The 55819-nt window shown below is 66.9% G+C and carries 51 protein-coding genes and 1 pseudogene (2 of these 52 cut by a window edge); 17 read left to right on the forward strand and 35 right to left on the reverse strand.

The window, feature by feature from the left end; all coding sequences use genetic code 11:
* From DFR39_RS08070 to DFR39_RS08085, 4 genes are all read right to left on the reverse strand, one after another.
* Positions 1-180: the start of a sterol desaturase family protein gene (locus tag DFR39_RS08070; protein ID WP_133603054.1), read on the reverse strand. 786 nt of this gene lie to the left of the window's left edge; the window shows 180 of its 966 coding nt (coding positions 1-180); the start codon lies at positions 178-180; its stop codon lies beyond the left edge, outside the window.
* A 4-nt stretch (positions 181-184) separates the two neighbouring features.
* Entirely contained in the window at positions 185-1009 is an 825-nt protein-coding gene (locus DFR39_RS08075; protein ID WP_133603055.1) for a polysaccharide deacetylase family protein, read from the reverse strand.
* Positions 1010-1130: 121 nt separating this feature from the next.
* Positions 1131-2102 carry a YncE family protein gene (locus DFR39_RS08080; RefSeq protein WP_162849481.1) on the reverse strand — a complete coding sequence of 324 codons (972 nt, stop codon included), beginning with the start codon at positions 2100-2102 and terminating at the stop codon, positions 1131-1133.
* A 197-nt stretch (positions 2103-2299) separates the two neighbouring features.
* The gene (locus DFR39_RS08085) at positions 2300-3115 is read right to left on the reverse strand and encodes a TIGR00266 family protein (protein ID WP_133603057.1); all 816 of its coding nucleotides are present in this window, start codon (positions 3113-3115) and stop codon (positions 2300-2302) included.
* Between the two features lie 97 nt (positions 3116-3212).
* Here DFR39_RS08085 and DFR39_RS08090 point away from each other — a divergent pair, with 97 nt between their 5' ends.
* Positions 3213-4019, forward strand: coding sequence for an IclR family transcriptional regulator domain-containing protein (locus tag DFR39_RS08090; protein WP_133603058.1), 807 nt, complete (start codon positions 3213-3215; stop codon positions 4017-4019).
* 134 nt (positions 4020-4153) lie between these two features.
* Here the strand turns inward: DFR39_RS08090 and phbB are convergent, their stop codons facing one another.
* The 3 genes from phbB to phaC are packed head-to-tail and all read right to left on the reverse strand — an operon-like array spanning position 4154 to position 7806.
* Entirely contained in the window at positions 4154-4891 is a 738-nt protein-coding gene (gene phbB / locus DFR39_RS08095) for an acetoacetyl-CoA reductase (protein ID WP_133603059.1), read from the reverse strand.
* Positions 4892-4933: 42 nt separating this feature from the next.
* Positions 4934-6115, reverse strand: coding sequence for an acetyl-CoA C-acetyltransferase (locus tag DFR39_RS08100; RefSeq protein WP_133603060.1), 1182 nt, complete (start codon positions 6113-6115; stop codon positions 4934-4936).
* A 17-nt stretch (positions 6116-6132) separates the two neighbouring features.
* Positions 6133-7806: a class I poly(R)-hydroxyalkanoic acid synthase gene (phaC, locus tag DFR39_RS08105; RefSeq protein WP_133603061.1), complete on the reverse strand. Its 1674-nt coding sequence runs from the start codon at positions 7804-7806 to the stop codon at positions 6133-6135.
* A 147-nt stretch (positions 7807-7953) separates the two neighbouring features.
* Here phaC and DFR39_RS08110 point away from each other — a divergent pair, with 147 nt between their 5' ends.
* Positions 7954-8256 carry a hypothetical protein gene (locus DFR39_RS08110; protein ID WP_133603062.1) on the forward strand — a complete coding sequence of 101 codons (303 nt, stop codon included), beginning with the start codon at positions 7954-7956 and terminating at the stop codon, positions 8254-8256.
* Here DFR39_RS08110 and pgeF read toward each other — a convergent pair.
* Together pgeF and maiA are read right to left on the reverse strand one after the other, a co-directional pair.
* On the reverse strand, positions 8173-8937 hold the full coding sequence (gene pgeF / locus DFR39_RS08115) for a peptidoglycan editing factor PgeF (protein ID WP_246030747.1): 765 nt from the start codon (positions 8935-8937) through the stop codon (positions 8173-8175). The two genes, DFR39_RS08110 and pgeF, sit on opposite strands and share 84 nt — an antisense overlap.
* The gene (maiA, locus tag DFR39_RS08120) at positions 8934-9569 is read right to left on the reverse strand and encodes a maleylacetoacetate isomerase (protein WP_133603063.1); all 636 of its coding nucleotides are present in this window, start codon (positions 9567-9569) and stop codon (positions 8934-8936) included. Before maiA ends, pgeF begins: the two co-directional genes overlap by 4 nt.
* Positions 9570-9610: 41 nt before the next feature.
* On the opposite strand from maiA, the gene DFR39_RS08125 reads away from it, so the two are divergent.
* Positions 9611-10162, forward strand: a complete 552-nt coding sequence (locus DFR39_RS08125) for an NUDIX hydrolase (protein ID WP_133603064.1) — start codon at positions 9611-9613, stop codon at positions 10160-10162.
* 30 nt (positions 10163-10192) lie between these two features.
* Here the strand turns inward: DFR39_RS08125 and DFR39_RS08130 are convergent, their stop codons facing one another.
* The gene (locus DFR39_RS08130; RefSeq protein WP_133603065.1) at positions 10193-12103 is read right to left on the reverse strand and encodes a bifunctional diguanylate cyclase/phosphodiesterase; all 1911 of its coding nucleotides are present in this window, start codon (positions 12101-12103) and stop codon (positions 10193-10195) included.
* Between the two features lie 25 nt (positions 12104-12128).
* The gene (locus tag DFR39_RS08135; RefSeq protein ID WP_133603066.1) at positions 12129-12797 is read right to left on the reverse strand and encodes a transglutaminase-like cysteine peptidase; all 669 of its coding nucleotides are present in this window, start codon (positions 12795-12797) and stop codon (positions 12129-12131) included.
* 154 nt (positions 12798-12951) lie between these two features.
* Between DFR39_RS08135 and DFR39_RS08140 the strand changes: the two genes are divergently transcribed.
* Positions 12952-13851: an HDOD domain-containing protein gene (locus tag DFR39_RS08140; RefSeq protein ID WP_133603067.1), complete on the forward strand. Its 900-nt coding sequence runs from the start codon at positions 12952-12954 to the stop codon at positions 13849-13851.
* Positions 13852-13876: 25 nt separating this feature from the next.
* On the opposite strand, the gene DFR39_RS08145 is transcribed toward DFR39_RS08140, so the two are convergent.
* On the reverse strand, positions 13877-14347 hold the full coding sequence (locus DFR39_RS08145; RefSeq protein ID WP_133603068.1) for a DUF6152 family protein: 471 nt from the start codon (positions 14345-14347) through the stop codon (positions 13877-13879).
* Between the two features lie 18 nt (positions 14348-14365).
* A complete protein-coding gene (locus DFR39_RS08150) occupies positions 14366-14782 on the reverse strand; it encodes a hypothetical protein (protein WP_133603069.1) in 417 nt (138 codons plus the stop codon).
* A 488-nt stretch (positions 14783-15270) separates the two neighbouring features.
* On the opposite strand from DFR39_RS08150, the gene DFR39_RS08155 reads away from it, so the two are divergent.
* Together DFR39_RS08155 and DFR39_RS08160 are read left to right on the forward strand one after the other, a co-directional pair.
* Complete coding sequence (locus DFR39_RS08155) at positions 15271-16353, forward strand: hypothetical protein (RefSeq protein WP_133603070.1); 1083 nt, start codon at positions 15271-15273, stop codon at positions 16351-16353.
* A 41-nt stretch (positions 16354-16394) separates the two neighbouring features.
* Positions 16395-16826: a type 2 periplasmic-binding domain-containing protein gene (locus DFR39_RS08160; RefSeq protein ID WP_246030748.1), complete on the forward strand. Its 432-nt coding sequence runs from the start codon at positions 16395-16397 to the stop codon at positions 16824-16826.
* Positions 16827-16885: 59 nt separating this feature from the next.
* On the opposite strand, the gene DFR39_RS08165 is transcribed toward DFR39_RS08160, so the two are convergent.
* From DFR39_RS08165 to DFR39_RS08175, 3 genes are read right to left on the reverse strand one after another with little or no spacing between them, the layout of a single operon-like run.
* Positions 16886-17965 carry a coiled-coil domain-containing protein gene (locus DFR39_RS08165; RefSeq protein WP_133603071.1) on the reverse strand — a complete coding sequence of 360 codons (1080 nt, stop codon included), beginning with the start codon at positions 17963-17965 and terminating at the stop codon, positions 16886-16888.
* A 12-nt stretch (positions 17966-17977) separates the two neighbouring features.
* The gene (locus tag DFR39_RS08170) at positions 17978-18910 is read right to left on the reverse strand and encodes a response regulator (RefSeq protein ID WP_133603072.1); all 933 of its coding nucleotides are present in this window, start codon (positions 18908-18910) and stop codon (positions 17978-17980) included.
* 4 nt (positions 18911-18914) lie between these two features.
* The gene (locus tag DFR39_RS08175) at positions 18915-19556 is read right to left on the reverse strand and encodes a hypothetical protein (RefSeq protein ID WP_133603073.1); all 642 of its coding nucleotides are present in this window, start codon (positions 19554-19556) and stop codon (positions 18915-18917) included.
* A 141-nt stretch (positions 19557-19697) separates the two neighbouring features.
* On the opposite strand from DFR39_RS08175, the gene DFR39_RS08180 reads away from it, so the two are divergent.
* Positions 19698-20225 (forward strand): hypothetical protein, encoded by a 528-nt coding sequence (locus DFR39_RS08180; protein WP_133603074.1) that lies wholly within the window; start codon positions 19698-19700, stop codon positions 20223-20225.
* 11 nt (positions 20226-20236) lie between these two features.
* On the opposite strand, the gene DFR39_RS08185 is transcribed toward DFR39_RS08180, so the two are convergent.
* Genes DFR39_RS08185 through DFR39_RS08200 form a run of 4 tightly spaced genes read right to left on the reverse strand, consistent with a single transcriptional unit; the run spans position 20237 to position 25879 of the window.
* Positions 20237-21265, reverse strand: coding sequence for a lactonase family protein (locus DFR39_RS08185; protein WP_162849458.1), 1029 nt, complete (start codon positions 21263-21265; stop codon positions 20237-20239).
* 39 nt (positions 21266-21304) lie between these two features.
* The gene (locus tag DFR39_RS08190; RefSeq protein ID WP_133603076.1) at positions 21305-22480 is read right to left on the reverse strand and encodes a DUF5009 domain-containing protein; all 1176 of its coding nucleotides are present in this window, start codon (positions 22478-22480) and stop codon (positions 21305-21307) included.
* Entirely contained in the window at positions 22480-25131 is a 2652-nt protein-coding gene (locus DFR39_RS08195) for a TonB-dependent receptor (protein WP_162849459.1), read from the reverse strand. The genes DFR39_RS08190 and DFR39_RS08195 overlap by 1 nt, the downstream gene beginning before the upstream one ends.
* A gap of 37 nt (positions 25132-25168) precedes the next feature.
* A complete protein-coding gene (locus DFR39_RS08200) occupies positions 25169-25879 on the reverse strand; it encodes a chitinase (protein WP_133603078.1) in 711 nt (236 codons plus the stop codon).
* Between the two features lie 117 nt (positions 25880-25996).
* Here DFR39_RS08200 and DFR39_RS08205 point away from each other — a divergent pair, with 117 nt between their 5' ends.
* Positions 25997-26659, forward strand: a complete 663-nt coding sequence (locus DFR39_RS08205) for a response regulator transcription factor (RefSeq protein ID WP_133603079.1) — start codon at positions 25997-25999, stop codon at positions 26657-26659.
* Positions 26656-28041 carry a sensor histidine kinase gene (locus tag DFR39_RS08210; protein ID WP_133603080.1) on the forward strand — a complete coding sequence of 462 codons (1386 nt, stop codon included), beginning with the start codon at positions 26656-26658 and terminating at the stop codon, positions 28039-28041. Before DFR39_RS08205 ends, DFR39_RS08210 begins: the two co-directional genes overlap by 4 nt.
* Here DFR39_RS08210 and DFR39_RS08215 read toward each other — a convergent pair.
* Positions 28038-29330, reverse strand: coding sequence for a GGDEF domain-containing protein (locus tag DFR39_RS08215; protein ID WP_162849460.1), 1293 nt, complete (start codon positions 29328-29330; stop codon positions 28038-28040). The genes DFR39_RS08210 and DFR39_RS08215 overlap by 4 nt on opposite strands.
* A 233-nt stretch (positions 29331-29563) precedes the next feature.
* Between DFR39_RS08215 and DFR39_RS08220 the strand changes: the two genes are divergently transcribed.
* Together DFR39_RS08220 and DFR39_RS08225 are read left to right on the forward strand one after the other, a co-directional pair.
* The gene (locus DFR39_RS08220; protein WP_133603082.1) at positions 29564-30235 is read left to right on the forward strand and encodes a tellurite resistance TerB family protein; all 672 of its coding nucleotides are present in this window, start codon (positions 29564-29566) and stop codon (positions 30233-30235) included.
* Complete coding sequence (locus tag DFR39_RS08225; protein WP_133603083.1) at positions 30232-30891, forward strand: ankyrin repeat domain-containing protein; 660 nt, start codon at positions 30232-30234, stop codon at positions 30889-30891. The genes DFR39_RS08220 and DFR39_RS08225 overlap by 4 nt, the downstream gene beginning before the upstream one ends.
* Positions 30892-30930: 39 nt before the next feature.
* On the opposite strand, the gene DFR39_RS08230 is transcribed toward DFR39_RS08225, so the two are convergent.
* Both DFR39_RS08230 and DFR39_RS08235 read right to left on the reverse strand, forming a co-directional pair.
* Positions 30931-32523, reverse strand: coding sequence for a potassium channel family protein (locus tag DFR39_RS08230; protein WP_133603084.1), 1593 nt, complete (start codon positions 32521-32523; stop codon positions 30931-30933).
* Complete coding sequence (locus DFR39_RS08235; protein WP_133603085.1) at positions 32523-32912, reverse strand: DUF6394 family protein; 390 nt, start codon at positions 32910-32912, stop codon at positions 32523-32525. The genes DFR39_RS08230 and DFR39_RS08235 overlap by 1 nt, the downstream gene beginning before the upstream one ends.
* 176 nt (positions 32913-33088) lie before the next feature.
* On the opposite strand from DFR39_RS08235, the gene DFR39_RS08240 reads away from it, so the two are divergent.
* The gene (locus DFR39_RS08240; protein ID WP_133603086.1) at positions 33089-34018 is read left to right on the forward strand and encodes a type 2 periplasmic-binding domain-containing protein; all 930 of its coding nucleotides are present in this window, start codon (positions 33089-33091) and stop codon (positions 34016-34018) included.
* Between the two features lie 21 nt (positions 34019-34039).
* Here the strand turns inward: DFR39_RS08240 and DFR39_RS08245 are convergent, their stop codons facing one another.
* The gene (locus tag DFR39_RS08245) at positions 34040-34678 is read right to left on the reverse strand and encodes a class I SAM-dependent methyltransferase (protein ID WP_133603087.1); all 639 of its coding nucleotides are present in this window, start codon (positions 34676-34678) and stop codon (positions 34040-34042) included.
* Between the two features lie 69 nt (positions 34679-34747).
* On the opposite strand from DFR39_RS08245, the gene DFR39_RS08250 reads away from it, so the two are divergent.
* Together DFR39_RS08250 and DFR39_RS08255 are read left to right on the forward strand one after the other, a co-directional pair.
* On the forward strand, positions 34748-35656 hold the full coding sequence (locus tag DFR39_RS08250) for a LysR family transcriptional regulator (RefSeq protein WP_133603088.1): 909 nt from the start codon (positions 34748-34750) through the stop codon (positions 35654-35656).
* Between the two features lie 78 nt (positions 35657-35734).
* The gene (locus DFR39_RS08255) at positions 35735-36415 is read left to right on the forward strand and encodes a cupredoxin domain-containing protein (RefSeq protein WP_133603089.1); all 681 of its coding nucleotides are present in this window, start codon (positions 35735-35737) and stop codon (positions 36413-36415) included.
* Positions 36416-36490: 75 nt separating this feature from the next.
* Here DFR39_RS08255 and DFR39_RS08260 read toward each other — a convergent pair whose 3' ends face one another.
* From DFR39_RS08260 to DFR39_RS08280, 5 genes are all read right to left on the reverse strand, one after another.
* Complete coding sequence (locus DFR39_RS08260; RefSeq protein WP_133603090.1) at positions 36491-38728, reverse strand: TonB-dependent receptor plug domain-containing protein; 2238 nt, start codon at positions 38726-38728, stop codon at positions 36491-36493.
* A gap of 91 nt (positions 38729-38819) precedes the next feature.
* Positions 38820-39842 (reverse strand): helix-turn-helix domain-containing protein, encoded by a 1023-nt coding sequence (locus DFR39_RS08265; protein ID WP_133603091.1) that lies wholly within the window; start codon positions 39840-39842, stop codon positions 38820-38822.
* A 131-nt stretch (positions 39843-39973) separates the two neighbouring features.
* Complete coding sequence (locus tag DFR39_RS08270) at positions 39974-42184, reverse strand: prolyl oligopeptidase family serine peptidase (protein ID WP_133603092.1); 2211 nt, start codon at positions 42182-42184, stop codon at positions 39974-39976.
* A 106-nt stretch (positions 42185-42290) separates the two neighbouring features.
* Entirely contained in the window at positions 42291-43268 is a 978-nt protein-coding gene (locus DFR39_RS08275; protein WP_133603093.1) for a hypothetical protein, read from the reverse strand.
* A gap of 214 nt (positions 43269-43482) precedes the next feature.
* Positions 43483-44304, reverse strand: coding sequence for a helix-turn-helix domain-containing protein (locus DFR39_RS08280; protein WP_133603094.1), 822 nt, complete (start codon positions 44302-44304; stop codon positions 43483-43485).
* Between the two features lie 57 nt (positions 44305-44361).
* Between DFR39_RS08280 and DFR39_RS08285 the strand changes: the two genes are divergently transcribed.
* Complete coding sequence (locus DFR39_RS08285; RefSeq protein ID WP_211343832.1) at positions 44362-44622, forward strand: DUF2834 domain-containing protein; 261 nt, start codon at positions 44362-44364, stop codon at positions 44620-44622.
* Positions 44623-44773: 151 nt separating this feature from the next.
* On the opposite strand, the gene DFR39_RS08290 is transcribed toward DFR39_RS08285, so the two are convergent.
* Together DFR39_RS08290 and DFR39_RS08295 are read right to left on the reverse strand one after the other, a co-directional pair.
* Positions 44774-45727, reverse strand: coding sequence for an amino acid ABC transporter substrate-binding protein (locus DFR39_RS08290; protein ID WP_246030749.1), 954 nt, complete (start codon positions 45725-45727; stop codon positions 44774-44776).
* 342 nt (positions 45728-46069) lie between these two features.
* Positions 46070-47089, reverse strand: a complete 1020-nt coding sequence (locus DFR39_RS08295; protein ID WP_246030750.1) for a GGDEF domain-containing protein — start codon at positions 47087-47089, stop codon at positions 46070-46072.
* A gap of 294 nt (positions 47090-47383) precedes the next feature.
* On the opposite strand from DFR39_RS08295, the pseudogene DFR39_RS08300 reads away from it, so the two are divergent.
* Positions 47384-48120: pseudogene (locus DFR39_RS08300) on the forward strand (integrase core domain-containing protein).
* A 429-nt stretch (positions 48121-48549) separates the two neighbouring features.
* Here DFR39_RS08300 and DFR39_RS08305 read toward each other — a convergent pair.
* The 4 genes from DFR39_RS08305 to aceE all read right to left on the reverse strand — a co-directional run bounded on the left by DFR39_RS08305 (position 48550) and on the right by aceE (position 55613).
* Positions 48550-49182, reverse strand: a complete 633-nt coding sequence (locus DFR39_RS08305; RefSeq protein ID WP_133603096.1) for a hypothetical protein — start codon at positions 49180-49182, stop codon at positions 48550-48552.
* 183 nt (positions 49183-49365) lie between these two features.
* On the reverse strand, positions 49366-51189 hold the full coding sequence (lpdA, locus tag DFR39_RS08310; RefSeq protein ID WP_133603097.1) for a dihydrolipoyl dehydrogenase: 1824 nt from the start codon (positions 51187-51189) through the stop codon (positions 49366-49368).
* Positions 51190-51202: 13 nt separating this feature from the next.
* Positions 51203-52879, reverse strand: a complete 1677-nt coding sequence (aceF, locus tag DFR39_RS08315; RefSeq protein WP_133603098.1) for a dihydrolipoyllysine-residue acetyltransferase — start codon at positions 52877-52879, stop codon at positions 51203-51205.
* A 25-nt stretch (positions 52880-52904) separates the two neighbouring features.
* Positions 52905-55613: a pyruvate dehydrogenase (acetyl-transferring), homodimeric type gene (aceE, locus tag DFR39_RS08320; protein ID WP_133603099.1), complete on the reverse strand. Its 2709-nt coding sequence runs from the start codon at positions 55611-55613 to the stop codon at positions 52905-52907.
* Between the two features lie 203 nt (positions 55614-55816).
* Between aceE and DFR39_RS08325 the strand changes: the two genes are divergently transcribed.
* Positions 55817-55819: the beginning of a PAS domain-containing sensor histidine kinase gene (locus DFR39_RS08325; protein ID WP_133603100.1), read on the forward strand. It continues 2547 nt past the right edge of the window; only the first 3 of its 2550 coding nucleotides appear in the window; it begins with the start codon at positions 55817-55819; its stop codon lies off the right edge, out of view.

Raw genomic sequence — 55819 nt, forward strand, 5'->3', positions numbered from 1 at the left:
CAGGGCGCGCAAGGCGGTGATCATGACCAGGATCTGGATGACGCCGACCAGCAGCCAGCCCGTGGCCGCGTAACCATCGGCCAGCAGATTGCCCAGGCCCAGGAAAAACATCAGGGGCTGCAGCAACTGCTCGAACAGCCACTGATGGGCTGCATCAAAGCTCTCGATCAGGGCATCCATAGACTCAGGGCAAGCCGGGCTTGCCGCTCTCCGGCAGCGTCATCGGTTTCATCAAACGGGCATAGCGCGGGTGTTCGCGCAGCGGCGCAAAGCACATGCCGCGCGCCTTCAGACCTTCGATCAGGGGCTCCAGCACCGCGGGAGCCCAAGCCTCCTGGCGCGACCAGATGCCCAGATGGGCCAGCAGGATATCGCCGGGACGCACATCCCGCAGCGCCTTCTGCAGAAGCTGCGCATTCGGGTAGCGGCGGCTGTCCAGCTCGTCGCCCAGAAAGCCTGCGGCGCTCCAGCCCACATGCTCAAAACCGCAGGACCGGGCCACATCCAGCAGGGCCTTGGAAGCCTTGCCGGCGGGCGCACGGAAGATAGGGGCCATCTCCCGCCCGGTCATGCGCTTCAAGCGCCGGGCCGGCTTGCGCAATTCCTCGCAGTACTCGCTGGCGCTGAGCTCGCGCCAGCGCGGCGTCTGCTCGCCGGCTTGGGTGCGAAAGCGAAAGCGCGGCTCGCCGCCGGGGCCGGGCGGCAGATCGGCCTCCCAGATATCGTGCGCCCAGGTGTGGGAGCCGAAGTCATGGCCCTCGGCGGCGCGTTCGCGCCACCAGGGCGCCCACTGCTCGTCCAGGCTGCTGCCGCCATTGAGCGTGGGCTCATCGGCCAGAAAGAAGCTCAGGCGCAGCTGGTGCTTCTTGATCAGCTCGGCCACCAGGGGCGCCACGCCCATATGGCCGGTGTCGAAGGTCAGGAAGACCGGCTTCTCGCCGGCCTGGCAGGCCGAGGCCCCCAAATGCACGGCGGCCAGCGCGGCCAGGCTCCAACGGCGCAGGCTCATGACGAGACCGACGCTTGAACGCGAGCTGGCAGCAGCCCCGAGCGACACCCGGGGATCCGGCTTTGCCGGGCCCTCGGGTGTGCCCCATTGAGGGGGCCGGCGAAGCCGGTAGGGGGGGAGCTCATCTCGGCGCGTGGTCCAGGGTCCAGACGCCGTGAGGCGACTTGCCGACCTTGACCTTGCGCAGCACCTGGCGCTTCTCGATGTCGATCATGGTCAGCTTGCCCCCCCAGCGCGAGGTGACCAGCAGGGTCTTGCCATCGGCCAGCACATCCATATCGTCCGGGCCGCCGGGGCCGGGCAGCTCGGCCACCACCGTGAAGTCGGAGAGCTGGATCTTGCTGATGGTGTTGGCCGCGCGGTTGCTCACAAAGACATGGCGCTTGTCGCCCAGGGCGCGGAAGGAGTGGGCGCCCTTGCCCGTGGGCAGGCGCTTGAGCAGACGCGGCTGGGCGCCCTGCACGTCATAGACTTCGACCACCGAGTCGCCGGTCAGGGCCACGAGCAAATGCTTGTCATCCGGGGTCAGGTAGATGTCGGCCGGCATCTTGCCCACCTTGATCTTCCAGCGCAGCTGCTGGTCGCTCAGGCCGAAGGCACTGACCTCGTCGCTGTCCTGCAGCGACACATAGAGCAGCGTGCTCTTGCTGTCGATGAAGAGATGGCTGGGCGTCTTGGGCGCGGGCACGCGCTTGACCAGCTGCAAGGGCTTGGCGGCGTCACCGGGCACCCAGCGGTAGAAGTCCACGTGATCCAGACGGTTGGCGGCCGTGATGAACCACTTCATGTCCGGCGAAAAGCGCAGATGGTAGGGGTCGACAATGCCCTGCAGCACCCGCTGCACCTCGGCCGTGCGGGGGTCGATGAAGGTGAGCGAATCCCCCAGGGCATTGGCCACGATCAGCGACTTCTCGTCCGGCGTCATATAAAGATGGTGAGGCTCCTTGCCGGTCGGAATGCGCTTGAGCTGGGTAAAGCTCACCGGATCGATCACGCTGATGTCCGCATCCAGGGAGTTCAGCACAAAGATGGGCTTGTTGGCCCAGACCGAGCCGCTCAGGCCCAGGAACGCGGCCAGGGTCAAACGGGCCAGGGCGCGCGGCCAGCGTGGGGTGCACAGGGTCAGCAAACTCTCGTTCCTCGATATCGGGCACGCCCCTGCCCGGGCGATCTGGGCCGCGGGCAAGCAAGAAAAAAGGGCAGTGCAAGCACTGCCCCAGAGTGTAGGCGGCATGAGCCCGGCCCATTCTTAAGCCGGGTCAAGCCGGATCACGGCCGCGGCGGCAAGCCTCAGTCGTCGTCGCCGCTCAGCACGCCGCCCAGCAGGCCGCCCGCGGCCAGACCGCCCAGCAGGCCGCCCTGCTCGCGGCTGCCGCCGCCGGTCTGGGGCGCCGCGGCAAAGATGCGCGAGGCCAGGCGCGAGAAGGGCAGGCTTTGCAGCCAGACCTCGCCCGGGCCGCTCAGCTTGGCCAGGAACAGGCCTTCGCCGCCGAAGAGCGCGGTCTTGATCTTGCCCACGTACTGGATCTCGAAGTCCACGCTGGGCGTGTAGGCCACCACGCAGCCGGTGTCCACCAGCAGGGTCTGGCCCGGCTGCAGGGTGCGGCGCACCACAGTGCCGCCGGCATGCACAAAGGCCAGGCCGTCACCATCGAGCTTCTGCATGATGAAGCCCTCGCCGCCGAAAAAGCCGGTGCTGAGCTTCTGCTGCAGGGCGATGCCCAGGGACACGCCACGCGCGGCGCACAGGAAGGCATCCTTCTGGCAGATCAGGGTGCCGCCCAGCTGGCGCAGGTCCATGGGCAGGATCTTGCCGGCATAGGGCGCGGCAAAGGCCACGCGCTGCTTGCCGGCGGCCTGGTTGGTGTAAATGGTGGTGAACAGCGACTCACCCGTGATCAGCCGCTTGCCAGCGCCCAGCAGCTTGCCGAAGAAGCCCCCCTGCTGGGCGGCGCCATCGCCAAACACCGTGTCCATGCTGATCCCGGCATCCATGAACATCATGCTGCCGGCTTCACCGATGGCCGCTTCACCGGGATCCAGTTCGACCTCGACGAACTGCATCTCGCTGCCCTTGATCTCGTAATCCACAACATCCATCGCCATTGCGTCAATCTCCCGGCACTACTGGCCAACAAGCCGCCACCCATGTGGCAAACGGGCGCGATGGTACAGAAATCCGGTCTGCCTATACTGGCCGCCCATGAATGACGCCAGTTCCACCTCAGACTTGCCCGCGCTCAAGCCGGGAGACAGCTATGTGCAGTCCTTTGCGCGTGGCCTGGCGGTCATACGCACCTTCAGCGCCGAGGCGCCGCGCCAGACCCTGACCGAGGTGGCGCGCCGCTGCGGCCTGACCCGCGCCGGGGCTCGCCGCATCCTGCTGACCCTGGAGACCCTGGGCTATGTGCGCAGCGACGGGCGCCAGTTCGCCCTGACGCCCAAGATCCTGGACCTGGGCTTTGCCTACCTCTCTTCCCAGCCCCTGTGGCAGTTTGCCGAGCCGGTGATGCAGACCCTGGTGGCCGACCTCAAGGAGAGCTGCTCCGCGGCCGTGCTGGAAGGGCAGGACATCGTCTATGTGCTGCGCGTGCCGGCGCGCAAGATCATGAGCATCAATCTGGGCGTGGGCAGCCGCCTGCCCGCCTGGTGCACCTCCATGGGCCGGGTGCTGCTGGCCGATCTGGACGCCGAGGCGCTGGAGCGCCATCTGCAAGGCGTGCAGCTGCAGCAGCACACGGCACGCACCGCCAACAGCCTGGACGAGCTGCGCCTGCGCATCGCCGCGGTGCGCGAGCAGGGCTGGTGTCTGCTGAATCAGGAGTTGGAGGACGGTCTGGTTTCGCTGGCGGCCCCCATCACGGACCGCAGCGGCCGCACCATCGCGGCCCTGAATGTCAGCACCCAGGTCAACCGCAACCCGCCCGAGACCCTGCTGGCCCAGCACCTGCCCCGCTTGCTGGAAGCGGCGCAGAGCATTTCGAGGCTGTTGCAGATTCGGGCGGGGTGACAAGTATGAAGACGGCTCGTGGGCCGTCTTGCATTTGCTTTCGGGGGAGCAACTCTCCCCAGCCAGCCCACGCTCGACGTGGGCTGTCGTTCGATCGGCGTCGGACAGGCCTCAGGCCTGTCCTCGGCCCGATCTCACCCCATGTGCAAACCGCCGTTGCAGGAGAAGTCGGCGCCGGTGGTGAAGCCCGAGGTGTCGCTGGCCAACCAACCCACGATGGAGGCGATCTCCGAGGGCTCGCCCAGGCGCTTGACCGGGATCTGGGCCACGATCTTCTCCAGCACATCGGGGCGCACGGCCTTGACCATATCGGTGCCGATATAGCCCGGGCTCACGGTGTTCACCGTCACGCCCTTGCTGGCCAGTTCCTGGGCCAGGGCCATGGTGAAGCCGTGCATGCCGGCCTTGGCGGCCGAGTAATTGGTCTGGCCGGCCTGGCCCTTCTCGCCATTGACCGAGGAGATGTTGATGATGCGGCCCCAGCCCTTGTCCACCATGCCCGGCACCACCTGCTTGGTGACGTTGAACATGCTGGTGAGGTTGGTGCTGATCACCGCGTCCCAATCCTCACGGCTCATCTTGAGGAACATGCGGTCCTTGGTGATGCCGGCGTTGTTGACCAGCACATCGATCTGGCCGTGCTCGGCAATCGCCTTCTCGAAGGCCTGGACGGTTGACTCCCACTCGGCCACATTGCCCACCGAGGCGTAGAACGTGTAGCCCAGTTCGGCCTGCTCGGCGATCCACTTGGCATGGTCACGGCTGGGGCCACAACCGGCGATGACCTTGAAGCCATCCTTGTGCAGTTGCTGGCAGATGGCGGTACCAATGCCACCCATGCCGCCGGTCACGTAAGCAATCTTCTGGCTCATCTCAGGTCTCCTTGCTGATCTCAGTCTGGGTTTGTTCTCGGTTCATCGTTCGACGCACAGGGCCACGCCCATGCCGCCGCCTATGCACAGGGAGGCGATGCCCTTCTTGGCATCGCGTTTTTGCATCTCATGCAGCAGGGTCACCAGGATGCGCGCGCCCGAGGCCCCGATGGGGTGACCCAGGGCGATGGCACCGCCGTTGACATTGACCTTGCTGGTATCCCAGCCCATCTCCTGATGCACCGCGCAGGCCTGGGCCGCGAAGGCCTCGTTGATCTCCAGCAGATCCAGGTCCTGGGGCTTCCAGCCGGCGCGCTCCAGCGCCTTCTTGGCCGCTGGCACCGGGCCCATGCCCATGAAGGCCGGGTCCAGGCCCGCGCTGGCATAGGAGGCGATGCGCGCCAGGGGCGTCAGGCCCAGGCTGGCGGCCTTGGCCGCACTCATCAGCACCAGACCGGCGGCGCCGTCGTTCAGGCCCGAGGCATTGCCGGCGGTCACGCTGCCGGCCTTGTCGAAGGCGGGCCGCAGACCGGCCAGGGCCTCGGCATTGGTCTTGCGGTTGATGTACTCGTCGGCCGCGAAGACCAGCGGGTCACCCTTCTTCTGCGGAATGCTCACCGGCACGATCTCGTCCTGGAAGCGGCCGGCGTCCTGGGCCGCCGCGGCCTTGAGCTGCGAGGCCAGGGCCAGGGCGTCCTGGGCCTCGCGGCTGATGCCGTGCTGCTTGGCCACGTTCTCGGCCGTGATGCCCATGTGGTACTGGTTGTACACATCCCAGAGGCCGTCCACGATCATGGTGTCGACCAGCTTCCAGTCACCCATGCGCTGGCCGTCGCGCGAGCCCGGCAGCACATGGGGCGAGAGGCTCATGTTCTCCTGGCCGCCGGCAATCACGATCTCGCTGTCGCCGTCGCGGATGGCCTGGGTCGCCAGCATCACGGCCTTGAGGCCGGAGCCGCAGACCTTGTTGATGGTCATGGCCGGCACGGCATGCGGCAGACCGGCCTTGATCACGGTCTGGCGCGCGGGGTTCTGTCCACAGCCGGCCTGCAAGACCTGGCCCAGGATCACCTCGCCGACCTGGCCTCCCTCAAGGCGTGCGCGCTTGAGCAGTTCCTGCACCACGGTGGCGCCCAGCTCGCTGGCCGGGGTCTTGGCCAGGCTGCCGCCGAACTTGCCGATGGCGGTGCGGGCCGCGGCGACGATGACGATATCGGTACTCATGGAACGCTCTCTCCTGTTCAGGCTTTGGTCTTGACGTAGCGGCCGGGCGCCGGCTCGATGGCCTTGTGGCCGCGCCCACCCACGGTACGCGGGGCCGGCTTCATGGCACCGGCATGGGTAGACAGCCAGCTGGCCCAGTCCGTCCACCAGCTGCCCGGATGTTCCACCGCACTGTCCAGCCACTGCTGTGCCTGCTCGGGCAGGGCTGCGGTCTTGCCGATCCAGTGACTGCGCTTGCCCTTGGCCGGCGGATTGATCACGCCCGCGATATGGCCGGACGCCCCCAGGACGAAGCGCTTCTTGCCCGTGAAGATCTGGGTGGAGCGGTAGGCGCTGTCCCAGGGCACGATATGGTCTTCGCGCGAGCCATAGATATAGACCGGCGCCTTGATCTTGCACAGGTCCAGCGACTCGCCGCAGACGGTCAGCGCCCCCGGCAGCTTCAGCTCGTTCTGCAGATAGGTGTGGCGCAGATACCAGCAGTACATGGGGCCGGGCAGATTGGTCGAGTCGCCGTTCCAGTACAGCAGGTCGAAGGCCGGCGGTGCCTCGCCCTTGAGGTAGTTGCCCACCACATAGTTCCAGACCAGATCGTTAGGTCGCAGGAAGCTGAAGGTGGCGGCCAGCTCCTTGCCGTGCAGCAGGCCCGGGCCCTGGGGCGCATCGGGGCCTATGCTCATCTCGCGCAAACGCACCGAGGCCTCGTCCACGAAGAGATCCAGCACACCATTGCTGCTGAAGTCGATCAAGGTGGTCAGCAGGGTCAGACTGGCCGCGGGTTGCTGGCCGCGCGCCGCCAGCACGCCCAGGGCCGTGGCCAGCAAGGTGCCGCCCACGCAGAAGCCCAGGGTGTTGAGGGTCTTGCTGCCGCTGATCTCCTGCACCACCTGGATGGCACGGATGACGGCCTGCTCCACATAGTCGTCCCAGGTCCAGGCCTTGCAGCTCTCATCCGGGTTGCGCCAGCTCAGCACAAAGGTGCGGTGGCCCTGCTCCACCGCGTAGCGGATCAGGGAGTTCTCGGGCTGCAGGTCCAGGATGTAGAACTTGTTGATGCAGGGCGGCACCAGCAGGAAGGGCCGCTCATGCACCTGGGCCGTCAGCGGCTTGTACTCCAGCAGCTGGAAGAACTCGTTCTCGTAGACCACCGCGCCCTCGCTGGTGGCCACATTGCGGCCCACCTCGAAGGCGCTTTCATCGGTCTGCGAGAGATGGCCGCGCTGGATGTCGCCCCACAGCAGTTGCAGGCCGCGTGCGATGCTCTCGCCCTGGGTGTCCAGGGCCAGGCGCTGGGCCTCGGGGTTGAGCGCCAGGTAGTTGCTGGGCGCGGCGGCGTCCACGAACTGCTGCACCGCGAAGCGGATGCGCGCCCGGGTCTTCTCGTCGCCCTCCACCTGCTCGGCCATCTGCTGCAGGGTGCGGGCATTGAGCAGATAGAGCTGGGCCATGAAACTGCTGGCCGGATTGCTCTGCCACGCCTCGGCGGAAAAGCGCCGATCGGCGGGCTTGTCCAGATGCCCCTGCAGGGCCTGATTCCAAAGACTGCTGGCCTGCTGCAGATAGCTGGCCTGCAGCTGGGTCCAGGCCGATACCGGGACCTGCAAACCGGCCAGGGACTTGAACAGGTCGGCCGCCACGGCCGAGGCCTCCTCCGCGGCCGAAGGCGCCGCACTTGGGGACTTGCGTTTCATGTGTCTCCTCAGGAACCGGATGTCCGGCCCGGACGCGCACCCGCGCGCCCCCGGCATCTCGTCTGCACACAGGCAAGAAGCTTGCCACAGCTCCCACGCTCACCCTTGTTGTAATCTCGCTGCCTTACCTCCTGATGACACCCGCCCATGTATCTGGTTGCGATTGCCTGGCTCTATGTGGTTGTGATGATGGCGCTGGCCGAGGCCGTCAGCAGCCAGGGTACGGTGCTGGGCGCCCTGTTCACCTTCCTGCTCTACGGCCTGCTGCCCCTGAGCATCGTGATGTATCTGCTGGGCACCCCGGCCCGGCGTCGGGCCCGGCGCCTCGCCGAACAGGTCCAGGCCGAGCCGGCACAGGACCCGACCTCAGCCCAGCAGGCGGATGGCGGCGACCATGCGCCCGCTCTCCCGGCCGAGCAGGCGCTCGCGCCGGTACGAAAAGAACCTTGAGGCCTCGCTCACGGTGCACCAACCACCGCCGCTGACCCGGCCCAGGCCCAGAGCCTGCAGCCGCTCGCGCGCCAGCGCGGCCAGGTCCGCCCGCCAGCGATCCTCGCCGGCCGCATTGGGCTGATAGCGGTAGGCGGCGGGATCCCCGCCACAGGCCTGCCGCACCTCGGCTCCCACCTCAAAGGCCTCGGGGCCTATGCAGGCCCCCATCCAGGCCTGCACCTGGGAGGGCTCACAGGCCGCCGCCTCGCACAGGGACGCCACGGTGCGCTCCAGCACCCCGGCGGCCAGGCCGCGCCAGCCCGCATGGGCACCGCCGACTGCACCCGGCGCGGCAAAGAGCACGGGCAGGCAATCCGCCACCTGAATGGCCACGCCCAGGTCCGGGTCGGTGCTGATGGCCGCATCGGCCGGCGGTGCGACCTCGTGCAACCAGCGCCGATCCAGGCGCAAGACCTCGGCACCATGGACCTGGCGCAGGAATACTGCCGGCGCGCCCAGCGCCGCCTGTAGCCGCGCCCGGTTTTCGGCCACAGCCGCCGGATCATCCCCCGCCGCGACACCCAGATTCATGCTCTCGAACTCGCCACGGCTCACACCGCCGGCACGCGTGCTCATGAAGGCGCGCACATCAGGCCGCAGCCAGTCGGGCTGCAGCCAGTCCGGATGCGGCAGACTCATTCGGCGTCCGGGCAGGCCGAGGGCTGGGTCTTGGCAAAGGCCTCGTGCTGCATGCAGCGCTCGAAGACCTGCATCAGGCGCGGCACATGATCCAGCTTGCAGTCGAAGCGGCGGGCATTGAAGATCTGCGGCACCAGCACGCAGTCCGCCAGGCCCGGCTGATCCCCGTGGCAGAACTGACCCGCCTGCCCATCCGCCAGGCGACGCTCGAACACGGCCAGCCCCTCCTCCACCCAGTGGCGGTACCAGCGATTCTTGGCCTCCTCGTCCACCGCCAGCTCGCGCGTCAGATAGCGCAGCACGCGCAGATTGTTCAGCGGATGGATCTCGCAGGCGATGTCCTGGGCCAGGGCGCGCACCCGGGCCCGCCCCAGGGCGTCGGCCGGCAGCAAGGGCGGCTCGGGATGGGTCTCGTCCAGATACTCGATGATGGCCAGGGACTGGCCGACATAGGACTCGCCATCCTTGAGCAGGGGCACCAGGCGCGAGATCGAGGCCGTGGCATAGGGTTCGGCCTGCTGCTCGTTGCGCACCAGATGCACCGGCCGGTACACATAGTCCAGGCCCTTGAGTGCCAGGGCGATGCGCACGCGGTAGGAGGCCGAGGAGCGGAAGTAGTTGAAGAGTTCCATGTCCGCATGATGCCATCGGCAGCGCGGCTACACTGCGGCGCATGTGGCTCTCGCGTCGTTTCAAACACTGCCCAGACTGCGGCCAAGCCGTGGAGTACCGCGTGCCGGCGGATGACAACCGGGAACGCGCCAGCTGTACCGGCTGCGGCGCCATCCATTACGAAAACCCCATCAATGTGGTGGGCACCCTGCCGGTCTGGGAAGACGGCCGCGTGCTGCTGTGCAAGCGCGCCATCGAACCGCGCTACGGCCTGTGGACCCTGCCGGCGGGTTTTCTGGAACTGGGCGAGACCGCTGCCCAGGGTGCCCAGCGCGAGACCGACGAGGAGGCCGGCGCCCAGATCGAGCTGCTGCCCCTGTACTGCCTGATGAACGTGGTCAAGGTGGGCCAGATCCATCTGTACTACCGCGCCCGCCTGCTCTCCACCGAGTTCAATCCCGGCCCCGAGACACTGGAGGCCCGGCTCTTCCACGAGCATGAGGTCCCCTGGGACGAACTGGCCTTTCGCACCGTGCGTGCGACGCTGCAACGCTTCTTCGAGGATCGCCGGCTGGGCCGCGCCTACGAGCTGCACAGCGCCGATATCGGCTGATCAGCCCCGCGGGGCGCGGGGCTGATCAGCTCAGCGCTGGGAGGTGGCCCAGGGACCGGTGACGCCGTCCAGCTCGCAGTCCCACAGGGCCTGCACATCCAGGGCCTCGACCACGCCCTCGGCATAGACCTTGAGCGCCAGGCTGCGCAGCATGATGACCATGCCGCGCACAAAGGCGGCACGCGCCGCATCGCCCGAGACGCCCACCACCACGGCGGCGTCCAGCTTCACATAGTCCAGCCCGGCCTGGTAGAGGCGGTCCACATGGGACAGGCCCGGGCCTGCATGTTCCAGACCCAGCTTGACACCCAGAGGGCGCAGCTGGCGCCCCATCTCCTGCAGCAGCTCGAAGTGCTGCAGGGCGGCGCTCTCCGCCAGCTCCAGGCCCAGCTTGCGGGCGGCTTGCGGCGCGTGGAAGACCTGCTCGCGCAGTCGGGCGACAAAACCGCCCTCCAGCAGGGAGGCCGGCGCAATATTGACGCAGCGCGGCCGGCCGTCCTGGGCAATGGCCTCCAGCGCCAAGGCGGTGGCATGCAGATCCACCTCAGCGGTGAGGCGGCTGCGCTGGGCCAGGGGCAGCCAGCGTGCGGCGGTCTCGTAGCCGGCCTGCGGTTCGAGCTGCAGCTGCAGCGGGCACTCCAGATGCAGCAGCTGCCCCTGCTTGTCCAGCACCGGGTATTCGCGCAGCCGACCCTGGCGTGCCGCAATGGCGTCCAGGATCTGGGTGCGCCACGCGCGTTCGCCCTGGATGCTGGTGTCGGCCGGCGTGCTCAGCACTTCCACCGCAAAACCACCCCGGGCCTCGGCGCGGGCCAGGGCCGAGTCGGCCGCACCAAACCAGTCGCTGAGCGGGCGCTCACGCGCCAGCTCCACCGCGCCCATGGCCACCTGCACCGCACTGCCAAAGCCGGCCAGACCGGCTTGCAGGGCCTGGGACAGGGCTTGGGCGGTGTCCTGGGCCACATCGGGCGCCGGCAGCCACAGGGCGAAGTCGGCGCCGTTGAGACGCCCGGCCAGACAGCCGTTGACCCGCTCCGGGTAGACCGCCACCACATGGCCCAGGGCCGAGAGGACCTGGTCTACGGTCCCGCGACCCAGCTGCTGATTCAGGCCTTCCAGATCGCGCAGGCGCAGCAGGAGCAGGCCGGCGCGGGCCGGACCATCGTCCCGGCTGAGCGCGGACTCCAACTCGGCCAGGAAGTGCTTGCGCTGGTTCAGCCCGGTCAGGGCATCGCAGTGGGCCTGGCGGCGCAGCACTTCCAGTTGCTCGGCCTGGGCCTCGAACATCTGGCGCACCTTGGCCACCATGGCATTCATGGCCTGGGCCAGACGGGCCAGCTCGGGCACACGGGGCTCGTCCACCAGGGTGTACTGGCCCTGCACCACGGCCAGGGCCTGCGCCACGGCATTGTCCAGGGGGCGGCGTATGCGGCTCAGGGCCAGATGGGCGGCACCGGCCGCCAGCAGCCCCAGCGCCGCCAGCAAGACCGCCATGCGAAGGCTGGCGGCCCAGAGCTCATCGTGCGCATAGGCGGCCTGGCTGCGCACCTCCACGGCGCCTGCGGCCTGCCAGCCATTGGACACCTTGGCGCTGCCTGGGGGTACCTCGATGGGGGTCAGGGCCACGAACCAGGCCGGGGCCGTGCTGGCCTTGGCCGGGGCCTGGCGCTCGAAAGCCACGCTGCCGTCGGCGCGGCGCCAGGTCACGCTCTGGTAGTAGCCGGTGTCGAACTGGGCCGAGACCAGCAGCTCCATCAGCTGCGCATCCCCGCCCTGCTGGGACATGGCCAGGGCCAGGGCCGCCGCATTGTCATTGTTCTTGAGCTGCAGCTGGGTCTGCATGAGCTGACGCATGGACAGGGCCGACACCGCGGCACTGCCCAGCAATGCCGCCAGCATCAGGGCCAGGAGAAGCAGCCAGACTTGGCGTATCAACGACATGGATTGCTTTCGTTCATGCTCATGATTAGAACCCCTCGGCACGGATCTTGGCCAAGGCCTCGCGCCAGATCGACAGACGCGCCACGGCGCTGCCGGCGCTCGCGCCCGCCACGCCCTGCCAGACACCTTCGCTGTTGAAGCTGAAGACGGGGGCGAGATCGCCCCGGGCCGAAGCCGGACGCACATCCGGAACCAGATTGTCGAGAATCAGCGGCTCTGCATCGGGCTGGGCGTAGTAGGCCAGCACCATATGGGCCTGAGGACGCCCGTCCAGCATGGCCCGCACATAGACCAGCCGCAGTTTTGCCTCGGGCACGCCCGTGGCCAGCAGGCTGAAATACTTGGCAATCGCGTAGTCCTCGCAATCACCCTGCCCCTTGTCCAGCAGTTCCAGCGGGCTGGCCCAGTAGTCCACCCGGCCCCAGACCTGCTGGTCCTCGCGAAAGGCGATGCGCTGGTTGAAGAACTCATTGATGGTGCGCAGGCGCTGCGACTCATCCTGGGGCCCGAGACGCTCCAGCAGCTGCAGCAGCTGGCGGGCCGAGCCCAGGGTGCGCGGGCCGAAGCGGTTGGCCGCCTCCAGCACCCGCTCGGACTCCAGCGCGGGCGTGGGGCCGGGCAGCAGGAGGCCACCCAGAAGGACCAGGCCAGCCAGGCAGCAGCCCGCAAGCTTCGGCCGGCGGTAATCCTGCATGAATGAACATGCCCAACGGGGGGGACTGGGCTGAGCCTGCGCCATACTTGCGGCCACTTTAACGTGCGCAACTGTCGCCGCCGCATGCGGCGGCGCGTTATCGTTCACGCCGCACCCCGTCTTTGCGTGCCGGAGCCGATCCGGTACCCCCTTCATGAGCACCACGCCCTCCGCCCGTCCCCCGGCCAAGACCCGCGCCCATATCAGCCAGGAGCTGGATCAGTCCCGCCGCAACGGCCCCCTGCGGCAGATCCAGATCCCCCCCTGTCCGGAGCTGCTCAGCCGGCTGCGTACCGCGATGGCCCAGGCCGAGCCCGACCTGAACGAGATCGCCCGCATTGCGGCCAGCGATGTGGCCATGTCTGCGACCTTGCTGCGCATGGCCAACAGCCCCCTGCACCGCGATCCCCAGGCCCAGCCCTGCACCACCGTGGGGCAGGCCATGACCCGGCTGGGGCTGCGCGAGACCGCGGCCCTGATGACGGGCTTCCTGCTGCGCAACAGCATGCCGGTCAACAACCCGCACCTCGCCCGCTTCTGGGAGCGCTCCACCAAGCGCGCCATCGCCTGCGCCTTCATCGCACGCCAGCTGCCCGGCCTCTCGCCGGATCTGGCCCATACCTACGGGCTGTTCTGCCATGTGGGCATGCCGGTGCTGCTGCAAAGCGTGCGCGGCTACGGCGCCACCATGGTGGAGGCTGCGGCCCGCATCGACCGCCCCTTCATCGCCACCGAGAACGCCAACCACCGCAGCGATCACGCGGTGGTCGGCGCCCTGCTGATCCGCGCCTGGGACATGGCGCCGGAGCTGATGTCGGCCATACGCCTGCACCATGATTTCGAGTCGCTGGGCGATGCGGCCATCGAGCCCGAGGTCCACACCCTGGTCGCGGCCGGTCTGGTGGCCGAGCATCTGATGCGCCGCCACGAGGCCCTGCCCGAGGACATGGACTGGGCCGCCAACCGCGACGCCGCCCTGGCTTGGCTGCATATCGATATGGGCGAGGTCGAGGCCTGGGACGAACAGCTGCGCCCCCTGCTGGACGAGGCCTGAGCGGCTCCGCTCTCAGCGCCCGATTTCAGGCCGGCGAGGAGCGCAGGCCGTAGACCTTGTCGCCCACGAAGAGGTACTCGGCCCGCAAGAGCGCCTCGCCCTTTTCCGCCTCGAAGCTGAAGCCCAGCACGCCCAGGCTGTCGCCGGGCTTGATCTCGGCCACCTGCCAGGCCTGCATGCGGGTCAAGGGCGCCAGTTCCACGCGCCAGCGCTTGTCGGCGCGGCGCGGCAGCTCAGCCCGGGCCAGCAAGGCCTGTCCGTCCACGCCCGCGCTCTGCGCCGGCAGCTTGCGCTGCTTCAGATCGGCGGGCAGGGCCGGCTTGTCGGGCAGCTGCAGGTCCAGCTCGGCATGCGGGTTGCGCCACCAGACCTGGGTGGCACGCCCCTCCAGCCAGAGCGGGCGCTGCTGGTCAAAACTGCTCCAGCCATGGTGGGCCCAGGCCCGTGGTGCCAGGGCCGCCAGGGTGGCGCCCAGCAAGACAAGACGTCGCTCCATGCATCGCTCCTTGAGAGTTCAGACGTAGGCAATCCAGCGGCCGCAGATGATGACAGCGATCCAAATCCCCAGCGAGAGCAGGCCTTGGGCACGCGCCCCAGGGCTCTCGGCCCGCGCCAGGCCCGCCCCGGCATGGAAGAGCGCGGCATTGAGCCCGGCCAGGGCAATCAGGCCCATCTTGTAGAGAAAGACGCGGTTGCCCAGCAGCTCGTCGGCCTGGCCGGCGAACATGGCCAGACCCGTGAGCGCGCACAGGCCAAAGCCCAGCAGGGCCAGGGGCAGGGTCAGGCGCGCCAGCACGCGCAGGTCTAGGGCGCGCGCCCGGCCCAGCAGGCGCAGCTCCAGCACCAGCAGGCTGCCAAAAAGCATCGCAATGCCCAACACATGCAGGGCCTCCAGGGCTGGGTAGGCCCAGGCAATACGGTCCAGATTCATGCCGCGGTGAGCATAGCCAAGGTCCTCGATTCAGGCCACGGCGACCAAGGTCTGCCTGTACCTTTTGTACACACATGACTCGATTGCAGCTGAAAGCGGCTCAGATCGATTTTCATTTTTTATCTTTTTAATCACTAAAAATTGCACGGCTTCCTGCGAAAAATTCAAATTAATATCACTTTGCGCACTTATTCACGCAAAACCAATGCAGAATGTCGCGTTTTTGCAGTCCATAGTTCCAAGCTGATGTGTCGGTCCTGGGCCGATGGCAAGATGCAGACAGCGATGTCGTGTGAAGCACGCGACCCCTCGCCTCGGACCCGGTCGCGGGTGTAGTCAGGGAGTTCCAGATGATTTTGTTGCCGGTCGACTGCCCACTCCCAAGCAGCCGATCACCTCTTGCAAGATTGGAGGATTGGATGCGCTTCAACGGAAATCATGGTTCAAGGCCCTGGATTCGCCAGGCTCTGTCCGCTGCCATCGCCACTATGGCGGGTTTGTCACCTCAGGCTGGATCAGCACAGGACTTCAGCTTCAGCGGGTTTGCCACCCTGGCCCTGGGTAAAACCTCGGGCGCTTGCACCGAGGGTGCGCTAGCCGGCCAGTACAACCTGGGCTGCACACGCTATATCGCCGACTGGGGACATGCCGGCGTCTACCGGGACAGCTGGAGCGCCAAGCAGGAGACCCGGGCCGGTCTGCAGGGCACCCTGACATTCAGCCCTGAACTGAGCGCCACGGCGCAGATCACCGCCCGCACGCTCAAAGACCAGCATCTCAATCTGGAGTGGTTGTACATGAGCTACAAGCTCAGCCCCAGCACGACCCTGCAAGTGGGTCGAAAGCGTCTGCCGCTCTACTACTACTCTGACTTTCAGGACATCGGCTATGCCTACAACACGGTGCGCCCGAGCCCGGATGTCTATGGCTGGGAGGTTGTGAACTACAACGGCGCCAGCCTGAGCCACAACAGCAGCTACGGCGATTTGACCGTGCGCAGCGAGCTGCTGCTGGGCAGCGAAAACAGCCGGGACAACCCTTACACCAAGCTCGTCTACGACGAGGCCAAGGATGTGCGCTGGAGCGGCATAGGCGGATTCACCGTCGAGGCTTCCTATGACTGGTTCACCGGCCGTCTGAGCTATATCCGAAGCAAGCTCAGGCAGACGGATCGGGCAACGGGAAGCGTGGATGTTGACTCCGGCGGCAAGCATCAGACCTTCATCGGCTTGGCGCTCAACGCCGATGTGGGTTCGTGGATCGTGCGAACCGAGTTTGGCAGGTCCGACCGGGAGGCTGTCGGCTACAAGGCGCGTTACTACCTGGCAACGGCGGGCTATCGCTGGGGCGACTTCACGCTGACGGCAGGCAGCAGCAACTATCTCGAGACCGCTTATCCAGATGCAGGCTATGTGCCCGTGAAGCTGCGCAGCCACCTGCTGGCCCTGCGCTATGAGCTGCACAAAGGTGGCGCGCTGAAGCTGCAGATAGACCGCGTGCGCGATCAGGGCACGCCGGCCTACGTCGGCAACTCCAGACTGCTGAGCGCTTCCTATGACCTGGTGTTTTGAGCCGCAGCGGCTCGCAATGTCTTCAGCCTGAGGAGTATCTGATGTTGCAAGAATTCAAGATCTGGACCATCGCCACGGCCCTGCTGCTGGGCTGCAGCTTCGCGGCCTCGGCGCAGGTGGTCGTGATCGTCAACCCCAAGAGCCCGTTGACGACCCTAAGCCCCGAGCAGGCCTCCGCGGTCTTTCTTGGCAAGACGTCTTCACTACCAGGCGCCGGGCCGGCCCAGCCGGCCGATTTGCCGGATGCCAATGCCGTGCGTGAGCTTTTCTACACCAAGGCCGCCGGCAAGACGGCGGCGCAGGTCAAGGCCTCCTGGGCCCGACTCACCTTCTCAGGCAAGGCCTCCCCGCCCAAAGAGCTCTCGAGCGCCGCTGAGGTTAAAAAGCATGTGGCGGGTAATGTTGACGCTATCGGCTACATCGAGAAGTCTGCCGTCGACAACACCGTGAAGGTGGTGCTAACCATAGAGTGAAGCCATGCACTGAACGGGGGCAATGGCCAGGTCGGTCTACCAGCGTCTGAGTGACATGGTCAGCGCTGCTCGACGCGTTCCTGGTCTGTCGTGAGCGGCGGCACGGGTGCAGCCCCCGTCGCTGCCTCATCTCTTGGCCTCTGGGCTTCCTTGAGGTAATGGTCTTCGATGAAACTCTTCTCGACTAGATTGCGGCGCAGGGAGTCTTCAAGTTCCTCAACACGCTGGTTGAGCTTCTCGATCTCCCGCTCCAGCTGCTCACGCGCCGCCTCGTTCGCTGACTGACGGAACTCATCCTGCTGGGGAGCATCAGCCCCCAGAGCCTCCAGCTGCGCTCGCAGCGTTTCGATCGTTCTTGCGGCTTCGGCAAGTTGCTCGCGCTGCGCCTGAGCTTCCTGCTCCATCTGCCGAAGCGTCTGGGCATCAGGGGCAGCAAGCCTGCCCGCGGCAGTCCGAGAGCTACGCAACAAGTCGTCCATGTCGCGCTGCAGCTTGGCAGCGACGCTCTCCGCACGTTCGGCGCGCTCACGCACCGCCTTGAGTTCTGCCTTGTCCGACAGACTCTGGGCGGCACGGGTTCTGAAGGAATTCAGCAAACGGCTGCTTTCCTCCAGGCGCTCTCTCGCCTCCATCAACTCCGCCTGCACACGTCGCCGCTGAGCCAGTATGCGCTCCACCTCCTTGCGATGACTGAGCTTGAGCGCCTCCAGCTGCTCCTGACTCATTTCCTGAGCGCGCTCAGGCGGGGGCAGGGGTTCGGGCCCCTCGCCCCACTCGCCCGGAACGTCGCCGCGTTCATGGGCGAGATCCGACACTGCCAGTAGTTGTCGCACCAACTGGGGCAGCTCAGACAGGGCTCGCAAGTCCGCCGCAGACAAGGGCGCCCCGAATGCGCCCTGACTGCCACCCTGCCCCGGCCCGCTAGCCCCGGCCCGCTCCGCCGCGCGCAACAGCTCGCGTGCGGCGGCCTTCATCTCCCGCCCCGCCTCCCGTGTTTCGAGCAGGGCCTTGATGATATGCACGTGGTTGTTTTCCTCGTAGCGTGTCATCCGCCAGTAGGTGCCGATGGCCACGATGATCACGATCACGTTGGCCAGGAATAGCGAGACAGCCGCCACGCCCTCAGCACCGATTTCCATGGGATCAGCTCCTCACACCCGCACAAAGACCAAGCGCCCCTCGCCATAGCCTGGCACCGAGAGGCGGTAGTCGCTGCGCGCCAGGCCGCTGGACATCAGGGTGCTCAGCTTCTCGAAGGGCTTGGGTAGAAGATTCACGACCTTCAGTTGCACCTCCGGCGAGCCGGCATCCCGAGTCAAGCACGCGGCGAGGCCGCGCATGAACTCATCGGCAAACTTCATCATCTCGGGCGTGGGCGCGCCCGCCTGCATCGCCGCTCGAACCGGCGCTGGCTGAAGCTGGGCGCCACCCCCCCCTAGGATGCAGCACGCATTGGCATCCAAAGCGCCCAGGGCATGCGGTGTCTTGCGCCCATCTGCCATGTACATGGCCAGGTTGTGCGGCAGCTTCAGATCTTCCAGCGTCTGACTTGGGGCAGGAATCAGACGGAACGGAATGTCTTGCAACAGTCTCTTGATCAGCCGAGCCAGGGCTTCATCCGACTCAATCGCACGCGCTGCCTCGTCTGCCGTGCTGTCTGTGGACGCCGCCTCTACTCCGCGGCCGGACAACACCGCCTGCACTTCACGAAGCAAGTCCTCATCCTTGAAGGGTTTGTTGATGACAAAGAGCGCACCATTGCTGCGTGCCTGATCCAGATGGCGCGAAGCAGTCTCGGTCGTAACGAAGCCAACCTTGACATCATGCAGACCGATCTGGCGCAACGTCTGCAGCATCTCCAGGCCACCCACCTTGGGCATGTGCCAGTCAGAAATCACCAGATCGGGCCTGAAGCTGTTCACCAGCCGCAAGGCCTGCTCACCATCCATAGCAAGCTCTATGCTCAAGGGCCCCAGCGAAGCCGACTGCAAGACGCGTTGAATGATGGCCTGAATCGCGCGACTGTCATCCACGATCAGAACGCGAATCGGGATCTGGGCGGGTGTGTCCGTTGTTGCTGTCATTTCATCACTCACTTGAAGACGAGCCGGGCTGTTGCAGGTCAATCTGGCAAGCCTCCCCCGTCTCGGCGGGAAACTCGATCATGATCACGGCCATGCGCTGCCTCGGATCGGCGGCAACAAACTGCACCAGGGCCGGCGTGCCCTGATACAGCTGCTGCCAACTCGAAGCGTCGAGCACCTGCGGCAATCCCAGGTGCGCGAGGCTGGTGTCGCCCAGGCAGTCCAGGAGGCAGGCACTCAAGATATTGCAAAGTTCCATGCCCGCATCCTGTTCATCGGCAGGCTGCAACTCGACACAAGGCCGTCCGAACATGGCGGAGGCCAGTAGGCCCAGCTCCCGGCGCCCCAGCCGCAACAGGACCCGGGCGCGGACATGGCTCGCGTAGCCGGTAAGGCCCTCGGTAATCGGCAAGGAAAAGCAAGCATCATCGACCAACAACTCCGGGTCGGGGGCGGCGGCCTCAAAAGCACAAGCTTGCCCGGTCAGGCTCGCCCACACTTCGCTCAGCTTGATCTGCAAAGCCCCGAGTTGCACGAATACCCTCCACAACGCTGGCTTGAGTTTGCACCAAAACCGCAGGCAATCCGCAAGGATGGGCTGGCGCAGCCGCTGGCAGTGCTGACATACGGCACAGACAAATCGCATTTGCAAGGCTCGTGTCAAAACACCGACGTCGTCCAAGCCGCGCCAAGCGCTGGTCGAGCCAAGGGGACAATATTGCACATGTCTCCGCCCACTCAGCCACATGGCACCAGCAGGTTTTCGGCAGGCCCAGCGACGCATCCCATGCGCTGGCTGCTGCGCGCGGTGCTCGCCCTACCGGTGCTGCTGCTGAGCTGGCAGGTGCTCGGGCCGCGCGGTGTGCGTGTCGAGGTGCTGGACCAACGCTGGCAGCGTGATATCGAGGTGGAACGCCTGCTGCTGGAGAGCGGCTCGGCCTGGTGCGATGAACTGCCGGCGGGAGCCCAGGACATCAGCCGGCGCTGGCTGGAGGACCCTCAAGGCTCACGCGGCCGCGCCGAGCATTGCCGCTACCAGCTGCCCACCTGGCGCCCACGCCGCAGCGCTCGCAGCGAGGGCCTGAGTGCCTTGGCCCCCGCCCCTTTCTGGGCGCCCACGCCCACGCTGGAGCCCGAGCTCGAGCGCCTGGGCCGACGGCGGGAGCACTACGAGCTGCTGCTCGCCGCGGCCGACGGCCGCAGCTGGCAATGCCCCCTGCCCCAGGCGCGCTGGGCACGCTACCGGCAGGGGCAGTCGCTGCGATTGCAGGTGGACCGTTTCGGCGTTGCCAACTGCGCCAGCCTGCCGTACTGACGCCCTGTCGCTCAGCCCACGAACAGCAGCATGGCCGGGCTGGCCATGGCTTGCTGCCCGGCATAGTGCAGACCGCCATCGGCCCGCACCCAGAAGCGGCTGAGCGAATCGCCACGCTGGTTGCAGGTGTAGAACCAGCGCCCGTCCGGCCCGAAACAGGCGCTGCGCGGATAGCTGCCGCGCGTGGGCTCATGCCCCAGCAGTCGCGGCCGCCCCTCGGCATTGAGCTCGAAGATGGCGATCGAGTCGTGCAGACGGTTCAGCGCGTACAGATGCCGGCCCGAGGGCGAGAGGCGCAGGTCCGAGGCATAGCTGGTCTCGGTGTGGCCCGCCGGCAGGCTGCTGAGCGTGAGCTGGTGTTCCAAGGCACCACGGCGGACGTCCAGCTGCAGCCAGCTGAGGCTGGAGGCGGTTTCATGGAGCAGATACAGCTGCCCCGGCAGGCCCGGATGAAACTGGAAGTGGCGGGGGCCCGCGCCCTTGGGTGCGCGCCAGACCTGGGGCTGATCTGCAGGGCCGAGCCCGGGCTCGAAGCGCCAGCTCAGCAAGACATCCTGCGCCAGATCGCTGGCCAGCAGATAGCCCTGACCCGGATCGCAGCCGGCCATATGGGCATGGCTGGGACCGGGGGCCAGGGCCGTGCCCACGATGCGCGGAGGTCCCGCCAACAGACCTTGCCCGTCCAGGCGCCAGCAGGCCAGGCCCCCGCTGCCATAGTGCGCCACGACGGCCCAGGCGCCCTGCAGGCTGATGTGCACCGGTCCCTGTCCGCCGCTGGCCACCTGCTGCAGGCGCTGCAGACGCCCCTGCGGCCCGCGCTCGTAGACGCTCAGCGTGCTGTCGCCCTCGTTGGCGCTGTAGAGCAGGCGCCCGTCCGCGGAGGCACACAGCCAGCTGGGCTCGCCCGGCTCTTGCAGACGCTGCAGCTCCTGCAGCGCGCCGCTGCTGGGATCCTGCCGCAGCACGGCCAGGCCGGCACTGCCATAGCCGCCCAGATAGGCCAGGTTCATGGATCGGGCCTGCACAGGGCGGCTGCTCATGGCAAGTGGCGTGAGAAGAACATGACGACGACGCATGGATCACAGGCGCAGGCGCAGGCCCGCAGCGCTCAGACCCCGCACCAAGGCCAGCATCAGCAGGGCGTAGAACGGCCCCCAGAGCAGGCCCGGCACCGTGCTGCGCAGCACGGCGGGCATGCTCAGCTGCAGCAGCTGCAGCAGGGCCGCGATCACAAAGGGCAGCAGATAGGCCAGCAGGGGATGGGCGGCGGCGGGCTGCAGCCAGCGCGTCCAGCCCCGCAGACCGCGCCTATCGATCAGCTCCTGCAACAGGGCATGGATCAGCACACAGGCCGCGGCGCTGAACAGGGCCCAGCTGGGCGTGGCGTAGATCTTGGAAATGCCATGCAAGGGCCGCAGCAGGGCCGCCAAGAGGGCCAGCCCCGTCGCCAGGGCCAGGGCCTGCCCCCAGACCTGGCGCGACGGCCCGCGGGACAGCGCCGCACACAGCATGCCGCAGACCACGATCAGCGCATGCACCACATGGCCGCCAGCACCTAAGAGCAGGGCCAGGCCGGGCTGCTGATTGAGCCCCGGATGGCGCGCCGCCAGCGCATAGAGCAGGCCCAGACCCAGGGCCAGCAGCAGTCTGGCGGGATGGGCGCGGCACAGCAGATGCACCAGACAGGCCAGCAGATAGGCCCAGCCGATCAGGCCCAGAATGCCCCACCACTGCGGCCGCAGGCCCAGCTGCCCCGACTCGCCACCGCGATAGACCAGGGCCAGGGCCAGCAGTCCCAGCACGCCCAGCAGACGCCAGGGCCAGGCCAGGGGCGGCCCGCCGCGCAGCGATCCCCAGACCAGGAAGGCGCAGGCATAGGCCAGCAGGGCCCAGGCCGCGATGGGCAGGGGCATGGCCTGGGCGGCAAAGCCCGACTCCGCATTCACCATGAACACCCCCAGCACCAGCAGGCCCAGGCTGCGCATCAGCACATGCCTGAGGATCTGTCCCGGGGGCTCGCCCGCCGCCTCACGCTGGCCAAGGGCCAGTGGGATGGACATGCCGACGATGAAGAGAAAGGCCGGGAAGACCATGTCCACAAAACTCATGGCATCGGCATCGGCCGGGTAATGCTTCATCCAGACCGGCAGTCCGGCCACGCCGCTCCATTCGTTGACCGTGATCATCAGCAGCACCGTCAGGGCACGGAAGGCGTCAATGGCCAGACTGCGGCCCGCAGGGTTCGCTGCGCGCATCAGTAGTTGAAGGTGGCGCGCAGGCCGTACATGCGGGGCGGGTTGTAGCTGTTGAAGGTATAGCCCCCGGCCAGACCCTGGCCCATCCAGTTCTTGACGATGTTGTTGCTCAAGTTGGTGCCCCAGAGCTCCACGCTCCAGTCCTCGCTGGCGGGCGCGATGCGCAGCGAGGCATTCCAGTTGGTATAGGCCTTCTGGTAGTCACCGATCTTGTCGTTGTCCAGATTGCGCACGCTGAAGTACATGCGGCTCTGGTAGCGCATGCCGATGCTGGGCGTGAGGCGGTAGTCGCCCAGGCCCAGCTCATGCGCGTAGTTGAGCGCGAAGGAGGTCTTGGGCGCATAGGGCAGCTGATGGCCCGTCACATCCAGGATGCGACGCCCGCGCTTGCTGGGGTCGCTGCCCATATAGACGGGGGCGCATTCGGGGGCGCCAAAGTCCTTGCGGTAGCCGCACATCCAGCTGTCGTCATAGGTCGGGTAGGACTTGACCTTGGCATCCAGCCAGGACAGATAGCCCGAGAGATTGCCACCGGCCCAGGGCAGCAGCTTGAACTCCAGCTCCAGGCCCTGGATCTTGGCGTCGCCGATGTTCTCGGTCTTCCAGGCATTGACCACATCGCAGGCCGGCTCCCAGTCGGCACAGGTCCGGTCCAGCTTCTTCTGCCCCACGGCGGTCATGCCGGTGACATGCATGCCCTTGTACTGGGTGTTGAAGTAGGTGGCGCTGAGCTCCAACTTGTTGCCGTAGTGACGCCCCTTGTAGCCGATCTCGATATTGCGTGTGGTCTCGGGCCCGTAGTCCAGGAAGCTGTACTTCTTGCTGCCACCGTCCACACAGGTGCCGCCGCCGCAGGTGTCGAACTTGTCGCCAAAGCCGCCGGGGCGATAGCCGGTGGCCAGGGAGGCGAAGACCATATCGGTCTTGCTCAGGTCGTACTGCAGGCCCAGGCGGTAGGTGGTCTTGCTCCAGCTCTTGCTGTAGCTGTTGACCACCGGCGAGGGGTAGACGCCCAGACCGGCAAAGGGGCCCATGGCGAGGCTCAGGTCGCTGCCGTTGTGCGGGGTGCACAGGCCGGGCACGCAGGGCGGCGTGTGCTTGCCGTTGTAGTACCAGGGCGTGCCGGCATCCCAGAGTCCGGCGGAGATGCCGCCGTTGTCGCTGCGCTTGTCGCGGCTGAAGCGTATGCCCGCGGTGCCGGTGAGGCGATCGGCCAGCTGCAGATCCCCCTGGGCGAACAGGCCGCGCGAGGCGATGCGGCGATCGGGCTGGGCATAGAACTGGCCATAAGGCATGCCGTAGGGCGCCTCCACCAGCATATCCTGCGCGAAGTTGATCTGGTTCTTCTCATCCAGCAGGAAGGCGCCGGCCACATAGCGCCAGTTCCGCGCCTGCTGCTTGAGCTGCAGCTCATGCACCCAGCTCTTGTAGCGGGAGTCCAGCGTGTAGGAGGCGCGATCCAGGGCATGCTGCCGCCCCCAGTTGCCCCAGGGCTGCATGACGTCCACCTCGCTGTCCAGCCAGCTCTGGCCGCCATCGTCATCGTGGTTCTGGGCGCGCTGCTGCACCGCATAGGCCAGCTTGTAGCCCAGCTCGGTGCGCTCATCGAGCTTCCAGACCAGATTGCTGCGCAGGGTGTCGATGCTCATATCGATCTTGCCCGGCACATTGATGATGGCATGCCACTGGCCCTTGGGCCCGCAGGCCCAACGGGTGCCCGCGGCCATCTCGCAGTCCTTCAGGCCCACATCGCCCGCGCCGCTGTTCTGGTAGTGCTCGAAGCCCCCGGTCCACTCCAGCGTCTTGCTGATGGCCCAGCGCGCCGTCAGGCGGGCCGCCCATTGATCGGAGTTGCCATAGGCCTCGGAGGGGCCGACCTTGCGGTTCAGACGCTGATCGCTGTCGGGCTTGCCATCGGGGGTGAAGCGTCCCTTGCCGTCGGGCGTGGGCAGCTTGACGCCACGATCGCGCAGATCCTGCTCCTGTTCGATATAGCTGTCGCGCTTGTCCACCATCAGGGCGGCACGCAGGGCGAAGTTCTCACCCAGACTCTGGTTGTGCACCGCGCGCAGCTGCCGGCCCTTGTAATTGCCCAGCTGGGCCGAGACCCAGCCGTAGTTGCTCTTGAAGTCGGGCTTGGCCGGAATGATGTTGACCACACCGGCCGTGGAGTTGCGGCCGAAGAGCGTGCCCTGGGCGCCGCGCAGCACCTCCACCTGGTCCAGGTCGAACATCAGTGCCAGCGAGCCCTGAGGCCGCGGCGAGTAGATGCCGTCGATGTGGATGCCCACGGCCGGGTCGCCGATCTCGGTGAAGTTGGTCGAGGTCACGCCGCGGATGGCGGCCAGCACGCCCGAGTCACCGTTGGACAGACCCAGCTGCAGATTGGGCACCATGCCCGTCAGGTCCATCATCTCCTTGACGTTGTCCCGCACCAGATCGTCGGCCTTGAGCGCGGTCACCGAGACCGGCGTCTTGAGCAGATCGGTGGCCGTGCGCGTGGCCGTGACCACAACCTGGGGCAACTCCTTCTTGTCCCGGGTCTCGGCCGGGCTCGACGGGGCCTGCTGCGCCTGCACCGGCAGGCTCAGCATCAGGGTGGCCGCCAGCGCGGTGGGGCGCAGGCGCAGGGGGCTTGGCAGGTTTCTCACGGTCTGTCTCCTTTTGTAGTCTGGCGGCACGGCAGGCTCAACAAGCCAGCGGTGACTGCGGGGGCACGGCAAAGAGGGCGCTGGCCGTCTGGTAGAAGGCGATGCGCCGGGCCAGCTTGCGCTGCACCAGCTCATCGCCGGGTTTGTCACACTCGATCAGCCCGTTGATGCTGCGCACCGTCTCGCCAAAGCCGGCGCCCTGCACCATGGCCTGATGCGGAGTCATGCGGCCGGGGCCGCTCTGGCTCATCCAGTACCACAGGGCCGTGGCCCAGGCGATCTGCGGATCGCGGGCCACCCGATCCGGATCGCTCCACAGGTCCACGCCCAGCACCCGGCCGACCTCCGCGTAATTGAAGTTCCAGGACAGCTGTATGGGACCGCGGCCGTAGTACTGCTGACCCGGGGCGCAGCCCGGCGCACGGGCGGCATCGCAGTAGAGCCCGTAGTTCGCGGTGTTGTACTCGCGCAGAGCCTGCAGGGAGTCCGACTCATGGGCCAGATTGGCAAAGAAGGCCGCCATCTCCTGACGCTGGCGCTGCTCGCCCCCGCGCGCCGCAAATTCGGGAAAGGCCTGCACGGCCTCGCGGAAGCCGGCGTAGCTGTAGAAGGGCAGACGCTGGGGAAACAGGGCCTCGAACTCGGCCTCGCTGGGCATGAAGCGCGCCGGGGCTGGCGGCTGCGGGTCATGGGCGCAGGCCGTGAGCAGGCCTAGCAGCCCCGAAACAATCAGTACAGCGGGTTTCACATCTGGGTTCTGGTGTTGGATTGGTATCAAATATCCACCAGCAGGCCGCGAGGATCCATAAAGGTTTTCTTAAGACCTGATCGAGGAAATCCCTGATAGCCACCCCTGGACGAGCCCATGCGCATCTGTCTGCTTGAGGATGATTTGGTACTAGGCCGGTCTTTGCAGGCCGTGCTGCAGCGGGACCATCACGAGGTGGTCTGGGTCCGCCGGCTGGCGGAGGCACGCCAGCAGCTGGCGGAGGCCGCGCCGGATGCGCTGCTGCTGGACCTGGGCCTGCCCGACGGCCAGGGCCTGAGCCTGCTGCGCGAGATCCGCGCCCGGGACAGCCAGCTCCCGGTGCTGGTGATCACGGCGCGCGACGGCATCGAGGACCGCCTCCAGGGTCTGGACGAGGGCGCCGACGACTACCTGATCAAGCCCTTTGTGGGTGCCGAACTGCTGGCCCGGCTGCGGGCCGTCACGCGCCGCAGCGGCCGGGCCCAGGCCCCTGAGGAGCCACAACTCTGGAGCGTGCGCGATCTGGTGCTGGACGAAGGGCGCCAGCAGCTCAGCCGCGCGGGCCAGACCATTGCCCTGTCCAAGACCGAGTTCGCCCTGCTGCTGACCCTGATGAAGTACCCCGACCGGGTGCTCACCCGCGCCGAGCTCGAAAGCCGGGCGCTGGCCCGCAGCGAGGGCGCGGCCCTGGATGTGCATATGTTCAATCTGCGCCGCAAGATCGGCGAGGGCTATGTGCGCACCGTGCGGGGTGTGGGCTTTGTGCTGGAGAAGGCATGAAGGCGGCCCCCAGCAAGTCCCTGTTCAAGCGCGCCCTGTTCTCCTTCTACGCGGTGCTGCTGGCCGCCTGGCTGGGCATGCTGGCCAGCGAGGTCCATGACGTCAAGGTGGTGCAGGCCCGCAACGGCCAGGCCTGGAATCAGGTCTGGGCCGAGCATGTGCGGTTGCAGGCCCGGCTCTGGGCCCAGGAACCGCAGAAATTCCAGGAGGTGCTGGCCGAGCTGGAGCGGCTGCGGGCCCAGGAGTGGCGACAGATGGGCTATGAGCCGCCCATCATCCTGCTCCAGGTCTGGCGCGGCGGCGAGCTGCTGCACCGCTTTGCCTCCCCCGAGATTGCGCGGCGCCCGCCACCGGACGAGCAGCGCCATGCGCCAGACGCGGCCTGGCTCTATGTGGAGCTGAGCGAGCCCTCGCAAGCGCTGCTGGTGCGACGCTGGCAGGAGGTCCCCGGCGACTGGCATTTCGGGCTCAATGGCCTGGCCTACTACACCCGCCCCCTGTTTTACAGCGTGCCCCTGCTGATGCTGCTGGCCTGGCTGCTGCTGCGGCGCGGCTTTCGCCCTCTACGTCGCATCGGCCCGCAGATTGCCAACCGCTCGCCCCAGGACCTGCGCGCCCTGCCCCCCTCGGCCTATGTGGAGCTAGCCCCCGTGGTGGAGGGCGTCAACAGCCTGCTGGCCCAGCTGCGCGAGCGGCAGCAGCGCGAGCGTGAGTTCCTGCTGGATGCAGCGCATGAGCTCAAGACCCCCATGGCCGTGATCCGGCTCAATGCCGAGGCGCTCGCCGGCAGCCGCGATCCTCAAGAGGCCGATGCGGCCCGCCAGCGCCTGGACGAGGGCGTGCAGCGTGCCACGCACACGGTGCACCAGCTGCTGTCCCTGTCGCGCTCGTCCGCCGATATCGAGCTGGAGCGGCGTGAGCTCGATCTGGTCGCCCTCACCCGCGATCGCATCGTGCTAGCCAGCCAGCTGGCCCTGAAACGCCGCATCGATATCGAGCTGAAGGCGCCCGAGGCGCTGCCTCTGTGCCTGCACCGCGAAAGCATGGCCTCGCTGATCGACAACCTGCTGGACAACGCCATCAAGTACAGCCCCGCCCAAAGCCAGATCATGGTGAGCCTGAGCCAGGATGATAGGGCCGTGTCCCTGAGCGTGTGCGACCAGGGGCCGGGCATTCCCGAGCCCCTGCGCGAAAAGGTGTTCGAACGCTTCTACCGCCTGCCCGATCAGGACCAGGCCGGCAGCGGCCTGGGGCTGGCCATCGTGGAACGTGCGGCAGCCCGCCACGGCGCCCGGGTCATGCTGGCGGCGGGCGCGCAGGGGCAAGGCCTGTGCGCCACGCTGCGCATGCCGCGGGCAGCCACAGACCTCGAGCGCACCTAAGGCCCGGCCCGCAGCACCCGGTCACGTCCCTGGGCCTTGGCCTGGTACATGGCGCGGTCGGCCGCGCGCAGGCTGGCATCCACCTCCGGGGCCGACTCGCACTGCGCCACACCGAAGCTGGCCGTCACGACAAGCCCGGCCGGCCATTCCTGCAAACGCAGGCACTCGCGCAGGCGCTCGGCCACCACCACGGCCTCGTCGGCATGGGTCTGGGGCATGAGCAGCACAAACTCCTCGCCCCCCCAACGCGCCGCCAGGTCCTCGCGCTGCAGATTGCTCTTGAGCGTGGCGGCAAAGCGGCGCAGCACCTCGTCGCCCACCTCATGCCCATGCTGATCATTGATCAGCTTGAAGCGGTCGATGTCCGCAAACACCAGGGCCAGCGGGAAGAGCATGTCATCCTGGGAGCGGATCAGCAGGTGGAGGTCATGCTCCAGGCCCATGCGATTGGAGACGCCGGTCAGCGCATCGCGATGGGCCAGCGCGGCCAGGTCCTCGGAATGCGCCTGCAAGGCGATATGGGCGCGTTGCAGGGCCAGCTTGCGGCGGATGCTGTGCGCCAGCTTTTGCCGGGACTGACGCCCTTCCCACAGCAGATAGCCCAGCAGGCTGAACATCCACAGCCCGATCAGCCCCAGCCGGAAGCTGGCGGCGGAAATCCAGTGCCCGCGCAGCTCGGCCTGCTGCAGATGAATCTCGTAGCGCCCGGGCGGCAGACCGCCGCCCGTGGTGAAGCTCAGCAGCACGACCTCATTGAGCTGGGGGCCGGACAGCTTCAGTGGCAGGGGGCGCTGCTGTGCCCACCAGGAGGCCACCATGAACTGCGTCAGCGGCACATCCACCGTCTGCGCTTCGCGGCTGGGGTCCAGCACCAGCTCATGCGGCTTGAGGTCCGCCACCTGCCCGCTGCCGGCGTAGGCGGGGTCGCGGTTGCGCAGAAACACCCGCAGGGGCACGGGCCCTGCCGGCCCGCTGCTGCTCACCCGCAGGCGCAGCAGCTCGAAAGCACTCAGATCCAGGCCCTGCCCCTCGGCACCCAGGGCCAGCTGCATATCGCAAAAAGGCCATTCATACCCCGCGCGGATCTCGCATCGCAGCCGCCACCCCTCGCCATCGGGCAAGACCTGGCCCTCGCTGCGACCACCCTCCCCGCGATCATCCACGGCCGTGACCACTTGATCGGGTCCATGCCCGTCAACCCGCAGTACCCGGGTCATCCAGAAGGCATTGGCATACAGCCCCAGCAGGGTGAGCACGCTCAGCACAAGCAGCAGGCGACGCAGGACCATGAACCAGCAACTCCAGAGCCGGCGCGCGGCTGCGAGGGGGCAGCGAGCAGACACCGGCGGTTCGCCGGACCCCACACCCTGCATGCCCCAACGGCGCCGGTTGGGGCCAGCGCTGTCATTGTGGCAGGCGCGGCTTCACTGCCAAGCCCACAAAACCGCGCAGACCTTGAAACAGGGGGACTCGTCCCGACTTATGCTGCTCAACTGATCTGACAAGGGCTTGAGGAGTGGGCATGAGTGCGCAATCGATGCTGGAGCAATTGCTGAAGTCCGGCCTGGGCATGCTGCAAGGCCAGAGCGGCGGACGTCCGCAGCTGGGCGAGTTCGGCAAGGGCGCGGCCCTGGGCGGCGGCGTGGGCGGTGCGCTGGGCCTGCTGCTGGGCAGCAAACGCGGCCGCAGCTATGGCGGCAAGGCCCTCAAGTACGGCAGCATTGCCGCCCTGGGGCTGATGGCCTACAAGGCCTACAGCCACTGGCAGGCCCAGCAAGAGGCCGCGCAGACCGGCGCCGGCACTCCGCCCCCGCGCACGGTGGACCGACTGCCCGCCCCCGAGGTGGAGGAACACAGCCGGGCCATGCTGCTGGCCATGCTGGCGGCGGCCCGCTCCGACGGACATCTGGATGCACGCGAGACCGAGCTGCTGCAGGCCGAGCTACGACGGCTTGAGGCCGATGCGCAGCAGCTCGCCTGGTACGAGGACGCGCTGCGCCGCCCCCTGGAGCCCGCCGAGGTGGCCCGCATGGCGCAAAGCCCCGAGATGGCCGCCGAGATGTACCTGGCCAGCCTGCTGGTGGTGGATGAAACCAGCTTCATGGAACGGGCCTATCTGGACGAACTGGCCCGCCAGCTCAAGCTTCCGGACTCGCTCAAGACCCAGCTTGAATCCCAGGCCTTGAGCGCATGAGGCCGCCGCTCGCTGCCCTGGGTCTGGTCTGCGCCCTGCTGGGCACGGTGGCCCAGGCCAAGCCGCCCACGGCCGCCGCCTTGCAGGGGAAATGGTGCTGGCACGAGACCCAGACACAGGGTCAGAGCTGGCCCGAAAAGGCGCAGGTGGAATGGTTACCCCAGGGGCGCTACAGCTGGTCGGAACCGCCCTTCCACTTGGAAGGGCGCTGGTCCCTCAAACCACCGGACGAGCTGGAGATGAGCCACCACCGGGGCTTCCGTATCCTGCTGCTCCAGGGCGATGAGCTGCATCTGGGCCAGTTCGGTGGCGTGTTCAAGTTTCGGCGCGGCAGCTGTGCTGCCAACAGCTTCTCAGGCCAGGACCGGCTGAGCTTCCACAACGCCGCAGCCAGCGGCGATCTGCCCACGCTCCAGAAGTATCTGGAGCGCGGCATGTCGGCCAATCTGCAGGATCAAGTCGACGGCGACACCGCCCTGATCAAGGCCGCCAAGTTCTGCAGGCCCGAAGCCGCGCAGATGCTGCTGGCGCGCGGCGCCGACGTCGGACTGCGCAACCAGGATGGTCGCCGCGCCCTGGACTACGCCCGCGAGAGTCGCTTCCACCGGGGCTGTGCGCCGCTGCTCCAGACCCTGCAGGACAAGACCCGACCCTAGCGGCCGCCGGCCTCGGGCAGGACCGCGGCCGGGCGCCCGTCAGCGCTTGAGCGCGGCCTTGTAGAGGCGCCGGCTGCGGTGGGTGCCCGCCAGCAGCAGGAGATCACCGGGCAGCAGCTTGTCCTCTTCCGCGGGGCACAAGCGCATCACCCCCAGGCGCATATGCAGCAGCGGCACCATGGGTGCGTCGCTGGCCAGCTCCGCCACCTGCTGCCGCAGCTCGCGCAAGGTCTGCATGCGCCAGACGCTCTGGGTCCAGGTTTCCAGGATCTCGTCGCCCACATCCTGGCGCAAGCGCTGCAGCAGGCCCGCCGACCAGGCCTCATCCTGCTGGGCCGCCTGGCTCAGGAAATGGCCCAGCAGCGGCGCGCGCGTGTGGCGCAGCACCTCGGTGGCAATGAGGTAGCCCGTGGCCATGACCAGCCGAGCCCCCGCCTCCCGGAACAGCACGGCGTTGCGGGACTGGGTTCGCCGCAGGATGAGCGGCAGCTCGGGCGCCAGCTCGCGGGCGGCCATGGCAATCGCCAGATTGTCCAGATCATCAACCGTGGCTGCGACCAGGAGCTGGGCCGTCTCGATGCCGGCCTTGCGCAGCACATGGGCGTCGGTGGGGTCGCCCCGGGTCAGGCGCTCGCAGCTGGCATCGGGCTCGGGGTCCACCACATGCAGCTCCACCTCCGTGTCACGCAGGCGATGCCGCAAGGCGCGCGCCAAGGGTCCCCAGCCGCAGATCAGCCAGCGCCCCCGGGGCAGGGGCTGCACCGGCGCCATCACGGTCTGGCGCTGGGCGGTAATGGCCTCGTAGATGATGTGCAGGCTGGGCGCGTTGAGCGCGATCGCCATGCGCTCGGCAAACACATCAAAGGGATTGATCATCGCGTCGGCACCGGCCTGGGCCAGGCGCGAATGCCAAGCATGATGGCTCACCGCCCCCAGCACCTGCAGATCGGGCGCCAGCATCTTGGCGCTGAGCACGATCTTGGTGTTCACCGCATCATCGCCGGTCAGCGCCAGCACCCCCTTGCACATGGGATGACGCAGCCCCGCGGCCAGCAGCACCTGGGGATCGCTGGCATCCGCCTCCAGCGCCGGCACGGGCAGGGACAGGGCATCCACATCCACCGCCTCCACGCGCTCATGGTCGCGGTCCAGCACCACCACGGGCAAATCGTCCGCGGTCAGCTCTCGCGCCACGCGGCGGCCGGCATCGTCATAGCCGCACAGCAGATAGAAAGGCTCGCGCAGCCCCTTGACCTGCCGATAAAAGCGCCCCTGGAGCAGCAGGCGCCGCATGGTGGGGTCCTGCAGCACGGCAAACAGCGCGCCGAAGCTGTAGAGCCAGGCCACCACCGTCATATAGATGCTCAGGGTGCCCCAGAGCCTCTGCATGGGCGTGAAGGGATAGGGAATCTCGCCCAGGCCTATGGTGCTGCCCAGAAAGCTCACGAAGTAGGTGGCATGCAGAAAGTCCATGCGCCAGGGCTGGCCGTCCGGCGTGGCGCCGGGCACCAGCACAAAGCCCAGGATGGCCACCGCATAGGCGAGGATCAGCACCACCAGCGGCCGGCGCATGCGCCGCAGCAGGATGAAGAGGCTGTTGCGCTCGGCGAGCGCCCCACGCGCCGTGGCCATCAGCGGCGCTGGTTGGCGGTCTCGATCACCAGCAAGACCACCGAGACCACATTGGCCACCATGGCACCCGTGGCAAAGGAGACGATGGTGGCCATCTGTTTGGCCCCAAGCTCCGCCCCCGGCGCGAGCTGGGCCACCGCCACGCCCCAGACGCCGGCCGCCGCGAGCAGCTGCACATCGGCCACCAAGCTGGTGGCCAGCATGGTGGAGCCCAGGGGAGAGCGATCCCCGAACTTCATCACCGTGGCCACCAGGCTCACGATGATGGCCAGAAACAGCTCCACCGAGTCGTGGTGGTCCGGGTTGTCGATATCGCCAACCACGAAGCCGACGTTGAGCGTCAGCGCCAGCACGATGACGAAGGCGAAGAGCACGCGTTCAAGGCTCATGGGTTTGCAGCAGAGTTTTGTGGAGAAAGTCTAGCTGCACTCGCAGCCCGGCCCGACATGCTCAATCAATCGCCCGGCTTGAGGTCTTGCGTCCACATGGCGCCCAGGTCTGGCTCCGCGTCAGCAGGGCGGAAACCCCGCTTGGGAGCGCGGGAGCCAGGCGCTACAGTGCCAGCATGCAAGCGCTACCCACCGAGTCCGAGCGCGACCCGCGGCGCCGCGCCCTGGTCTGGCTGGGCCTGGCCCTGAGCGGCGCCCTGCTGCCCTCGCGTACGGCCCAGGGCGTGGCCGCGCCCACGCAGCGCCGGCCGGCCGAGCGGCTGCCCGCCCTGGTGTCCGACGATGTGCTGCGGGACTACCGCCTGTTTCTGGGCGACCGCGATGCGCTGGCCCTGGATGACTTCGGCGGCGCCCATGCCCGGCGCGATGTCGCCGAGGTGCTGCTGCTGCTCAAGGGCCTGGCGCAAGCGCGGTTCACGCAGCCGGTGGACATGCTGCCCCGGCCCACCGATGCCCGCCTCAAGGCCGATCTGCGCAGCGGCCTGGGTGTCTGCACCGCCACCAGCTACTGGCGGCATGACTTTGAGGCCGAGGACAGGGATCTCATCTTCAGCCAGGCCCTGGTGGAGGACGGCGAGTTCGAGGCCGGGCTCTACGCCATGCCGAACAATCACCGGGCCCTAGCCGCCCGCAGCCTCGACGATCTGCGGCAGCTGCGGCTGATCTCCAACCGCGACTGGCGGGGGGATTGGGAAACCCTGACCCGCCTGGGCCTGGGCGAGCGCCTGGAACATGTGGGCAACTGGTCCATGATGCCGCGCATGTTGGCCGCCGGTCGCGCCGACCTGCTGCTCGCGCCCTTCCAGCCCAGCGCGGACATGAGCCTGCAGGTCGACGGGCTCACGCTGCTGCCCGTGCGCGGGCTCAAGATCGCCATGCCGGGTACCCGGCACTTCGTGCTGTCCCGGCGTCATCCCGCCGGCCCGGCCCTGGCCGTGGCCCTGAACGCCGGGCTGCAAGCCCTGCGCCGCAACGGCGTGATCCGGCGCGCCTACACCCAGTCGGGCTTCTACCACCCCGAGGTCCGGGACTGGACGCGACTCTAGGCCGCTGCCGACCTGCGGCGACTAGGGTCGGCGAGCGACGATGAACACGCGGAAGTCCTTGCCCCGCGTGCCATGACGCTCCACGGCCTCCACCCGCAAGCCTTGCTGCTCCAGGCGGGCCACCAGGTCCTGGGCCTTGAACACCAGCACCGGCGGCGCCTTGCCAAGCAGACGCGCCAGCGGAATGGCCAGACGCCCGACCCAGGGATTCATTTCACCGATACAGGGTGTCTTGGAGATGAAGAGTCCCCCGGGACGCAGGGCTCGCAGCATGGCCGCCAGGGACGCATCCAGATCGGGCAACAGATGCAGCGCATTGAAGGCCAGCAGGGCATCAAAGCCCGCGGCCGGCGGCTGCACGGCGTCGGCCACCTCGAACTGCAGCGTGGCCACGGGCTGGGCCTGCAGCTTCTCGCGGGCAATGGCGATCATCTCGGTCGACACATCGGTGGCCAGATAGCGCCGGGTGCAAGCCGCCAGACGCAGGGCGGTACTGCCGGTGCCACAAGCCACCTCCAGCACCGCCTGCTCGGCGCTCAGCAGTGCGCGCACACGATGCAGCGTGGCCTCGTAGCCCGGCATGTCGGCGATGGGATCGCGGGCATAGCGGCGGGCGATACGGTTCCAGAACGCGAGCTGGGGGTGGGAGATGCTGGACATGGGCCCATGCTAACCATGCAAAAGCCAACCGCATTCCCGCAGAATTGCACAACACTAATGCATTGACGCATGGATCAACTGGACTGGAATCAGCTGCGCGCCTTTCTGCACACCGCGGAGGCCGGCTCTCTGTCGGAGGCGGCCAGGCGGCTCGGACTGACCCAGCCCACACTGAGCCGCCAGGTCGCAGCCATCGAGAAGCGCCTGGGCGTGAGCCTGTTCGAGCGCATCGGGCGCTCTCTCCAGCCAACGTCCACGGGGCTGGCCCTGCTGGAACATGCCCGCAGCATGGGGGCTGCAGCCCAGGAGCTGAGCCTGGCCGCCAGCGGGCACGCGCAGGCGGTGGACGGGGTGGTGAGCATCTCGGCCAGCGATATGGTCGCCGCCTGCCTGTTGCCAGCCGTGCTGCAAACGCTGGCCGAGCGGGCGCCGGGCCTGCGCATCGAGGTGGTGACCACCAACAGCCTGTCCGACCTGCGACGGCGCGAGGCCGATATTGCACTGCGCCATGTGCGTCCCAGCGAGCCCGAACTCATAGGGCGGCTGCTGCGCGAGGCCAGCGCCAGCTTCTATGCCTCCAAGGACTGGATCAGGCGCCACGGCCATCCACGCCGTGCGGAAGAAGCCGCGGCACTGCGCTTTGTGGGCTCGGATCGCAGCGGGCGCTATCTGGACTATCTGCGGGCACATGGCTTGCCGGTGGGCGAGCACAACTTCTGCGCCTATGCCGAGAATGCGACCACGGCCTGGGCCTTGGTCCGACAGGGGCTGGGCATAGGCGCCATGATGGACGAGGTGGCGGCCAGCTGCCCGGATGTGCAGCGCGTGCTGGACGAGGTGCCGCCGGTCCGCTTTCCGATCTGGCTGCTCACCCACAGGGAGTTGCACACCGCCAGACGCATACGCCTGGTCTTCGACCTGCTGGCCGAAGCCCTGGCCTCGCCGGCCGTGCTGAGCCCCTCGGGCCGCCAGCCCTGAGCGGCCTGGGCACCCGGGCGGCGCTTGCGAACTTGTCCCGATGCGGCATGATCGACAGCCTGGTGTCGGGAGTCGGCAATGACGCGAATGACCATGTGTGCGGCTGCAGCGGGCGGGCTCTGGCTGGCAGGAAGCGTGATGGCGGCAGAGCTCAGCATTCAGGTGCTGGATCGTGATGGCAAGCCTTTGCCAGACGCCGTCGTGATCCTGGAGAGCACGGCCACCGGTGCTCGCCCCCAGCCGAAGATGGAGCACGCGATCGAGCAAGAAGGCATGCGCTTTGTGCCAGCGCTCAGTGTGGTGCACCTCGCGACCAAGGTGAACTTCGTCAATCTGGATCGCTGGGACCATCATGTTCGAGGCGGCGTGGTCGGCCCCGGCGGGGTGTACCTGGACCCCAGCCAGGGCTATGCCTTCCGCCTTGCGGGCAAGACGCCCGGCAAGAGCCCGGCGCGCGAGCAGCGCCAGTACAGCCAGACCGGGCCGCAACTGCTGGGCTGCCATTTGCATGCCTCGATGCGCGGGCACTTGTATGTGACCGATTCGCCCTGGGCCGCGGTCAGCGATGCGCAGGGCCAGCTCAGGCTCAGCGGCGTGCCGGCCGGCAGCGGCCGGCTGCGCGTTTGGCATGCCGACGAGCTGGTGGAAACGCCGGCCATGGCCATCCAGGTGCTCGAGGGCATGGCACCGGTCCGGATGGCCACCCAGGTGGCGCCGCTCAAGAAGCGGGCGCCAGCCGGCCCCTCCTACGGATACTGAAGCATCGCCCAGCCTGGGTCGCCCCCCCAGCGAAGTTGCGAGCGGCTGCAGGGAGGGCGGGGCATACGCCACCGCTCACAGACGCATATCGATGACCAGGGCGTAGTTCGGCGTGGCGCGGCGGTCGGTGCGGTTATAGGCGTCGTCGGGCAGCCATTGCGTGCTGATCTGATTGGGCGGACCGCCCCAGGGCAGTGCGCCTTGCTTGGCCGTCAGGCGCAAGGACAGCTGCCGGTTGTACTGCCACTTGCCGTAGATCTCGCTCACCCGGGTGCGCGAGCGATCCAGGCGCTGGTTCTCGGTCAGCTGGGTGCTGTAGCCGGGGCTCAGGCTCAGGCTGGCACCCAGTGTGAGCGGCATGCCGCTCACCGCCTGGTCAAAGCCGAACGAGGCCGTCCAGGGCGCCTGCCCGTCCAGGCGGTTGTCCGGCCCGGGCAGGCCCTGGACCCGGGAGCGGTAGGCGCTGAAGGTGGCACGCAAACTCAGGGTCCGCGCCCTTGGCGAGTCCGCCCAGCGCTGGGGCAGCAGATCGGAGGCCCGCCCCTTGGCCTCCAGCTCCAGGCCGCTGGTCTGGGCGTTCGAGAAGTTCTGCGGCTCGCTGACCCAGCGCGGCACGCTGGCCCAGGGCACATCGCGCAGGCTCAGCACCTGACGCACCACGCCTTCGAGGCGACGGTGGAAGAGGCCCAGACTGAACATAGCGCCGCCCGCGCCGTAGTGCTCGTACGCCACATCCAGCCCCGTGGCCAGCTCGGGCTTCAGTGCCGGATTGCCCAGGCGGTCCGGTGCATTCGGCGTGTTGGCCTGCTCGACATGGGGGAACTGCACGCTGACCACGGGCCGCGCCAGCATCAGGTTCAGGTCGGCGGCCCGGTAGCTGCGGCTGAGGCTGGCGCGCAAGAGCTGCCGCCCCCTGGCATCGAATTTGTGGCTGAAGCTCAGCACGGGCGAGTTCACGCGGCTGCTGGCGCTCAGTGGCGCAGCGCCGGCCCCCATGGCCTGGCCGCGGGTCTGGATGCGCTCGTGGCGCAGCCCCAGATAGAGCTGCCACCGTGGCGTCAGCTCCCATTCATCCTGCACATAGAAGGCCTGGCGCAGCACGCGGGCCTCATAGGGCTGGCCCTCAAAGCTGCCGGCCAGGGGCTGACCGTTCGCATCAACCGCATCACGGCGCTCCCGCAGCTCGCGCCGCTCCAGGTCCCAGCCCAGGCTCAGCGCGTGATCCTCACCCAGCAGGCGGTTGTACTTGCCCGATTGCGTCAGGCCCTCGGCCCGCCCCGAGCCCAGGGTGCGCGTGCGCAGACCGCTGTCGTCAAAGCTCTGGTTGGCCAGGCGCCAGCTCGATTGCTGCAGGCCGGCGCGAAGTTCCAGGCGCTGATCATCGGCCAGGCCCTTGGACCAGCTGGCCTGGCCGTTGCGGTTGTAGGTGTCACGGTGCAAGTCCAGGTCGTCGATCTCCGGCGGCTGACCCGTGATGACACGGTTCTGGGTATCGATGCCGGCGTTCCAGTTCAGCTTCTGCAAGAAGGCGCTGAGCGAGAGCCTGTGATCGGGGCCCAGCTCCCAGTTCAGGCGCGGCGCGGCATTGGCGATCACGCCCCAGGCGACGAATCGGCTGTGGTGCTGGCCCAGCGCCAGCTGGCCGTCAGCGCCCAGGCCGCGCCGCTCGATGTCGGCTCGGTTGTACTCGCGCTCCCAGTCGGAGAAGTAGACCGGCAGGGTGAAGGCCAAAGGCCCCTGGCTCTCGCCCACGGTCAGCTGCAGATCCGGGTCGAGGTGCTTGCGCCCATCGTTCAAGGTCAGCTGCAAACTGCGCTGCGAGCGCCTGGGGGTGTTTTTCAAAATGACGTTGATACTGCCGGCCACGGCCTGCGAACTCTGCTCCGCCGTGGGCGTTCGCAGTATCTCGATGCGCTCGATCTGCGCCGGATGGAGTTGGTCAATCGAGAATCCGGCCGGCGCCGGATCGCCATTGATCAGCATCTGCGTATAGCGAGCACTCAAGCCCCGCAAACTCGGACCATCGCTGCCGATACTCACGCCCGGTTGACGTCGCAATACATCCAGAATATTGCTGTCGCCAAATCGATCCAGCTCTTCGCGCCCCACGATTTGCTTGGCCTGCCGGGCGGCGCGGCGCAATTCGGTCGCGCTCTGCCGCGCGACCACCTCCACCCGCTGCAGGCTGGAGGGTTCCGGCCGCACCAGGCCCTCATTGTTCGCCGCATCCTGGGCCGCACAGGCCAGGGGCAGCAGGAAAAGCGAAGCCGCCACATGGCAGTGGGCGGGCGGCAGGCCAGGAAACTTGGGCATGGATCAGGCTCCGTAACAAGAAGCCTGCAGGCTAGCCATGCCCCAATGAATCAAGGCCTTGCAACGGTTTTCCGGACTCCAGGAACAGGTTTCAGGAGCTCTGCACCGCCTTGCGATAGGCCGCGGGGGTCACACCTTCCAACTTCTTGAAGGCGTTGTAGAAGGTCGAGGCCGACTGGAATCCGGCGGCTTCGGCCACCTCCTCCATGGAGCGCGGCTGGGCGTCCCGCAGCAGGGCCTTGGCCGCGTCCACCCGCCACTGGCTCAGGTACTGCTTGAACGAGGTCTGGTTGTTGTCATTCAGGAGCTGCGAGAGTTTGGCCTGTGGCAGGCCCATACGCCGGGCCAGGCGCTGCAAACTCAGAGTGGGATCCCGGTACAGCGCCTCCCCCGCCATCAGGGCATCCAGCTGCATCAAATAAGTGCGGGCTTCATCCGGAGGAATTCTTTTATCTTGATAGGGTTCAATCGCGGCCTGGCCCGAATACACGCGCCAGGCGATCAGCAAACTGAAAGCCAGCACAAAAGTAAATGACAGGGCACCGACGATGTAGGAGGTATAGGTGGATGTCCAGTAGGCCACCCAGATCAGGCCCACACCAGCCCAGGCGCCCAGCAGGGGCAAGGCGCTCTGCGCATCGCTGAGTTGCGCACGCCGCCGCCACAGCACGAGGGTCGCCAGCAGCCAGTAAGCCAGCAGGCCGGCATTGACACCCGGAATGACCCAGGTCCACCAGATCCGGACATGCTGGGCATAGGGCAGCAGCAGATTCAGCGCCAGCGTCAGCGCGATCAGCAGGCCCAGATGCCAGCGGTCCAGGCGCTGCAGACCGGCGCTGGGGCCCAGCCCGGAGCGCAGCAGAAAGAACAGGCAAGGCCCGATCAGGAACCAGGCACTCAAGCCCACCTGCTGCACGGTTCTGGAGACCTCGGGCCAGAAGTGATAGGCGACCGATTTGCCGGTGCGCACACTGACCAGCCAGACCAGCAGGGCCAGCCAGCGCTGGGTCGGGCGCCCGCGCGCCCGCCACCACAGAAAACAGGCCAGGGCGATGCCGTTGAAACTGCCCAGCAGCGAAAAGAAGAACAGCAGATGTTGGCTCAAAAGATTCATAGCTCAGACGCTGTTCTTGCAAGTGGGCCGGTCACCGACGGTCGCCATCGTAGGCGCTGAATCCCCTTGAAGGCCGCCCGGGGACGAGCTTCGGCCACATCACGCCGCCGCACAGGCGGCGCCAGCCGGCCTCACTTTGGCTGAAACCCCGACATCCCCGCTTGCCAAAGGAAGAAGGCCCAGCGGTCGGCCGTGCGCAGCTGACCCTGGATGCGCGTGGAGCCCACGCCGTGGCCGGCGTCGTATTCCAGACGCATCAGCACCGGCTTGCCCCGGGGATTGGCTGCAACAAAGCGGGTGGCCGTCTTGGTGCTCATCCACACATCCACACGCGTGTCGTTCACCCCATGCTCGAACAGCAGCGCCGGGTACTTGGTGCCGGGCTTGATGTGCTCATAGGTGCTGTTGTTGCGCAGCGCGTGGAACTCCTGCTCGATCTTCACCGTGCCGTACTCGGGGATATTGCCCGCACCATTGGCCCGCGTCTCGCTGCGGATCTGGTCCAGATTGCCCACGCCGATGCCGGCCGCGGCGAAGAGATCGGGGCGCTCGGTGAGCACGCGCCCCACGAAGATGCCGCCGGCGCTGCCGCCATAAACGGCCAGCTTGGACGGCGAGGTGTAGCCCTGCTGGATCAGCCACTCAGCGGTGGCAATGCCATCGCGCCAGGTGTTGAACTTGCTGGTCTTGTGACCCGCCTTGTGCCACTCATCACCCAGGATGCCGCCACCGCGCGCATGGCAGAACACCATCACCCCGCCCTGCTCCAGCCAGGCCAGGGTGCGCAGGCTGATGCCGGGCTCCTCCACGGTGCCATAGGCGGCATAGCCATAGAGCAGGGTCGGATTGCTGCCATCGAGCTTGATGTCGCTGCGCGCAATGATGGACACCGGCACTTCCACACCGTCGTGGCTCTTCACCTTCACCTCGCGCGCCACCACGCCGGGCAGCACATCGAACTTGCCCCGGGGCGCCAGGTTCAGCGCCTTGGGCGCGCTGTCTTTGGCGGCCAGGAAATAGTGCTGGGCCGTGCGAGTCCAGCCCGAGAGCTGCAGCACCAAGCCCGGCAGCTCGGTGTCGGCATCGGCGATGGCCACATTGCCTTCAAACGGCAGCGTGATGGCTTGTGCCGCCTTTGCCGCAGCCCCCGCTTCCAGGCCATGCGGCAGTCGGTAGAGCTTCTTGGCCGCACCATCACGGCGGGTGAAGTACAGACCTTCGGGCGCGGACGCGATGGCCGTGATCACCTCCGCGCCGCCCGGCACCAGCAGCTCGGCGCGGGCCATATCGGCCTGCGGCAGGGCCAGGCGCAGCAGCTTGTAGCGCGGCGCGTCCTGGGCCGAACGCAGGTACACCCAACCCTGGTGGACGCTGACATCGCCCACCTTCGCGGACTGGTCAAACACCTTGCGCCACTTGGGCTTGCCCGCCAGCAGGTCCGCGGTGTCGCTGATGTACAGCGAGCGATAGCGACTCACCCCGTGATAGACCACGGCCAGCGCCACCGGCTGCCCGCGCAGCACCTGCACGCTGGCGCCGTCGGAACGGTCCAGGCCCAGCTCGGGATGCACGGAGGGGCCGAACACCGCCACGTCCTTGCCCGGCTCGGCCAGGCGGCGCAAATAGACGGTGTTGTCCATGAAGCGCTCGGCGCGCGGGCGCTGCTCCCAGCCCTGGGCCAGGCGCGAGTAGAAGAAGGCCGAGCCATCATCCAGCCAGCTCGCGCCACCGCCGCGAATGCGGTCGATGGGCGGCATCACCTCCTGACCGGTCTCGGTGTTGATCACATGCAGGGTACCGATCTCGGCGCCGCCGGCCGAGATGCTGTAGGCCACCAGGGCGCCATCCTTGCTATGGCTGTAAGCGCCGATGGCATGGGGCTTGCCCGTGGCCTTGGCCAGGGCCTCGGGGTCCACCAGCAGCTTCTCGGGACCGTCAAAGCCGCGACGCATATAGAGCTTGAACTGGTTATCGCTGGCCAGGCGCTTTTCATAGAACAGATTGCCCCGGGCATCGCGGCTCACGTCCGTCACATTGGCCGGCACCTCGGCATCCAGCTCCTGGATGCGCTTGAGCAGGCGCTCCCGGCCCGGAATGCGCGAGAGCACCTTCTCGGTGGCCTCGGCCTGCGCCTTCATATAGGCCTGCACGCCGGGTTCACTGAGGTTCTCCAGGCAGCGGTAGGGGTCCTCGATCTTCACCCCCCAGTAGGTATCACTCACCGGACAGGGCGTGTGCGGGGCGGGCATGTCGACACCGGCCACGGTGGCAGCTTCGGCCTTGAGCACGGTGCTCAAAGCCAGGGTCAGTGCAAGCGCAAGTGCAGGGACTGGGGTTCTCAAAGGGCTTCTCCGGTTTGGACGCGGATCATAAGGAATCGGCGCGCCCCTCACCGAAGCCGGCCGGGGCGGCAGCAGACTCGCTGCCCCTCCCGGCCCGATGTCCAAACTAGCGCGCTGCCAGCTGCTGCCGGCCACTCTGGCAGCTGGCCAGCTCAAAGGGCTGATCGCGCCACTTGGGCTCGCTGTCCGTGGCTGCGGCAGCAGCGCAGGCCTTGGCCTTCAGCAAGGCATTCAGGGCCTGGGTCTCGCGAGGCGCCAGGCGCGGCATCCGGGCGCTGAGCAGCAGCTGCATGGCCTGTTGCGGCGTAGCGGCATCGCCAAGGGGTACGGGGCCCAGCAGCGTCTGGGTCTGCCGGGCTTCGGCCAGTGCGGCCGCGGGCCGGGCACCGCCGCGGCGCTTTTTTACATAGGCCAGGCCCAGCTCCATGGCGGCGTAGCCGCGTGCCGCCGATGCCGTGAAGGGCTTGCGAAAGGCCGCGGTGTAGAGCCCCTCGACCTCGGGCCAGCGTGATCGGTCGGGACTCAGTGTGGGGCACAGGGCGGCGTCGAACTTGCTGGACAGCTCGGGGGCAAAGTCCATCCAGCAGGCGCCGCCGGCGGTCACCCGCAGCCCGGTTTCGCGCCGCAGCGTGGCGGCCGTGGCCTCGGCCACGCGCGGGCCCACGCGCCCGGTTTGCAGCACCAGATCGCCCAGCGCAAATCGCTCCGCATTGCCGGACACCATGGGAATGCCCGCTTGCTCCAGCACGGCCGGCGCGGCGCCGACCACGCAGAATCCGCCCAGCACGATGTCGACCTTGGCGGCCACCAGGGCCTTGGCCGCGAGCTCGGCCTTGGCGGCATCGCAGCCGCTGTCCATCAGCACCAGGGTGGGCGTGGGGCTGATGGGCAGGGTGTTGAGCGCCAGCAACATACCCTCATGCATCTCCTGCGCCTGGCTGGGGCTGGGCCAGCTCTGCGGCAGGATGGCGCCAATGCGCGGTGCAGAATTCTGCGCAGCGACGCTGGTCGCCCCCCAGAGCAGAGCGGTACCCATCAAGACCTGACCCCAACCGCGTTTGATCGAAAGCGCGTTGCTGTGCATGACGTATGCATCCTTCATCGGCGTGGTTCGCCGCGCGCGGACGGTATGACAAGCGCGAGCAGCCCGAGATCGGGAACTACCCGAGGTCGGGCGTAAACGCGTGCACTATTTGCATCTGCTCAAGGTGATGCGAGCGCCAAGGGCGCGGCTCCAGGTCCGCAGGCCATGCGCGCATGGAGTGTGGCCGAACGGGCTGTCAATGGCCCTGCCGCTCTCAGGCAGCACCGGCCAGCGCATCGGCCGTGGCGGCGTCGGCAGCGAACAGGTGCTCAATCCGCAGTGAGGCCAGGGTCACATCCAGCGGTGCACCAAAGCTGCTGAACATCGAGAACAGCCGCAACTCGCCGATGCGGGAGCGCAGACGCGTCAACAACAGCGGCGTCTGCACTTCGGGCGCTGGCCAACTCGGCAGCACCGCCTGCAGCTGCGCCAGCCGAGCCGCCAGAGCGGGAACCTGCGTCGCCTCACGCCGTGCGCGATGCAGGATCTCGCCGCAAACCTCCGCTTCATTGATCACGCAGCTTCGCATGCCCCCGGATCCCAGCAGCCAATCAAGCAAGTTGGCGGGTTGCTCGGGCATGGGCAAACCCAAGAGGTCCAGAAGACGTTGAACACCGGCATTGGCCATCACTAGATTCCACTCGGCATCCAAGACCAGGGCGGGTGGGCTGCCGGGCGCATGCAGCAGTTGCTGAAGCGCATCCCGGGCTGGGCCTAGCTGTGGGGCATCCAGAGCGTGCTGGCTGTAGGCAGGCGCAAGCCCTGCCGCGAGCAGCGCGGCGTTCCGTTCGGTCAAGGACGCGTCCAGGGCATCCAGCAAGGCCAGCAAAGTGCCGCGCGAGGGCCGGGAGCGACCGGTCTCGATGCAGCTCAGATGGCGTTGCGACACCCCGGCGCGCAGGCCGAGTTCCATTTGACTGACGCGACGCTGGCGACGCAAAGCGGTTAAGGGGTGCATGCCCGAAGCGTAGCTGGGACCGGTAATGACGGCGATGACCTCTGAGGTCGTTGCGTAGACGCTGGCGACAGCCAACACTGCGTCATGTCCTCAACTCTCGGAGTCATCATGCCATTGCAAAAGCCCCTTCTTGTATTGGTCACCCTGCTGTTTGGCGCCTTCTCGTTGTGGGCGCTGTTGCAGATCGGCTTCGTGGGCATTTGGCAAAGCGGCTTTGCCAACCTGGGCAGCGCACAGATCACGGTGGATCTGATCGTGGCGTGCAGCCTGCTCGTGGGCTTCATCGCCCGGGACTGCCGTGCCCAGGGCCGACGTTGGTGGCCTTGGGCCGTGCTGACGCTGGCGGCAGGCTCACTGGGGCCGCTGGCCTACCTGCTTTGGAGGCAGCGGCGATGACACGCACAGTGCTGATCAGCGCGGTGCGGCTCTTGGCTGGCGTTGTGCAACTGCTACTCTTGCTCGCCCTCGGCGCTGCGGCCCCGCCGAGCGCCGATGACGCACAGGCGCCGGCGACCGCCCGGTTGGCACCGGCCCGCGCGGGCTTCGCTCAGATCGAATAGCCCAGCAACATCGCCACGCCGGCTTCCTTGTTGGGACGCACAAAGCTGTCGCGCGTCAGGCGACTCATGGGGATGCTCAGGGCTGGCGTCTCGAACCACTTCTTGTAGAGGGTCTGGATCTCGCCGCTGGTGAATACACGGCTCAGGGTGCGATCCACCAGCTCGTTCAGACGGGTGTCCCCCTTTCGCATCATGATGCCGTAGGGCTCCACCGAGAAAGTCATGCTGGCCAGGCCCAGCGCATCCAGCGCGTTCTCCCTCGAGGCCAGACCTTGCAGCAGCGCGTCGTCCTGGGGGAAGGCGCGTGCCTTGCCTTCACGCAGGGCCTTGAACGCCTCGTTGTTGTTGGCGTATTGCACCAGCTGCATCTTGGCTTCGCCGGAGCTGTTCAGCTGATTGAACAGCTTCTCCGATGTCGTGCCCTTGCTCACGGCGATGGTCATGCCGTCCAGGTCCTTGACGGAATCCACCCGGGTGCCCTTGGCCACCAGCACCTTCATGCGGGCCACAAAAATGGTGTCGCTGAAGCTCACCTGCTCCTGACGGGCCTTGGTGTTGGTGGTGGAACCGCACTCCAGGTCGATCTCTTCCTTCAGCAGCTTGGGAATTCGTTCCGGTCCGGACACCACCACATAGTTGACCTTCAGGTCCCGCAGCTTGAGTTCCTTCTTGATTTCCTCCACCGCCGCCAGGCACAGGTCCACCGAATAGCCGGTCGGCTGCTTGGCATCGTTCAGGAAGGAGAAGGGACGGGCCGCCTCCCGGACACCCAGATTGACCGTCTTGGTATCGCGGATGCGGGACAGGGTGTCCGCCTGAGCGGCAAGTGAGACCAGGGAGGCCACCAGACCGAGGACGCCCATCGTCAGCGGGCGAATCGGGGGGCGCAGGGATGAAACGGCAGCGGGACGGGCCGCTCGGCGCAGAAAGGATGCAGGCATGGACGCTCTCTAAAACTCAACAACAGCACGGGCAAGAGCGGCTGTGGATACGCCGGATGGGCGCGGCGCAATAAGGTACATCAGCAGGCTGCTCGGCGCGAAGATCGGTGACGCGTGCACCACCGCCTTCCGTCGAATAGTGCCGATCAGAGGGGTTTTTACACGCCAGTTCTCGCCGATAGCCGCGCCTCGCCCAATCCGGCCCGAGTGGTACGCCCCACCGGCATGCCAGCCACTTGCAAGAAAACAAGCCCCGGACAGTCACCCGTCCGGGGCTTGGGTCTTGCAGTGCGGTATGGGATTACTTGCGCATCGAGCGGGGCTGAAACCTAAGGCCCGCGCTCAGCACGCCACGCGGTTGCGCCCCCCCAGCTTGGCACGGTAGAGCGCCGCGTCGGCCAAGCGCAGCAACTCGGCGGCGTCGGCCTGCTCGGGTGCGTAGCTTGCCAGGCCCAGGCTGGCGGTGACACACAGCGTCTCCGCACCAGCAAAGCGTGCGGCCTCGATGCGCTGGCGCAGCACTTCGGCCAGTTGGAGCGCGCCCTCGGCGGCGGAGCCGGGCAGGAGCACGGCGAATTCCTCACCCCCAAGGCGCCCGGGCAGATCCACCTGGCGCAGGCCCTCGCGCAGCAGCCCGCCCAGGCCCCGCAGCACCGCGTCACCCACCGCGTGTCCATGGCGGTCGTTGATGTACTTGAAGTGGTCCAGGTCCAGCATCAACACGCTCAGCGGCGAGCCGTAGCGGCGGCAGACGTTGAACTCGCGCTCCAACTCGGCCAGCAGCGCGCGCCGGTTGCGCAGCCCGGTAAGCTCGTCTTCCAGTGCCAGCCGGCGCAGCGCACTGTTGGCATGCTCCAACTCCACATCGCGCAGGCGCAGCTCCATCAAAGCCACCACCTGGCGCGCCAGCCGCGCCAGCAGCTGGCGCTGGCGCCCGTCCAACTGGCGCACCTGGGTGTCCAGCACGCACAGCACGCCCACGCAATGCCCGCTGCTGCTCACCAGGTTGGCACCGCTGTACATGCGGTAAGCGTTGGGGCCCACCGTGGGGGGCAACAGCGCGGTGCGTGCATCCTGGCGCAGGTCGGCAATGTCCAGCCCCTCGGGCTGCAGGATGGACCAAGCACAGTAGTCAAGCTGGCGCGGGTTCTGCACCACGGCGCGCCCGTGGCGGCTTTTGTACCAAACCCGGTCTTCATCCACCAAAGAGATGAAGGCATAGGGTGTGCCGCACAGCGCAGCCGCCAGTTCCGCCAGCAAGTCGAAGTCCGCATCCGCCTCCGTGTCCAGCAGCATGTAGGCGCGCAAGGCCTGTAGTCGCTCGGTCTCGTCGGCAGGCAGCGGGATGGGGGGTGGGTTCACAGGGCGAGCCTCCGCGACAGACGCATCGGTGTTCAGCTCGAGAGTGGCAGCGGGTAGGAAATCCAACCGCATGGGCACGAGTATGGCACGGGGTTCGTGCTTAAAAAAAGTCTGCGCACTGAGGCCTGTTTGGCGCTCGGAGGGGGGCTTTGCTCGTACTTTGTCGGCATGAACTGATCCGCATTGAAAAAATCGAGACACGCTGAGCGTTAGTCTTTCGGCGATTCGGCCCCGGGCAATGGGCACAGGAGAAGTCGTAAGACGGAGTCGTTTTCGGTGGAGCAGATCGTGGCGATGCTCAAGCAGGTCGAGCTCGGCATGGTTGTGGGGACGCGTGCCGCAAGATGGGCATCAGCGAGCAGACGTTCTATCGCTGGAGTAAGCAGTACGGCAGTCTGAAGCCCGATCAGGCGCGCGAACTCAAGCGGTTGCAGAAAGAGAACGCGAGGCTCAAGAAGCTCGTGGCGGATCTGAGCCTGGACAAGGCAATCCTTCAGGACATCGCCGCAAAAGATGGTCCGGCCCGCGCTGAGGGTGCAGGCCCTGGACTATGTCCGGGGCATCTACGGCATCAGTCTGCATCGGGCCTGCCAACTGGTTCAGGTATCGCGAAGCACGCCCTACTACGAACGCCGCAAGGATCCCCGGCCGGAGTTGCGACTACGCATGCGGGAGTTGGCCCATACGCGCGTGCGCTGGGGCTGCAGGCGGCTGCACGTGCTGTTGAGCCGCGAGGGCTGGGCAAGCCCACGGACAACAGCTTCGTCGAGACGTTCAACGGCTCGCTTCGGGACGAGTGTTTGAACGTCAACTGGTTCGCCTCGCTGGCTGAAGCGCAGGGGCTTCAAGAGGCTTGGCGCCAGGACTACAACGAGAGTCGGCCTCACAGTGCTCTCAGTGAACTGACGCCGGCCGAATATGCCCGTAGGATCAAGGAGATGGGGCCTGCCTACTGGCCCCGAAACCGGCCGGAACTAGCGCCTCGGGTGGCTCGAAGAATCCAAGCGGATCAACGGGAGCCATCTTCCTAGAAATCAATGTCTCGGAGAAACCGGGCAGGTCACGCCCTCGCCGGCGCCGATGAGCGCAATCAGCGACCAGTGGGCTTACCAAGGCAGGCGGCGCGCTGCGCCGATGTGCCAGAGATCGTCAAAGGCGGTACCGACCGTGTGCCGCAACCCAATGCTCAGTGGATTCATGCACGGCAGTTTAGGCAAGCGGCGCCCCTGATCGGGTCGGCTTGCGACCGGCGGTTTCAAACCAGCACGAATCGACGAGCGGAGGCGTCGAGGGCGCGCAGGGCGGATAGGAAATCCAACCGCATGAGCACAAGTATTGCAGACGCCTGAGGCGTCCCAAGTCCGCGCAATGAGGCCTGCTCGGGTGCTGGCAACGGGCCAGTCGCCCAAAACTTGCCGGCATGCCCCGTTTGGGGGTGGTGCCAGACACAGCCCCACCCCTCATCCATCCATGCAGGGCTTCAGCGGCCCCAGGCTCAGCACCTCCACCCGACCGGGGCGGCTGCCATCGCCGCCCGTGTCGACGCGGTAGATCTCGAAGTCGGTGAAGCGCACGCGGGCCGTGCGGGTCTTGCAAGCAAGCTCACCGGGCCGCGCGCGGGGTGGCTTGAAGAGCTGAGCCTGCGCCTGCGAAAGCTGCACGAGAAAGTAGAGGTAGTTGTTGACCAGCACGGAGGTACCGCCATCCTCTCGGTAGAGCTGGCGTGCCGAGAACGAGGCCCCATCGTCGCTCAACATCACCTGCCCTTCGAGCTCGAGCTGACCGCGCAGGAACACCCAGCCCTCGATGTACGAGCCATCGGCGTCATAGCGATCAAGGTCCAACACGTCCACGCCCGGCCGCAGCGGGCTGCTTTTGCCAAAGCCGCGGTTGCGGCGCATTTGGCAGGCAGCTTCCACCCGCAGCGTGCCGGGCAGTTGGGCGAGAACCCGGCTCAGGCTGGGGCCGCAATAGCAAGACGCGCGAACGCTCGTTTCCCGCTCGATGCGGCGCACATGGGCTTGGCAGGAGTCGGAGGCCCAGACACTTTGAGACAGGCAGAGCAGCAGCAGGAACAGAACTTTCATCCACATGAGGCGAAGTATTGCAGTGAACGCCTCTGAGCAAGGTCTTCTCGCGCTGCTGTTGCGCCCAACCTTCCGCGCAGCATCAGCCGATGGGTAAGGCCTGATTTGATGTCTCGCGAAAGACGCAGAAAAAAACCCCGGACGGTTTCCCATCCGGGGCTTTGTTCTGCAGTTCAGCGCTGACGCAGATTACTTGCGCGCCGGCGGCACATCCGTGCAAGAGCCATGCGCCACTTCCGCCGCCATGCCGATGCTCTCGCCCAGCGTGGGGTGCGGGTGGATGGTCTTGCCGATGTCCACGGCGTCGGCGCCCATCTCGATGGCCAGGGCGATCTCGCCGATCATGTCGCCAGCGTGGGTGCCCACGATGCCGCCGCCCAAGATCTTGCCGTGGCCATGGGCCTCGGGGCTGTCGTCGAAGAGCAGCTTAGTGAAGCCTTCGTCGCGGCCGTTGGCAATCGCGCGGCCCGAAGCGGCCCAGGGGAACAGGCCCTTCTTGACCTTGATGCCTTGGGCCTTGGCCTGCTCCTCGGTCAGGCCCACCCAGGCCACCTCGGGGTCGGTGTAGGCCACGCTCGGGATCACGCGGGCGTTGAAGGCGGCGGAGGCCAGCTCCTTATTGCCCTGCAGCTCACCGGCAATGACCTCGGCCGCCACATGAGCCTCATGCACCGCCTTGTGCGCCAGCATGGGCTGGCCCACGATGTCGCCGATGGCGAAGATGTGCGGCACACTGGTGCGCATCTGGATGTCGACGTTGATGAAGCCGCGGTCCGTCACGGCCACACCGGCCTTGTCAGCGGCGAGCTTCTTGCCATTGGGCGTGCGGCCCACGGCTTGCAGCACCAGGTCGTAGACGCCTTCGCTCTTGGTCCCGTCCAGGCCCTCGAACTGCACCTTGATGCCCTCGGCCGTGGCCTCGGCACCCACCGTCTTGGTCTTCAACATGATCTTGTCGAAGCGGTGCTTGTTCATCTTCTCCCAGACCTTGACCAGGTCGCGGTCGGCGCCCTGCATCAGGCCGTCCATCATCTCCACCACGTCCAGGCGGGCGCCCAGGGTGCTGTAGACGGTGCCCATCTCCAGGCCGATGATGCCGCCGCCGACGATGAGCATCTTCTTGGGCACCTCTTTCAGCGCCAGGGCGCCGGTGCTGTCGACGATGCGATCGTCCTGCGGGAAGAAAGGCAGACGCACCGCCTGCGAACCCGCGGCGATGATGGCGCGCTTGAAGGCCAGCACCGTCTTGCTGCCGGTCTTGTCCTGGCCGCTGCCGCTGGTTTCTTCCACCTCGAGGTGGTTGGCACCGACAAAGCTGCCGTAGCCGCGCACCACCGTCACCTTGCGCATCTTGGCCATCTGGGCCAGACCGCCGGTGAGCTTGCCAATGACCTTTTCCTTGTGGCCGCGCAGCTTGTCCACATTGACGCTGGGCGCGCCGAAGTCCACGCCCAGATCGGCCATGTGCGAGACCTCATCCATGACCGCCGCCACATGCAGCAGGGCCTTGGACGGGATGCAACCCACGTTCAGGCAGACACCGCCCAGGGTGGCATAGCGCTCGACCAGCACGACCTTGAGCCCAAGGTCGGCGGCACGGAAGGCGGCCGAGTAGCCGCCCGGGCCACCACCCAGAACCAGCACGTCGTACTCCGCATCGGCGCTGCCGCCGTAGCTGGCGGCTTGCGGCGCGGGCACGGCGGCTGCGACGGCAGCTGCAGGGCTTGCGGGGGCGGCGGCCGGGGCCGGCGCTGACGCTGCGGCTTGAGCAGCTTCAGCGGCTTCCAGACTCAGCACCACGCTGCCCTGGTTCACCACATCGCCCACCTTGAGCTTGAGCTCCTTGACCACGCCGGCGTGGCTGGAGGGAATCTCCATGGAGGCCTTGTCGCTCTCCACCGTGATCAGGCTCTGGTCCACCTTGACGGTGTCGCCCACCTTGACCAGCAGCTCGATCACCGCCACGTCCTTGAAGTCGCCGATGTCCGGGACCTTCACTTCGATGATTGCCATGACTGGGTTCTCCTTACAGGGCAATCCGACGGAAGTCGGCCAAGAGCGAGGCGAAGTAGACGTTGAAGCGCGCGGCGGCGGCGCCGTCAATCACGCGGTGGTCCCAGCTCAGGGACAGCGGCAGGATCAGGCGCGGCTGGAAGGCCTTGCCATCCCACACCGGCTCGATGCTGCTCTTGCACACGCCCATGATGGCGACTTCCGGCGCATTGATGATGGGCGTGAAGTACTTGCCGCCGATGCCGCCCAGGGACGAGATCGAGAAGCAGCCGCCGCTCATCTCGGCCGGGCCCAGCTTGCCGTCGCGTGCCTTCTTGGCCAGCTCGCTCATCTCCTGGCTGATCTGGAAGATGCCCTTCTTGTCGGCATCCTTGATCACCGGCACCACCAGGCCATTGGGCGTGTCCGCCGCAAAGCCGATGTGGAAGTACTGCTTGAGCACCAGGCTGCCATCCACATCCAGGGAGGCATTGAACTCGGGGAACTTCTTGAGCGCGGCCACGGCGGCCTTGATCATGAAGGCCAGCATGGTGACCTTGATGCCGCTCTTCTCGTTCTCCTTGTTGAGCTGCACGCGGAAGGCTTCCAGCTCGGTGATGTCCGCATCGTCGTGGTTGGTGACGTGGGGAATCGTGACCCAGTTGCGGTGCAGATTGGCGCCCGAGATCTTCTTGATGCGGCCCAGCTCCTTGCGCTCCACCGGACCGAACTTCTCGTAGTCCACCTTGGGCCAGGGCAGCAGGCCCGGGAAGGCACCGGCGCCAGCGGCCGCCGCGCCCGCCGGGGCCGCGGCCTTCTGCGCGCTGGTCTGCAGGGCGCCGCTCATCACGGCCTTCACAAAGCCCTGGACATCGCTCTCCACGATGCGGCCCTTGGGGCCCGATCCCTTGACCTCGTCCAGCGGCACGCCCAGCTCGCGCGCCAGCTTGCGAATGCTGGGCGAGGCATGGGGCAGCTTGCCCTTGGGCGCGCTGGGATCATGGGCCGGCACGGCGGCGGCCACCGGCGCTGCAACTGCAACCGCCACGGCCGCCACAGCCGCAGCAGCCGGCGCAGCGGCAGCCGGCGCCGCCACGGGAGCCGCCGGTGCAGGCGCGGCGGCGCCACCAGCCACTTCCACCACGGCAATCAGCGTGCCCTTGGCCACCTTGTCGCCCAGCTTGACCTTGAGCTCCTTCAGCACACCGGCATGGCTGGAGGGGATCTCCATGGAGGCCTTGTCGCTCTCCACCGTGATCAGGCTCTGCTCCACCTTGATGGTGTCACCGACCTTGGCCAGCAGCTCGATGACCGCGACCTCGTCGAAGTCGCCGATATCCGGAACGACCACGTTCACCAAGCCCCCCGAGGCCGCGGGAGCCGCGGCTGCCGGTGCGGGTGCAGCTGCGGCGGCAGCAGGAGCGGCAGCCGGCGCGGGCGCGGGCGCGGGCGCGGGCGCGGGCGCGGCAGCGGCGTCCGACTCCAGCACCAGCAGCACGCTGCCCTCATTGACCGTATCGCCGAGCTTGACCTTCAGTTCCTTGACCACGCCAGCGTGGCTGGAGGGGATCTCCATGGAGGCCTTGTCGCTCTCCACGGTGATCAGGCTCTGCTCCGCCTTGACCGTGTCACCGGGCTTGACCAGCAGCTCGATGACGGCCACGTCCTTGACGTCCCCGATATCGGGCACTTTCACTTCAAGCAATGCCATGTTCTTGTCTCCACGTGGGCGCCGATCAGGCGTACAGGGGGTTGATCTTGTCGACGTTCAGGCCGTACTTGGCAATCGCCTCGGCCACCTTGGCGGCCGGCAGCTTGCCTTCGTCAGCCAGGGACTTCAGCGCGGCCACGACCACGTAGTGACGGTTCACCTCGAAGTGCTCACGCAGCTTGGAGCGGAAGTCCGAGCGGCCGAAGCCGTCGGTGCCCAGCACCTTGTACTCGCGGCCCTTGGGGATGAAGGCGCGGATCTGGTCCGCATAGCTCTTCATATAGTCGGTGGCGGCGATCACGGGGCCCGTGGTCTTGGACAGCTGCTGGGCCACGAAGGACTGGCGCGGCGTCTCGGTCGGGTGCAGCAGGTTCCAGCGCTCCACGTCCTGGCCTTCGCGGGCCAGCTCGTTGAAGCTGGGGCAAGACCAGATGTGGGCATCCACGCCCCAGTCGGCCTTGAGCAGTTCCTTGGCGGCGATGGATTCGCGCAGGATGGTGCCCGAGCCCAGCAGGTTGACGCTGAGCTTGGCACCCGCGTCGGCGCCGTCCAAGAGGTACATGCCCTTGAGGATCTCGGCCTCGGTGCCGGCCTTCAGGCCCGGCATGGCGTAGTTCTCGTTGAGCAGGGTCAGATAGAAGAACACGTTCTCCTGGTTCTCCACCATGCGCTTCAAGCCGTTGTGCATGATCACGGCCACTTCGTGCGCGAAGGTGGGGTCGTAGGAGATGCAGTTCGGGATGGTGCCGGCCAGGATGTGGCTGTGGCCGTCCTCGTGCTGCAGGCCTTCACCGTTCAGCGTGGTGCGCCCCGAGGTGCCGCCCAGCAGGAAGCCGCGGGCCTGCATATCGCCGGCGGCCCAGGCAAGGTCACCGATGCGCTGGAAGCCGAACATCGAGTAGTAGACGTAGAACGGGATCATCACCCGGTTGTTCGTCGAGTAGCTCGTGGCGGCGGCGATCCAGCTGGCCATGCCGCCGGCCTCGTTGATGCCTTCCTGCAGGATCTGGCCGGCCTTGTCCTCGCGGTAGTACATCACCTGGTCCTTGTCGACCGGGGTGTAGAGCTGACCCTTGGGGTTGTAGATGCCGATCTGGCGGAACAGGCCTTCCATGCCGAAGGTGCGGGCCTCGTCCACCAGGATGGGCACCACGCGCGGGCCCAGGGCCTGGTCGCGCAGCAGCTGGGTCAGGAAGCGCACATAGGCCTGGGTGGTGGAGATCTCACGGCCCTCGGCGGTGGGCTCCAGCACGGCCTTGAAGGTCTCCAGCGAAGGCACGGTAAAGCTCTCGTCGGCCTTGACGCGGCGCTTGGGCAGGTAGCCGCCCAGGGCCTGGCGGCGCTCGTGCAGATAGCGCATCTCGGGCGTGTCGTCGGCCGGCTTGTAGTAAGGCAGCTTGGGCAGCTCGCTGTCGGGGATGGGGATGCCGAAGCGATCGCGGATGTACTTGATGTCCTCGTCCGAGAGCTTCTTGGTCTGGTGGACCGTGTTCTTGCCCTCGCCGGCCTTGCCCATGCCATAGCCCTTGACGGTCTTGACCAGCAGCAGGGTCGGTTGGCCCGTAGTGTTATGGTGGGCCTTGTGGAAGGCGGCGAAGACCTTCTCGGGCTGGTGGCCACCGCGGCGCAGCTCGAAGATCTCCTCGTCGCTCATGTGCTCGACGAGCTTGGCGGTCTCGGGGTACTTGCCGAAGAAATGCTTGCGGACATAGGCGCCGTCATTGGCCTTCATGGCTTGATAGTCACCGTCCACGGTTTCCATCATCAGCTGCTTGAGCTTGCCGCTCTTGTCGCGGGCCAGCAGCTCGTCCCAGCCCTTGCCCCAGATCAGCTTGATGACGTTCCAGCCGCTGCCGCGGAACTCGCCTTCCAGCTCCTGAATGATCTTGCCGTTGCCGCGCACCGGGCCGTCCAGGCGCTGCAGATTGCAGTTGATGACGAAGACCAGATTGTCCAGGCCCTCGCGCGCGGCCAGGCCGATGGCGCCCAGGCTTTCGGGCTCGTCCATCTCGCCGTCACCCATAAAGGCCCAGACCTTGCGGTTGGCGGTGTCGGCAATGCCACGGGCGTGCAGGTACTTCAGGAAACGGGCCTGGTAGATGGCCATCAGCGGGCCCAGACCCATGCTGACGGTGGGGAACTGCCAGAAGTCCGGCATCAGCTTGGGATGCGGGTAGCTGGACAGGCCCTTGCCGTCCACCTCTTGGCGGAAGCTGTCCAGCTGCTCTTCGCTCAGGCGGCCTTCCAGGAAGGCGCGGGCATAGATGCCGGGGGAGCTGTGACCCTGGATGTAGAGCAGGTCACCGCCGTGGTTCTCGCTCTCGGCATGCCAGAAGTGGTTGAAGCCCGCACCCAGCATGGAAGCCAGGGAGGCGAAGGAGCCGATATGGCCGCCCAGATCACCGCCATCGGCCGGGTTCAGGCGGTTGGCTCGCACCACCATGGCCATAGCGTTCCAGCGCATATAGGCGCGCAGACGCTTTTCGATCTCGATATTGCCCGGGCACTTGGCTTCCTGGTCCGCGGGAATGGTGTTCACATAGGCCGTGGTGGCCGAGAAGGGCACGTCAATGCCGGCCTGGCGCGCATGGTCGATCAGCTGGTTCAGCAGGAAGTGGGCGCGTTCACCACCCTCCTCGCCGATCACGGCCGACAGTGCATCCAGCCATTCCTTGGTTTCGAGGGCGTCGGTGTCATGGGCTGCACCGGGGAAAGACTGCGGCTGAGCAGACATGCTTGTCTCCTGTTGTCTAGGGATCAGGGCACGGCACACACGTGGTTCGGCCCGAATTTAGAGGCTGATGCCAAAACTTCGCCGCGAGTGTCGCACAGCCCCGCGGATTTTTCCAAATAGCGCGAATCGTTTTCGTATTATGAAATTTACGCCACTTGCATTCGCAAAGCGGCGGCATCGCTGGCCTGGATAATCCGCCCACCATG

Source organism: Roseateles asaccharophilus, assembly GCF_004362405.1.
GTDB classification, from domain to species: Bacteria; Pseudomonadota; Gammaproteobacteria; order Burkholderiales; family Burkholderiaceae_C; genus Kinneretia; species Kinneretia asaccharophila.

What these genes read in the sequence shown, in the direction of transcription:
- DFR39_RS08075 (WP_133603055.1), bottom strand. Translation starts at nt 1,009, where the DNA reads ATGAGCCTGCGCCGTTGGAGCCTGGCCGCGCTGGCCGCCGTGCATTTG.
- DFR39_RS08085 (WP_133603057.1), bottom strand. Translation starts at nt 3,115, where the DNA reads ATGGCGATGGATGTTGTGGATTACGAGATCAAGGGCAGCGAGATGCAG.
- DFR39_RS08090 (WP_133603058.1), top strand. Translation starts at nt 3,213, where the DNA reads ATGAATGACGCCAGTTCCACCTCAGACTTGCCCGCGCTCAAGCCGGGA.
- phbB (WP_133603059.1), bottom strand. Translation starts at nt 4,891, where the DNA reads ATGAGCCAGAAGATTGCTTACGTGACCGGCGGCATGGGTGGCATTGGT.
- DFR39_RS08100 (WP_133603060.1), bottom strand. Translation starts at nt 6,115, where the DNA reads ATGAGTACCGATATCGTCATCGTCGCCGCGGCCCGCACCGCCATCGGC.
- phaC (WP_133603061.1), bottom strand. Translation starts at nt 7,806, where the DNA reads ATGAAACGCAAGTCCCCAAGTGCGGCGCCTTCGGCCGCGGAGGAGGCC.
- DFR39_RS08110 (WP_133603062.1), top strand. Translation starts at nt 7,954, where the DNA reads ATGTATCTGGTTGCGATTGCCTGGCTCTATGTGGTTGTGATGATGGCG.
- pgeF (WP_246030747.1), bottom strand. Translation starts at nt 8,937, where the DNA reads ATGAGTCTGCCGCATCCGGACTGGCTGCAGCCCGACTGGCTGCGGCCT.
- maiA (WP_133603063.1), bottom strand. Translation starts at nt 9,569, where the DNA reads ATGGAACTCTTCAACTACTTCCGCTCCTCGGCCTCCTACCGCGTGCGC.
- DFR39_RS08125 (WP_133603064.1), top strand. Translation starts at nt 9,611, where the DNA reads ATGTGGCTCTCGCGTCGTTTCAAACACTGCCCAGACTGCGGCCAAGCC.
- DFR39_RS08130 (WP_133603065.1), bottom strand. Translation starts at nt 12,103, where the DNA reads ATGTCGTTGATACGCCAAGTCTGGCTGCTTCTCCTGGCCCTGATGCTG.
- DFR39_RS08135 (WP_133603066.1), bottom strand. Translation starts at nt 12,797, where the DNA reads ATGCAGGATTACCGCCGGCCGAAGCTTGCGGGCTGCTGCCTGGCTGGC.
- DFR39_RS08140 (WP_133603067.1), top strand. Translation starts at nt 12,952, where the DNA reads ATGAGCACCACGCCCTCCGCCCGTCCCCCGGCCAAGACCCGCGCCCAT.
- DFR39_RS08145 (WP_133603068.1), bottom strand. Translation starts at nt 14,347, where the DNA reads ATGGAGCGACGTCTTGTCTTGCTGGGCGCCACCCTGGCGGCCCTGGCA.
- DFR39_RS08150 (WP_133603069.1), bottom strand. Translation starts at nt 14,782, where the DNA reads ATGAATCTGGACCGTATTGCCTGGGCCTACCCAGCCCTGGAGGCCCTG.
- DFR39_RS08155 (WP_133603070.1), top strand. Translation starts at nt 15,271, where the DNA reads ATGGCGGGTTTGTCACCTCAGGCTGGATCAGCACAGGACTTCAGCTTC.
- DFR39_RS08160 (WP_246030748.1), top strand. Translation starts at nt 16,395, where the DNA reads ATGTTGCAAGAATTCAAGATCTGGACCATCGCCACGGCCCTGCTGCTG.
- DFR39_RS08165 (WP_133603071.1), bottom strand. Translation starts at nt 17,965, where the DNA reads ATGGAAATCGGTGCTGAGGGCGTGGCGGCTGTCTCGCTATTCCTGGCC.
- DFR39_RS08170 (WP_133603072.1), bottom strand. Translation starts at nt 18,910, where the DNA reads ATGACAGCAACAACGGACACACCCGCCCAGATCCCGATTCGCGTTCTG.
- DFR39_RS08175 (WP_133603073.1), bottom strand. Translation starts at nt 19,556, where the DNA reads ATGCGATTTGTCTGTGCCGTATGTCAGCACTGCCAGCGGCTGCGCCAG.
- DFR39_RS08180 (WP_133603074.1), top strand. Translation starts at nt 19,698, where the DNA reads ATGCGCTGGCTGCTGCGCGCGGTGCTCGCCCTACCGGTGCTGCTGCTG.
- DFR39_RS08185 (WP_162849458.1), bottom strand. Translation starts at nt 21,265, where the DNA reads ATGAGCAGCCGCCCTGTGCAGGCCCGATCCATGAACCTGGCCTATCTG.
- DFR39_RS08190 (WP_133603076.1), bottom strand. Translation starts at nt 22,480, where the DNA reads ATGCGCGCAGCGAACCCTGCGGGCCGCAGTCTGGCCATTGACGCCTTC.
- DFR39_RS08205 (WP_133603079.1), top strand. Translation starts at nt 25,997, where the DNA reads ATGCGCATCTGTCTGCTTGAGGATGATTTGGTACTAGGCCGGTCTTTG.
- DFR39_RS08210 (WP_133603080.1), top strand. Translation starts at nt 26,656, where the DNA reads ATGAAGGCGGCCCCCAGCAAGTCCCTGTTCAAGCGCGCCCTGTTCTCC.
- DFR39_RS08215 (WP_162849460.1), bottom strand. Translation starts at nt 29,330, where the DNA reads ATGGTCCTGCGTCGCCTGCTGCTTGTGCTGAGCGTGCTCACCCTGCTG.
- DFR39_RS08220 (WP_133603082.1), top strand. Translation starts at nt 29,564, where the DNA reads ATGAGTGCGCAATCGATGCTGGAGCAATTGCTGAAGTCCGGCCTGGGC.
- DFR39_RS08225 (WP_133603083.1), top strand. Translation starts at nt 30,232, where the DNA reads ATGAGGCCGCCGCTCGCTGCCCTGGGTCTGGTCTGCGCCCTGCTGGGC.
- DFR39_RS08230 (WP_133603084.1), bottom strand. Translation starts at nt 32,523, where the DNA reads ATGGCCACGGCGCGTGGGGCGCTCGCCGAGCGCAACAGCCTCTTCATC.
- DFR39_RS08235 (WP_133603085.1), bottom strand. Translation starts at nt 32,912, where the DNA reads ATGAGCCTTGAACGCGTGCTCTTCGCCTTCGTCATCGTGCTGGCGCTG.
- DFR39_RS08240 (WP_133603086.1), top strand. Translation starts at nt 33,089, where the DNA reads ATGCAAGCGCTACCCACCGAGTCCGAGCGCGACCCGCGGCGCCGCGCC.
- DFR39_RS08245 (WP_133603087.1), bottom strand. Translation starts at nt 34,678, where the DNA reads ATGTCCAGCATCTCCCACCCCCAGCTCGCGTTCTGGAACCGTATCGCC.
- DFR39_RS08250 (WP_133603088.1), top strand. Translation starts at nt 34,748, where the DNA reads ATGGATCAACTGGACTGGAATCAGCTGCGCGCCTTTCTGCACACCGCG.
- DFR39_RS08255 (WP_133603089.1), top strand. Translation starts at nt 35,735, where the DNA reads ATGACGCGAATGACCATGTGTGCGGCTGCAGCGGGCGGGCTCTGGCTG.
- DFR39_RS08260 (WP_133603090.1), bottom strand. Translation starts at nt 38,728, where the DNA reads ATGCCCAAGTTTCCTGGCCTGCCGCCCGCCCACTGCCATGTGGCGGCT.
- DFR39_RS08265 (WP_133603091.1), bottom strand. Translation starts at nt 39,842, where the DNA reads ATGAATCTTTTGAGCCAACATCTGCTGTTCTTCTTTTCGCTGCTGGGC.
- DFR39_RS08275 (WP_133603093.1), bottom strand. Translation starts at nt 43,268, where the DNA reads ATGCACAGCAACGCGCTTTCGATCAAACGCGGTTGGGGTCAGGTCTTG.
- DFR39_RS08290 (WP_246030749.1), bottom strand. Translation starts at nt 45,727, where the DNA reads ATGCCTGCATCCTTTCTGCGCCGAGCGGCCCGTCCCGCTGCCGTTTCA.
- DFR39_RS08305 (WP_133603096.1), bottom strand. Translation starts at nt 49,182, where the DNA reads ATGTGGATGAAAGTTCTGTTCCTGCTGCTGCTCTGCCTGTCTCAAAGT.
- lpdA (WP_133603097.1), bottom strand. Translation starts at nt 51,189, where the DNA reads ATGGCAATCATCGAAGTGAAGGTCCCGGACATCGGCGACTTCAAGGAC.
- aceF (WP_133603098.1), bottom strand. Translation starts at nt 52,879, where the DNA reads ATGGCATTGCTTGAAGTGAAAGTGCCCGATATCGGGGACGTCAAGGAC.
- aceE (WP_133603099.1), bottom strand. Translation starts at nt 55,613, where the DNA reads ATGTCTGCTCAGCCGCAGTCTTTCCCCGGTGCAGCCCATGACACCGAC.